Annotated in this window: 52 protein-coding genes (2 of these 52 cut by a window edge); 25 read left to right on the top strand and 27 right to left on the bottom strand. The window is 59.7% G+C overall.

Going from position 1 to position 56,922, the window contains the following annotated elements; genetic code table 11:
• The 4 genes in view from creD to rloA2 are tightly spaced (at most 51 nt apart) and all read right to left on the bottom strand, a layout consistent with a single transcriptional unit that may run on beyond the window.
• Positions 1–411, bottom strand: partial view of a cell envelope integrity protein CreD gene (gene creD / locus GIV35_RS02085; RefSeq protein ID WP_236264073.1) — the 5' portion only. The gene continues 939 nt to the left of window position 1, outside the view; only the first 411 of its 1,350 coding nucleotides appear in the window; it begins with the start codon at positions 409–411; the stop codon falls past the left edge of the window.
• 51 nt (positions 412–462) lie between these two features.
• A complete protein-coding gene (creC, locus tag GIV35_RS02080) occupies positions 463–1,902 on the bottom strand; it encodes a two-component system sensor histidine kinase CreC (RefSeq protein ID WP_236264074.1) in 1,440 nt (479 codons plus the stop codon).
• Positions 1,902–2,570 (bottom strand): two-component system response regulator CreB, encoded by a 669-nt coding sequence (gene creB / locus GIV35_RS02075; RefSeq protein WP_105228779.1) that lies wholly within the window; start codon positions 2,568–2,570, stop codon positions 1,902–1,904. The genes creC and creB overlap by 1 nt, the downstream gene beginning before the upstream one ends.
• A gap of 8 nt (positions 2,571–2,578) precedes the next feature.
• Positions 2,579–3,079, bottom strand: a complete 501-nt coding sequence (rloA2, locus tag GIV35_RS02070) for a retropepsin-like aspartic peptidase RloA2 (protein ID WP_014720226.1) — start codon at positions 3,077–3,079, stop codon at positions 2,579–2,581.
• Positions 3,080–3,250: 171 nt separating this feature from the next.
• On the opposite strand from rloA2, the gene GIV35_RS02065 reads away from it, so the two are divergent.
• A complete protein-coding gene (locus GIV35_RS02065) occupies positions 3,251–4,135 on the top strand; it encodes an acyltransferase (RefSeq protein ID WP_236264075.1) in 885 nt (294 codons plus the stop codon).
• Here GIV35_RS02065 and GIV35_RS02060 read toward each other — a convergent pair.
• Positions 4,132–4,704, bottom strand: coding sequence for a DUF2780 domain-containing protein (locus GIV35_RS02060; RefSeq protein ID WP_105228781.1), 573 nt, complete (start codon positions 4,702–4,704; stop codon positions 4,132–4,134). The two genes, GIV35_RS02065 and GIV35_RS02060, sit on opposite strands and share 4 nt — an antisense overlap.
• Before the next feature lie 136 nt (positions 4,705–4,840).
• Between GIV35_RS02060 and GIV35_RS02055 the strand changes: the two genes are divergently transcribed.
• The 7 genes from GIV35_RS02055 (at position 4,841) to GIV35_RS02025 (ending at position 11,449) form a co-directional block, all read left to right on the top strand.
• The gene (locus tag GIV35_RS02055; RefSeq protein WP_034128870.1) at positions 4,841–5,299 is read left to right on the top strand and encodes an anti-sigma factor domain-containing protein; all 459 of its coding nucleotides are present in this window, start codon (positions 4,841–4,843) and stop codon (positions 5,297–5,299) included.
• Between the two features lie 333 nt (positions 5,300–5,632).
• The gene (locus GIV35_RS02050; RefSeq protein ID WP_034128871.1) at positions 5,633–5,995 is read left to right on the top strand and encodes a hypothetical protein; all 363 of its coding nucleotides are present in this window, start codon (positions 5,633–5,635) and stop codon (positions 5,993–5,995) included.
• A gap of 229 nt (positions 5,996–6,224) precedes the next feature.
• Positions 6,225–6,704: a hypothetical protein gene (locus tag GIV35_RS02045; protein ID WP_236264076.1), complete on the top strand. Its 480-nt coding sequence runs from the start codon at positions 6,225–6,227 to the stop codon at positions 6,702–6,704.
• 163 nt (positions 6,705–6,867) lie between these two features.
• Positions 6,868–7,578, top strand: a complete 711-nt coding sequence (locus GIV35_RS02040; protein WP_198714419.1) for an ABC transporter ATP-binding protein — start codon at positions 6,868–6,870, stop codon at positions 7,576–7,578.
• Positions 7,578–8,777 carry an ABC transporter permease gene (locus GIV35_RS02035; RefSeq protein ID WP_054920766.1) on the top strand — a complete coding sequence of 400 codons (1,200 nt, stop codon included), beginning with the start codon at positions 7,578–7,580 and terminating at the stop codon, positions 8,775–8,777. The genes GIV35_RS02040 and GIV35_RS02035 overlap by 1 nt, the downstream gene beginning before the upstream one ends.
• A gap of 7 nt (positions 8,778–8,784) precedes the next feature.
• The gene (locus GIV35_RS02030) at positions 8,785–10,191 is read left to right on the top strand and encodes a TolC family protein (RefSeq protein WP_236264077.1); all 1,407 of its coding nucleotides are present in this window, start codon (positions 8,785–8,787) and stop codon (positions 10,189–10,191) included.
• A 73-nt stretch (positions 10,192–10,264) separates the two neighbouring features.
• A complete protein-coding gene (locus GIV35_RS02025; RefSeq protein WP_374956773.1) occupies positions 10,265–11,449 on the top strand; it encodes an efflux RND transporter periplasmic adaptor subunit in 1,185 nt (394 codons plus the stop codon).
• 58 nt (positions 11,450–11,507) lie between these two features.
• On the opposite strand, the gene fdhA is transcribed toward GIV35_RS02025, so the two are convergent.
• From fdhA to GIV35_RS01985, 8 genes are all read right to left on the bottom strand, one after another.
• Entirely contained in the window at positions 11,508–12,707 is a 1,200-nt protein-coding gene (gene fdhA / locus GIV35_RS02020; RefSeq protein ID WP_014720230.1) for a formaldehyde dehydrogenase, glutathione-independent, read from the bottom strand.
• A 181-nt stretch (positions 12,708–12,888) separates the two neighbouring features.
• Positions 12,889–13,746 carry a formyltetrahydrofolate deformylase gene (purU, locus tag GIV35_RS02015; protein WP_005792124.1) on the bottom strand — a complete coding sequence of 286 codons (858 nt, stop codon included), beginning with the start codon at positions 13,744–13,746 and terminating at the stop codon, positions 12,889–12,891.
• Between the two features lie 10 nt (positions 13,747–13,756).
• The gene (locus GIV35_RS02010; protein WP_003194852.1) at positions 13,757–14,389 is read right to left on the bottom strand and encodes a sarcosine oxidase subunit gamma; all 633 of its coding nucleotides are present in this window, start codon (positions 14,387–14,389) and stop codon (positions 13,757–13,759) included.
• Positions 14,390–14,512: 123 nt separating this feature from the next.
• A complete protein-coding gene (locus GIV35_RS02005) occupies positions 14,513–17,530 on the bottom strand; it encodes a sarcosine oxidase subunit alpha (protein ID WP_105228785.1) in 3,018 nt (1,005 codons plus the stop codon).
• Complete coding sequence (locus GIV35_RS02000; RefSeq protein WP_003194855.1) at positions 17,527–17,829, bottom strand: sarcosine oxidase subunit delta; 303 nt, start codon at positions 17,827–17,829, stop codon at positions 17,527–17,529. The genes GIV35_RS02005 and GIV35_RS02000 overlap by 4 nt, the downstream gene beginning before the upstream one ends.
• Before the next feature lie 15 nt (positions 17,830–17,844).
• Entirely contained in the window at positions 17,845–19,095 is a 1,251-nt protein-coding gene (locus GIV35_RS01995) for a sarcosine oxidase subunit beta (RefSeq protein ID WP_003176546.1), read from the bottom strand.
• Positions 19,096–19,117: 22 nt separating this feature from the next.
• A complete protein-coding gene (glyA, locus tag GIV35_RS01990) occupies positions 19,118–20,371 on the bottom strand; it encodes a serine hydroxymethyltransferase (RefSeq protein ID WP_003194857.1) in 1,254 nt (417 codons plus the stop codon).
• A 153-nt stretch (positions 20,372–20,524) separates the two neighbouring features.
• A complete protein-coding gene (locus tag GIV35_RS01985) occupies positions 20,525–21,253 on the bottom strand; it encodes a TraX family protein (protein WP_200647903.1) in 729 nt (242 codons plus the stop codon).
• 90 nt (positions 21,254–21,343) lie between these two features.
• Between GIV35_RS01985 and GIV35_RS01980 the strand changes: the two genes are divergently transcribed.
• Positions 21,344–22,384 carry a threonine aldolase family protein gene (locus GIV35_RS01980; RefSeq protein ID WP_003194862.1) on the top strand — a complete coding sequence of 347 codons (1,041 nt, stop codon included), beginning with the start codon at positions 21,344–21,346 and terminating at the stop codon, positions 22,382–22,384.
• A gap of 193 nt (positions 22,385–22,577) precedes the next feature.
• Positions 22,578–22,778 carry a hypothetical protein gene (locus GIV35_RS01975; protein ID WP_034129068.1) on the top strand — a complete coding sequence of 67 codons (201 nt, stop codon included), beginning with the start codon at positions 22,578–22,580 and terminating at the stop codon, positions 22,776–22,778.
• A 73-nt stretch (positions 22,779–22,851) separates the two neighbouring features.
• On the opposite strand, the gene GIV35_RS01970 is transcribed toward GIV35_RS01975, so the two are convergent.
• Entirely contained in the window at positions 22,852–24,669 is a 1,818-nt protein-coding gene (locus tag GIV35_RS01970; protein WP_105228788.1) for a flavin monoamine oxidase family protein, read from the bottom strand.
• Between the two features lie 277 nt (positions 24,670–24,946).
• On the opposite strand from GIV35_RS01970, the gene GIV35_RS01965 reads away from it, so the two are divergent.
• Positions 24,947–26,389, top strand: coding sequence for a purine-cytosine permease family protein (locus GIV35_RS01965; protein ID WP_105228789.1), 1,443 nt, complete (start codon positions 24,947–24,949; stop codon positions 26,387–26,389).
• Positions 26,386–27,201, top strand: coding sequence for a nitrilase-related carbon-nitrogen hydrolase (locus GIV35_RS01960; RefSeq protein ID WP_105228790.1), 816 nt, complete (start codon positions 26,386–26,388; stop codon positions 27,199–27,201). Before GIV35_RS01965 ends, GIV35_RS01960 begins: the two co-directional genes overlap by 4 nt.
• 3 nt (positions 27,202–27,204) lie before the next feature.
• Here GIV35_RS01960 and gbcB read toward each other — a convergent pair whose 3' ends face one another.
• Positions 27,205–28,305, bottom strand: coding sequence for a glycine-betaine demethylase subunit GbcB (gene gbcB / locus GIV35_RS01955; RefSeq protein ID WP_014720237.1), 1,101 nt, complete (start codon positions 28,303–28,305; stop codon positions 27,205–27,207).
• Between the two features lie 282 nt (positions 28,306–28,587).
• Here gbcB and gbcA point away from each other — a divergent pair, with 282 nt between their 5' ends.
• Positions 28,588–29,883, top strand: a complete 1,296-nt coding sequence (gene gbcA / locus GIV35_RS01950) for a glycine-betaine demethylase subunit GbcA (RefSeq protein WP_032894948.1) — start codon at positions 28,588–28,590, stop codon at positions 29,881–29,883.
• Positions 29,884–30,731: 848 nt separating this feature from the next.
• Here gbcA and etfB read toward each other — a convergent pair.
• From etfB to GIV35_RS01920, 6 genes are all read right to left on the bottom strand, one after another.
• Positions 30,732–31,508 (bottom strand): electron transfer flavoprotein subunit beta, encoded by a 777-nt coding sequence (gene etfB, locus GIV35_RS01945; protein WP_371920435.1) that lies wholly within the window; start codon positions 31,506–31,508, stop codon positions 30,732–30,734.
• A 4-nt stretch (positions 31,509–31,512) separates the two neighbouring features.
• Positions 31,513–32,733 (bottom strand): electron transfer flavoprotein subunit alpha, encoded by a 1,221-nt coding sequence (etfA, locus tag GIV35_RS01940; protein ID WP_105228791.1) that lies wholly within the window; start codon positions 32,731–32,733, stop codon positions 31,513–31,515.
• On the bottom strand, positions 32,733–34,676 hold the full coding sequence (gene dgcB, locus GIV35_RS01935) for a dimethylglycine demethylation protein DgcB (protein WP_198714425.1): 1,944 nt from the start codon (positions 34,674–34,676) through the stop codon (positions 32,733–32,735). Before dgcB ends, etfA begins: the two co-directional genes overlap by 1 nt.
• A gap of 174 nt (positions 34,677–34,850) precedes the next feature.
• Positions 34,851–36,911: a dimethylglycine demethylation protein DgcA gene (gene dgcA, locus GIV35_RS01930; RefSeq protein ID WP_014720244.1), complete on the bottom strand. Its 2,061-nt coding sequence runs from the start codon at positions 36,909–36,911 to the stop codon at positions 34,851–34,853.
• Between the two features lie 15 nt (positions 36,912–36,926).
• Entirely contained in the window at positions 36,927–37,457 is a 531-nt protein-coding gene (locus tag GIV35_RS01925; RefSeq protein WP_008033249.1) for a DUF5943 domain-containing protein, read from the bottom strand.
• 78 nt (positions 37,458–37,535) lie between these two features.
• The gene (locus GIV35_RS01920; protein ID WP_032879065.1) at positions 37,536–38,513 is read right to left on the bottom strand and encodes a dipeptidase; all 978 of its coding nucleotides are present in this window, start codon (positions 38,511–38,513) and stop codon (positions 37,536–37,538) included.
• A gap of 218 nt (positions 38,514–38,731) precedes the next feature.
• Between GIV35_RS01920 and GIV35_RS01915 the strand changes: the two genes are divergently transcribed.
• The 3 genes from GIV35_RS01915 (at position 38,732) to GIV35_RS01905 (ending at position 40,262) form a co-directional block, all read left to right on the top strand.
• Positions 38,732–39,136 (top strand): lysozyme inhibitor LprI family protein, encoded by a 405-nt coding sequence (locus tag GIV35_RS01915; RefSeq protein WP_236264078.1) that lies wholly within the window; start codon positions 38,732–38,734, stop codon positions 39,134–39,136.
• 71 nt (positions 39,137–39,207) lie between these two features.
• Positions 39,208–39,849 (top strand): hypothetical protein, encoded by a 642-nt coding sequence (locus GIV35_RS01910; RefSeq protein WP_236264079.1) that lies wholly within the window; start codon positions 39,208–39,210, stop codon positions 39,847–39,849.
• Positions 39,846–40,262 carry a DUF3010 family protein gene (locus GIV35_RS01905; RefSeq protein WP_096143761.1) on the top strand — a complete coding sequence of 139 codons (417 nt, stop codon included), beginning with the start codon at positions 39,846–39,848 and terminating at the stop codon, positions 40,260–40,262. Before GIV35_RS01910 ends, GIV35_RS01905 begins: the two co-directional genes overlap by 4 nt.
• Before the next feature lie 7 nt (positions 40,263–40,269).
• On the opposite strand, the gene GIV35_RS01900 is transcribed toward GIV35_RS01905, so the two are convergent.
• The 3 genes from GIV35_RS01900 to GIV35_RS01890 all read right to left on the bottom strand — a co-directional run bounded on the left by GIV35_RS01900 (position 40,270) and on the right by GIV35_RS01890 (position 43,084).
• A complete protein-coding gene (locus GIV35_RS01900; protein WP_034128884.1) occupies positions 40,270–40,698 on the bottom strand; it encodes a hypothetical protein in 429 nt (142 codons plus the stop codon).
• Between the two features lie 188 nt (positions 40,699–40,886).
• Entirely contained in the window at positions 40,887–42,071 is a 1,185-nt protein-coding gene (locus tag GIV35_RS01895) for an ATP-binding protein (protein ID WP_236264081.1), read from the bottom strand.
• 68 nt (positions 42,072–42,139) lie between these two features.
• Positions 42,140–43,084: a GlxA family transcriptional regulator gene (locus GIV35_RS01890; RefSeq protein ID WP_236264082.1), complete on the bottom strand. Its 945-nt coding sequence runs from the start codon at positions 43,082–43,084 to the stop codon at positions 42,140–42,142.
• Positions 43,085–43,278: 194 nt separating this feature from the next.
• Here GIV35_RS01890 and GIV35_RS01885 point away from each other — a divergent pair, with 194 nt between their 5' ends.
• The 5 genes from GIV35_RS01885 to GIV35_RS01865 all read left to right on the top strand — a co-directional run bounded on the left by GIV35_RS01885 (position 43,279) and on the right by GIV35_RS01865 (position 47,388).
• Complete coding sequence (locus GIV35_RS01885) at positions 43,279–44,223, top strand: choline ABC transporter substrate-binding protein (RefSeq protein ID WP_105228796.1); 945 nt, start codon at positions 43,279–43,281, stop codon at positions 44,221–44,223.
• Between the two features lie 86 nt (positions 44,224–44,309).
• Positions 44,310–45,197 (top strand): 3-keto-5-aminohexanoate cleavage protein, encoded by an 888-nt coding sequence (locus GIV35_RS01880; RefSeq protein ID WP_034128888.1) that lies wholly within the window; start codon positions 44,310–44,312, stop codon positions 45,195–45,197.
• A 142-nt stretch (positions 45,198–45,339) separates the two neighbouring features.
• Positions 45,340–46,305 (top strand): L-carnitine dehydrogenase, encoded by a 966-nt coding sequence (locus tag GIV35_RS01875; RefSeq protein ID WP_089041455.1) that lies wholly within the window; start codon positions 45,340–45,342, stop codon positions 46,303–46,305.
• Positions 46,306–46,406: 101 nt separating this feature from the next.
• Complete coding sequence (locus GIV35_RS01870) at positions 46,407–46,901, top strand: thioesterase family protein (RefSeq protein ID WP_105228799.1); 495 nt, start codon at positions 46,407–46,409, stop codon at positions 46,899–46,901.
• A gap of 223 nt (positions 46,902–47,124) precedes the next feature.
• The gene (locus tag GIV35_RS01865; RefSeq protein WP_200647909.1) at positions 47,125–47,388 is read left to right on the top strand and encodes a hypothetical protein; all 264 of its coding nucleotides are present in this window, start codon (positions 47,125–47,127) and stop codon (positions 47,386–47,388) included.
• 70 nt (positions 47,389–47,458) lie between these two features.
• Here the strand turns inward: GIV35_RS01865 and GIV35_RS01860 are convergent, their stop codons facing one another.
• Together GIV35_RS01860 and GIV35_RS01855 are read right to left on the bottom strand one after the other, a co-directional pair.
• Positions 47,459–48,562 (bottom strand): GlxA family transcriptional regulator, encoded by a 1,104-nt coding sequence (locus GIV35_RS01860; protein ID WP_034128892.1) that lies wholly within the window; start codon positions 48,560–48,562, stop codon positions 47,459–47,461.
• A 494-nt stretch (positions 48,563–49,056) separates the two neighbouring features.
• Positions 49,057–50,433, bottom strand: coding sequence for an L-serine ammonia-lyase (locus GIV35_RS01855; RefSeq protein ID WP_105228801.1), 1,377 nt, complete (start codon positions 50,431–50,433; stop codon positions 49,057–49,059).
• A 416-nt stretch (positions 50,434–50,849) separates the two neighbouring features.
• Here GIV35_RS01855 and GIV35_RS01850 point away from each other — a divergent pair, with 416 nt between their 5' ends.
• The 3 genes from GIV35_RS01850 (at position 50,850) to choV (ending at position 53,887) form a co-directional block, all read left to right on the top strand.
• Positions 50,850–51,797 (top strand): choline ABC transporter substrate-binding protein, encoded by a 948-nt coding sequence (locus GIV35_RS01850; RefSeq protein WP_105228802.1) that lies wholly within the window; start codon positions 50,850–50,852, stop codon positions 51,795–51,797.
• A gap of 69 nt (positions 51,798–51,866) precedes the next feature.
• Positions 51,867–52,712, top strand: coding sequence for a choline ABC transporter permease subunit (gene choW / locus GIV35_RS01845; protein ID WP_003194913.1), 846 nt, complete (start codon positions 51,867–51,869; stop codon positions 52,710–52,712).
• A complete protein-coding gene (gene choV / locus GIV35_RS01840) occupies positions 52,709–53,887 on the top strand; it encodes a choline ABC transporter ATP-binding protein (protein WP_054922367.1) in 1,179 nt (392 codons plus the stop codon). Before choW ends, choV begins: the two co-directional genes overlap by 4 nt.
• A 168-nt stretch (positions 53,888–54,055) precedes the next feature.
• Here choV and GIV35_RS01835 read toward each other — a convergent pair whose 3' ends face one another.
• On the bottom strand, positions 54,056–55,990 hold the full coding sequence (locus GIV35_RS01835) for a BCCT family transporter (RefSeq protein WP_229999343.1): 1,935 nt from the start codon (positions 55,988–55,990) through the stop codon (positions 54,056–54,058).
• A 389-nt stretch (positions 55,991–56,379) separates the two neighbouring features.
• On the opposite strand from GIV35_RS01835, the gene betI reads away from it, so the two are divergent.
• A protein-coding gene (betI, locus tag GIV35_RS01830; RefSeq protein WP_105228803.1) for a transcriptional regulator BetI crosses the window boundary here: on the top strand, positions 56,380–56,922 show its 5' portion. The gene runs 51 nt beyond the window's last position; 543 of the gene's 594 nt are visible here — the first part of the coding sequence; the start codon lies at positions 56,380–56,382; its stop codon lies off the right edge, out of view.

Below are 56,922 nucleotides of genomic sequence, written 5' to 3'. Positions count from 1 at the left end.
GGTGATCCCCAACTGCGCAGGCAAGTCGAAACGCCCGCTGATACGGTTGTCGGCGTGGAACAACCGCGCCTGATAGATGCCCCGTGAGCGCAGTTCGGTTTGCACCTTGCCGTCGAGCTCAAACCGGTCCGGCAGGAAATACAGACGGCCGCGTTCTTCACGGGTTTCTTCGTAGCGCTTGTTGAGCTTTTCATTGAGCTTCCACTCGCGCACGGTCTTGCGAAACGGCACCACCATTACCGGCCCGGTGAGGCGCTGGGCAAAGCTTGAGCTGCGGGCAATGTCCATCAGTACGCCGTCGCGCAGTTGCTGACGGTCGCTGATGATGCCGTTGATCATCAACAATGGAATCAGCAACAGCAGGATCAGCAGCGCAATCGCGCCCAATTTGAAAAGCAGGTTGCGGTTCATGGGTCTCTCCCTGTTTTGATGGGGAGAGTCTGCCCAGTCGGTATGGGAGATTTATGTGGGCAATGTGGAGACTGTGTGGAGATGCAGCACCGCTTGCACGCCGCCCGGTACGTTGCCGATCTGCAACGAGCCGCCGTGCAGCTTCATCACCTCCTCGACAAAGTTGAGCCCCAGGCCCGTACTTTTGCGCCCGCTGGCCGGGCGCGGCAGCGAGTAGAAGCGCTCGCTCAGGCGCGGCAAGGCGTAATCGGGAATCGCCTCCGCCTGGTTGAACAGGCTGACCTGCACCTCGTTATGCCGCACCTGCGCGCTGAACCTCAGCGTGCCGCCGGGTGGGGTGAAATCCAGAGCATTGTCGAGCAGGTTACCCAGGGCCTGGCGTAGCAGGAAGGGTTCGCCAAACACCCGCACATCGGCGGCGATGGCCTGCTCGACGTGCAAGCCGGCACCTTCGGTCCGTGCACATTGAGCCTTGAGCACATCCTCAACCAGGGCGGCCAAAGGAATGCTCGACTGCTCTTCCAGACCCTGGCGCTGCTCCACCTGGGCCAGGTTCAACAGGCGTTCGATCAACTGTTGCAGGCGCGCGCTTTCGCTGTCGATATTGCCGACAAACCGCTGCTGCTGCTCACGGCTCATGTCTCCCTGCAACAGCTCCGCCGCACCGCGAATCGCCGCCAGCGGGCTCTTCAATTCATGGGTCAATGTATGCACGTAGCGCTCTACGTAAGCCTTGCCTTCCAGCTGCGTGCGCATGTGTTCCACGGCGGTGGATAACTGCTTGAGCTCACCGCCGCGATAATGCGGCAACTCGGCGCGGCGGCCCTCGCTCACGGCTTCGGCATAGGCGGTAAGGCGTCTGAGAGCCGCCGTCAGCCACCACGACAATAGCGCGCCCAGCAGCAGCCCCAGGGTGACCAGCCCGGCGCCGTACCACAGCAGGCGCCGCTCGGTACGATCCACGTAGGGTTGCAACGAGCTGTTGGGCTTGGCCACGGTGACCACGCCGATGATCTGCCCGTTGTCGCGAATCGGCGCCCCCACGTGCATCACCGATGAGGCGGGGTCGTCTGCATCGCTGCGGGTGGAGCGCGCACCGTATTCGCCACGCAGGGTCAGGTACACGTCGTTCCATTTCGAATAGTCCTGGCCCACCGCTTCACCGCTGGAATCGAGCAATACCCTGCCTGTAGCGTCGGTCACGTAGATGCGATGGTTGACCTGGTTTTTCGGCAGCCCCCAGATCACCGCACCCGGCTGACGGTTGCCATAGGCCTTGAGCAGCTTTGGCCAATGGCTCTGGCCGAGGGTGCCGTTTTTAACGTCTGCACGCAGGATTTCAGCCAGCAGGTTGGCGGTGTCCACCAATGTTTCTTCGGTGGACTGGCGCACGCCGGGGCGGATTTCCTTCATCACGGTGTTGAGCACGAAGTAGCCGGTCAGGCCGATAAACAGCGCATACACCAGGAAAATCCGCAGTCCAAGGCGCATCAGCTATGGCTCGGGCTGTAGCTATAACCGAGGCCACGATGGGTCTGGATCGGCTCGGCATCCGCCGCCACACTCCTGAGCTTGCTGCGCACACTCTTGATATGGCTGTCGATATTGCGCTCGTAACCGGCATCAACGGGTACGCCCACCGCGTCCAGCAGTTGCTCGCGGCTGAACACGCGCTCGGGTTGATCCAGCAGACTTTGCAGCAGGCGGAACTCATGCCGCGTGAGGCTCAAGGGTTGGCCGCGATAGAGAATCTGCATGCGTTCCAGATCCACTTGGAACAGGGTTGGTGCCACAGCCGGGCCGACCCGCTTCAGAATCGCCCTGACCCTCGCCGCCACTTCCCGCGGGCTGAAAGGCTTGACCACATAATCGTCGGCACCGATCTCCAGCCCCACCACCCGGTCGATCTCCGCATCCCGTGCGCTGAGGAACATCACCGGCACTTCACTGAAGCGGCGCAATTGCTTGCAGGTTTCAAAGCCGGTGATGTCCGGCAGGCCGATGTCGAGAATGATCAGGTCGGCCGGGGTCTGGCGCTGATGCTCCAGCGCCGCCTGGCCGAGCGTCAGCCAAGTGGTGGTGAAGCCCTCGCCTTGCAGGGCAAAGATCAGCGTGTCGGCTATTGCCGCTTCGTCTTCGACAATCAGGATGTGCGGCATGGGTTCAATCAGCAGTCCGGTTTGTCGGCAGTGTAGCGACGTGCCGGGTTTACCGCAGCGCCAAATTCACGCAGGGCCTTGGCGCCGATCAGCAGCGGGTAGTTGAAGCTGCTGCGGTCGGTGAGGTTGACCTCGACGGTGCGCTTGACGTCGCCCAGGCACATCTCCAGATCGATCACCGGGCGCTTGGCCACACTGGCTTCGTCCTTGTCATCATCTTCGTCGGCGCGGCTCTTGATCTTGCTGATGCGCGACACCTTGTGCTCATAGACCTTGTTACCCGCGTCTTCACCGCCGAGGCGGAAGCGCACCCAGTCATCGCCGTCGCGCTGAAAGGTTTCGATGTCGCGCGCCGACAGCGAGGCGGTCAGCGCGCCGGTGTCCATCTTGGCCTTGAACGTCTGGCCGATCTCCGGCAACTGGATGTATTCGTAGCGACCGTAGAGGGTCGGTTCGGCGGCCATGACAGGCACAGCAACCAGGGCGAACGCGGCAAGGAGCAATTTCACGGCAGGATTTCCTCGAAAGAAGTGGGCGGAGTCTAGACCGCAAACACAGCACTTAGTTGGATGACCGAGCATATCGCGCACAGTGTGAAACATTCGTCGGGCAATTTGCGATTTGGCCTCTAGACTCACCTTGCTTATCATGGCCCGCCCACAGAATTCCAAGAGTTGCTTATGCGCCGCCTGCTCACCGGCTGTCTGGTTACACTGCTGCTGTTAGTCAACACGCTGATCCTGATCGGCCCCTTGATGGTCTTCGCCCTGCTCAAGCTGGTGGCGCCAGGGCGCTCGCGTGACTATGCCTCATGGGCGGTGATGTGGATCGCCGAAACCTGGGCCGAGATCGACAAGCTGATCTTCGCCGCGTGCATTCCCACTCAATGGGATATTCGCGGTGGCGAAGACCTGCGCGGCGATACCTCTTACCTGGTGATCAGCAACCACCAATCCTGGGTCGATATTCCCGCGCTGATCCAGGCATTGAACCGGCGCACGCCGTTCTTCAAGTTCTTCCTGAAAAAAGAACTGATCTGGGTGCCCTTCCTCGGCCTGGCCTGGTGGGCGCTGGATTACCCCTTCATGAAACGCTACACCAAGGCGTTCCTGGCCAAGCACCCGGAGCTGGCGGGGCAGGATTTGAAGATCACCAAAGAGGCCTGCGAGCTGTTCAAGCGCCAGCCGGTCACGGTGGTCAATTACCTGGAGGGCACGCGGTTCAACGAGGCCAAGCGCAAGCAGCAGGCTTCACCGTTTACCCGATTGCTCAAGCCCAAGGCGGGCGGCGTGGCATTTGTGCTGGCGGCGATGAGCGAACAACTGGACGCGATCCTCGACGTGACCGTGGTGTATCCGCAGCAAAAGATTCCGGGGTTCTGGGACTTGATCAGCGGCGCAGTGCCGAAGGTGATCGTGGATATCCGTACCCGCGAACTGGACCCGGCGTTGTGGCAAGGGGATTACGAGAACGATCCGGCGTTTCGCCAGACCCTCCAGAACTGGGTCAACCAGCTCTGGATGGAAAAGGATGCGCGCATCGAACAACTGCGCCAAGAACCTTAGCTGCCGGTACCCCAGGCCTGAGCCAATTTGCCCAGCACGGAACTGCTGGCGCCCTCGCCGCCCAGGTATTTCAGGATCACCGGGGCAAACTGGCCGACCATGCCGCTGTCCATGCCCAATGCGCTGAAGGCGGTGTTCAAGTCATTGGTGCTTTTCACGTTGCCCAACAGGCCGTCCAGGCCGCTGGTCTTGCTGCCACCGGTTTGGCCGAGCATCCCGCTCAGGGCACCGAGGCTGCCCAATGCGTTATTACCTGACAACTTGTCGAGGCCCGGCACACTGTTACTCAACTGCGAGAAGTCATTGCCGCTGAGTTTGTTCTTGGCCAGGCCCAGCATGGCGCCCGTGCCGCCCACTGCTTGCTCGGGGGTGATGTTCAGTTGCGAGGTCAGGGCCGTCAACAAGTCAGCCGTCTCTGACGTAGGCGCGGCGGCAGCAGCCTTGTTGTTGCCACCCTGCATGCCGGAAATGGCATTGGCTGCATCGCCAAGGCTGAAACCTGCGGCGAACACCGGGCCGGCGGCCACGGTCAACAGGCAGGACAGGGCAAAACCGCGTGAAATCTTCATCGAAACAACCTCTGGGTATAGGGGTAAACGCAGGCGTTGGACTGGGTATCCCGTCGGTTGTTCCGGAGCCCCTGAGGAACCCATCGGGGATAAGCGGGTCCATGAACTGACTACAAAATTTGTCGAGAAGAGACTTATGACTGCGATCCAACCCCCAGTGATTGAGCACAAGCCTGCGTTCTGGAGCCGCCCTCGCCTGTTCATCGGCGCCTGCGTGGTGGTGGTTGCCGGTATCGGCGGCGCGCTCTACACCCAGGACAGCGTCAAATCCGCGGCGACATTGGTGACCACGACCCAGCAGCCAGCCGCACAAATCATGGCCCACAAGGATTACCTGGAAGTGCAGCCGATTGCCTCCACGGCGCCAGCACCGGACCAAAGCCTTGAACTCTGGGCGATTCCCAAAGACGGCACACCGGTGTCCCTTGGCCTGCTGCCGGAGGATGGCAAAGGCATCATCGGCCTGAATCCGCGCCAGCAGGAAAGCATCAGCAAGCCAGTAGAGTTGATGGTGAGTTCGGAAACCAAGGGTGGCTCGGTGAGCAAGCAACCGACAGGGCCGACGGTCTACCAGGGTGCCCTGGCCACTCGCTAATCACCGGCTGACATTCGATTCAAAGGTGGGAGTAGGCTTGCCCTGATGCCGACCCATCAAGCGAACGCAATGTTCAAAGCAACAAAGATCAAATGTGGGAGCTGGCCTGCAAAAGCGATAGTGCAGTAACAGATGCCGTGACTGACACATCGCCTTCGCGGGCGAGCCTGCTCCCAGAGATGGTCTCATTTGCAGACTCACCGGCCGACCCGTTGCATGTCCCGTAACCTGCTGTAGCAGCTTCCAAGGAACCTAACCCGTGTAACGCCCCACCCAGATCGGCCTCCCAACGCAGAGCAGGGAGGACTACCTCGTGGACAAGGAGTTATAACGATGATCGGATGGGTACCTAATCTCTTTTCCCTAGTCACCGCCTACAACCTGCCAGCCCGCAACGCGGCCGTCGACACGGGCCAATGCCCTGCCGTCAGCGACATCCATTCAAAACCCTACACAGACCCCGACCTGCCGCCGCCCTATGGCGAGGGCTATCAGTATTCAGCCCAAACCCAAGGCAAAACATGGACGGGGCAAACCGCCGGGACCAACGATGATTTTCTGGACCCGGAATACGCACTGCAGGCAGAAGCCATCAACGTGCGCGACGGTAAGGTGCACTGTGATTACGGTGGAAAACGTTTGATAAAAAACGGTGAGGTGGCCGATCCCTATTTGCGGTTGACGGCGCTTAAGTGATGCAAAGGGCGACTCGAAGGTCGCCCTTTGTTTGCTTGCGCATCAACTGGCAGTTTCCAAAGAACCTGTAGAAGCGGGTTTGCTGGAAATAGCAAACCTCAGACAAGTCCTACTTAACTAACAATAGAAAACTATCAGACTGCAGCCAACCCGTTCTAAAAACAACCAAGCCACGGGCCAGGCCCCTCACGAAGTGCCGAAAACAGCAATGAATTTTTCGGAGAACGACATGTTTAAACCCTTCTTAAAACCCGGATTACTTGCAATTGCGCTGTTCGGACTTCCGGTCGTTGCAAGTGCGAGCGGGTTAGCGAGCGCTATCGGCACCATCATTGTTCCGATTGGAAATTCTTTCTCAAATCAAGCTGTCACCGAATCAGCATTTTCTCATTCATGCAGCACCGGGAAGTTTGTCGGCTACGTTCAAGGCGTTATTGCCGGTAGCGGAAGTACCATACATTACGTGCGCGTAGACAGGTACCGAATTGTGAAAACCGACGGGCACACCGACAGAAGCAAAGCCAATGTCAATATCAAGACCGTCAGCCGAAATGGAACCCGCGTGACAAAGTCAGCAGATGCCATGAAGCAGGATAGGCAATGGCATGATTTGAAAATGGCCAACTATAACTTCGGTTTGCGAAGTGCGGAAATTGAGATGATATTTGATAAGTCCGGGTCCGACCCTAGATGCTTTATCTCGATCTAAGCCGCTGATTGTTCGCCGCTGGTGCTCTTGCATTTACAAAAGCACCGGCGTCAGGCACCTAGCCAAATGAAAAGACAACTCGCACACGGTTTTTTGTTTGCATGCGAACAGTCAAATACCTTGTCGCCATCCCGCCTCCTTTATCGAACATCCTGAACTTCAAATGCTCGTGATCCCTGCCCCCCCGCTCGCCCTCTCGCTGCAGGGCGTGTGCAAGCATTATCAACTTACCAAACAGCCCATCTCAATTCTTGAGAACATAAACTTGCAGATAAACGCAGGTGACCACTGTGCCGTGCTTGGCACTTCGGGCTCAGGTAAGAGCACATTACTTAACATACTCGGCCTCTTGGACCGGGCTGATGAAGGGCGGTATGAGTTTTACGGACACGACACATCCAAGGCGACACCGGATCAACTGGCCGTGTTACGCAACCGACACCTAGGCTTCATCTACCAGAACTTCAACCTGATGCCACGCCTCAGCGCACTGGACAACGTCGCCTTGCCTCTCTCCTACCGTGGCCTTGGCCGGCGAGTAGCCCTGCAGCGTGCCATGCACAGACTCGACCAGGTCGGCCTCAGCCACCGGGCACATCACCTCCCCGCCGATCTGTCTGGCGGCCAACGACAGCGAGTCGCAATTGCGCGAGCTCTCGTGGGGGAGCCTTCCCTGATTCTCGCGGACGAGCCCACTGGCAATCTGGACAGCCGCACGGCAAACGACATTCTGGAATTGTTGCTGGCAATCAATCGTGAGCACCGCGTCACGCTGATTGTCGTCACCCATGATTTAGACATCGCCGCGCGCCTGGACAGACAAATTTTCGTTCAGGACCGCACCCTGCGTGAGCACGAACCGTGTCAGAACTGATGAGCGGCGGGAGCCAAACTTTTCGCGACCTGATACATGACGTCAGAACAAACCTGCGGACCTTGGGCAAACGCGCAGTGCTCACCCTTCTCGGCGTCGTCATGGGGAGCTGCTCGGTGGTCGCCCTCATCAATATCGGTCACAACGCCGCCGAAGAAGCCGCTGCAATCTTCCAGGGAATGGGTGTCGATACACTAGTTGCACAGGTTTCAAATGCCGCAGATACGAGGCAAACCTCGCCGCTGCCCGCAGGCATTACTCAACTGCGCAATAAAGTCCCTGATTTAGTGAACATTGCACCCGTTGCCCTGATGGGCAACTCAGTGACGTTCAAGGGGCGCGACATTTCTATCCAACTGATCGGCTCAACGCCCCCACTGAAACAGGCGTTGGGCTTGGAAGTGCATGAAGGGCGTTTTCTGAGCGAATTCGATGACCAAGCCACTCATGCAGTGATAGGCCGCCAGCTCGCCGATGAACTCTCCAGCGCTGGCACGCCGGTGCGCATAGGCGACACACTACGAGTGCAACATGCACTGTTCCAAGTCATAGGCGTTCTGCATCCACGGTTTGCGTCGGCGATTGCTCCGTTCGACCCCAACACCTCCATGTTTATTCCACTGCAAGGTGTCAGCCGACTACAAGCTTGGGCGCCAGTCACCCACGTTTTCGCACGTGCTCCGGGCGCGCGTCCTATTGGTAGCGTGGCGTCCGACTTCAAACACGGATTAAGACAGCTATTTCCAGGCCAGGACATCGACGTTCTGGTCCCCCAGCAGATCATCGACGGCCTGTCCCAACAGAATCGAACCTTCACCTATCTGCTAGCCGCCCTCGCTGGCATTTCGCTTATCACCAGTGGTGTCGGGGTGATGAACGTCATGCTGATGAGCATCGCGCAACGGCGTCGAGAAATCGGTTTGCGCATGGCCATGGGCGCTCGTCCCCGCGATATCCGCAACCTGTTCATGATCGAAGCACTGACCTTGACCACCTTGGGAGCACTTACCGGAGCCATCCTGGGCGTCGGCTTGGCCCTCATTTATGCCCGTGTATCGGGATGGAGCTTCGCGCTGTCGCCAATGTCGGTGCCGTTGGGCATTGGCAGCGCGATAGTAGTCGGTATGTTTTTTGGGCTTTACCCCGCCCTTTCCGCCTCGCGGCTACAACCTGTGGAAGCGCTGCGTGAAGACGAGTAGATACCTGGTGCTGACCGCAGCGTTTTTCTTGTGTGTCCAGAATGCCAAAGCCTCCTCGCTGTTAAGCGAGCAGACTATCGGCATGAGTCTGGCGGATGCCCTTTACCTTGGCCTGCGCAACAACCGTGAAATACGCAGCGCTTACTTGCAAAGGGAGGGCCAAAAATTCGACCTGCGCGTGGCTGAGGACGCGTTCAAGCCAAAACTCTTGCTCAAGAGTGAATACACAAACATCAGAAGCAGCGAAGACCAAGCTCGTCAACTCGCACTTACCCCCACGGCTACGTTGCTCGGACGGTACGGCACGCGCTTGAACGTGGGATGGACCCAGCAGCTCAACCATTCCGAGCAGGTGGGCCACCTGCGCAGCGACGGGATAAACCTGGAAATAATCCAACCGTTATTGCGCGGATCCGGCCCGGATGTCACCACCGCCCCCCTGCGGCTCGCAAGACTGTCAGAGCAAGCCAACCGCCTGAACCTCAAGGCGAATATTTCTCAAACGGTCTCCACCATCATCACAACCTATCGGGAGCTGATCAGGGCTCAGGAGCAACTGGGCATCGTCCAGGCGTCGCTTCAAAGGGCGCGGGCCTTGTTGACGGTAAACAAAGCACTGATCAACGCCGGGCGCATGGCTCAATTTGAAATCGTGCAGACCGAAGCTGACATCGCCGTCCAGGAACTGAGTGTCGAAGAAGCGCAAAACCAGCTGGATATTCAACGCCTCGCCCTGCTGCGCCTGCTGGCACTGGATTTGTCCACGAACATTCAGGCCACCGAGGCCTTACAGGCAACTCCACTGGAGGTCGATCTGCCACAAGCCATACACCTGGCGCAAGCTCAGCAACCTCAGTACCTCTCCACATTGCTCAATGGCCAGCAGGCCGCGTTGGACATGATCCTCGCCAAGGATGCCGCTCGCTGGGACCTCTCTCTGGTGGCGGGTGCCAGTCAGGTGCGTGAGCACCCAGGCACCGGCTCTGCTCGGCGCTGGGAAAGCTATACCGGCCTTCAGTTGGAAATCCCCATTGGCGACATCAGCACCCGCCAAGCGCAGACACGTGCGCGTATCAATGTAGAACAACAGCAGTTGCTAATCGCCGACGCCCGTCAAGAATTGGAACGCAACGTCAGCAACGTAGTGCGCGAACTTGGCACCCGCTGGCGTCAATATGAAATCGCCCTGCGTGCCAACGAACTGTCAACGCGCAAGCTGGACATCGAGCGCGAAAAACTCAGCGTCGGGCGCTCCAGCAATTTTCAAATCATCAGTTTCGAAAACGATCTGCGCGATGCGGAAAATGCACGTATCAACGCACTCATCGCTTATCTGAACGCCCAGACGCAATTGGACGAAACCCTCGGCATGACTTTGGAAAAATGGGAGATTGCACTTGAAGGCCCACACTGAAAAGGCCTGTCACTCGCACTATTGGCGCATAGGTTCGATGATGCTGATAGCGTTGATTGGCGCTGCATTGATCGTGAAAAAAGTTGCGATTGCGCCGCCCCCCGCACCGCAATGGGTGAGCGTGCAAACCAAGCCAATGACGCTACATATCGGCCTGGTCGGAAAATTCGAGCCTATCCAAACCATCGTGCTCAACGCACCATTCGAAGGCGTTATCCAGTCCCTCGAAGCCGAACAGGGCCAGTGGGTACAGAAAGGCCAAGCGCTTCTGAGCATGGACCCTACGCTGATCGAGCTGCAGTTACGCGAAGCCCTGTCCGGGCAACTCAAAGCCCAACGAACCGTGCACGAGTTGAACAATTGGGAAAACGGCACTCAAGTCACACGAGCGCGTCGTGCGTTACGCACCGCCGACATCTCACTGAGCAACCTGGAAGGCAGGCTACGAGAAAACCGCCATCTGTTCGAACGCGGCATTATTGCGCGCAACGAACTTGACGAACTGGAGCAGCAAACGAAGTTGCAACGACTTGAACGCAGCAGCGCTCAAAACGAGCTGAACGCGTTATTAGACGAAGGGAAAGGCCAGGCTCGGCAGATTGCCGAAATGGAGCTGACCAATGCCACGGTGAGGTACGAACAGCTGCAACAGTTGATTGCCAAACAAGTCGTGGTAGCACCGTTCACCGGCGTTATTGTTCCTGTAAATGCCGCACAAGGGGCCGGAGTAACGCCTCTCGTACAGACCGGCTCAAGGGTCAGTCAGAATCAGGCTCTGCTGGGTTTGGCCAATACCGAAACACTGAAGATCGTCACTACGGCATCCGAGCTGGATATCAACCAGCTGCAACCGGGACAGCGCGTTGAAATCCTGGGTGATGGATTTCTCGGCGAGCCGCTGCTTGGCCATGTGCAAGCGGTCGGCAACCTGGCCTTGCCCAGCGATGACCCCGGCGACAGTGCACTGTTTCCCGTCACACTGAGCGTGGCGGCATTGACGCCTGGACAGGCCAAGCGTATCCGTCCCGGTATGAGCGCACGCCTGAACATCACGACCTACCACAATGAACAGGCCATCATCGTGGCGCCCGAAGCGATAAGCCAGGAAGGCAGTGAAATGGTCGTGATTTACCGTAAAGGCGAGGGCCAGCCGATTGAACGCCGGATCGTAGAGGTGGGCCATGCCAACGCCGAGGGCGTAGAAGTTTTTGGTCTTGCACCCGGACAGGTGAGCCTTGGCAGTCCATCGCGAGAATGATGCGCGTCTTTGTTAAACAAAGGGCGACCCGCGGGTCGCCCTTTTGTTTGCTTTGCCTTTACGCCGCACTGAACAACTTATGCGGGTCAATCACAAACTTCTTCGGCACACCCGCATCGAACTCGCCATAGCCACGTGGCGCATCATCCAGGCTGATCACCTGCACACCGACGATCTCAGCGATGTTGATACGGTCCCACATGATCGCCTGCATCAGTTGGCGGTTGTACTTCATCACTGGCGTCTGCCCGGTGTGGAAGCTGTGGGATTTGGCCCAGCCCAGACCAAAACGAATGCTCAGGCTGCCCATTTTCGCGGCGGCATCGACAGCACCTGGATCTTCGGTCACATACAGGCCTGGGATACCGATCTTGCCTGCCACACGTACCACGCCCATCAGCGAGTTGAGCACGGTGGCCGGGGCTTCGGCCTTGACGCCGTCGTGGCCGTGGCCGCGTGCTTCGAAGCCCACGCAGTCAACGGCGCAGTCCACTTCGGGCTCGCCCAATAGCGCGGCGATCTGTTCGTGCAGCGGGGTGTCGGTGGACAGGTCGACCACTTCAAAACCCTGGGCCTTGGCGTGGGCCAGACGGATCGAGTTGACGTCGCCGATGATCACCACCGCTGCACCCAGCAAGCGAGCGGAGGCGGCAGCCGCCAGACCCACCGGGCCGGCACCGGCGATGTAGACAGTGCTGCCTGGGCCGACGCCGGCAGTAACAGCGCCGTGGTAGCCAGTGGGCAGGATGTCGGAAAGGCAGGTCAGGTCACGGATCTTCTCCATGGCCTTGTCACGGTCCGGCAGTTTCAGCAGGTTGAAGTCGGCATACGGCACCAGCACGTACTCGGCCTGGCCCCCGGTCCAGTCGCCCATGTCCACGTAGCCGTAGGCGCCGCCGGCACGGGCCGGGTTGACGGTCAGGCATACGCCGGTGTGTTGCTCTTTGCACGAGCGGCAGCGGCCACAGGCGACGTTGAAGGGCACGGACACCAGGTCGCCGATTTTCAGGTTCTCGACGTCGCTGCCCTTCTCGATCACTTCACCGGTGATTTCATGCCCCAGCACCAGGCCGGTCTGGGCCGTGGTACGGCCGCGCACCATGTGTTGGTCGGAGCCGCAGATGTTGGTGGAGACCACGCGCAGGATGACGCCGTGCTCAATCTTCCTGCCACGGGGGTCCTGCATTTTGGGATAGTCGATTTTCTGTACTTCGACCTTGCCGTTGCCGAGATACACGACACCACGATTACCAGACATGCTTTCACCTCGCTGTTGTTTTTATGGAACTGCGTTGCCCTTGGGGCAGCGCGTTAAGTGCTCGGGTACAGATGCTGTTTCTTGTGTTGCTTGTAAGGGCCTCATCGCAGGCAAGCCAGCTCCCACAGTGGATCGGGTTCACACATCCAGGAATGGGAGCTGGCTTGCCTGCGATAGTGATCTAAAGAACGACGGTGCGATTGGCGTTCAAGAACACCCGCCGCTCGATGTGATACCCCACGGCCCGCGCCAATGTGAGCCCTTCGATATCCCGCCCCTTGGCAATCAAATCCTCGGGATAGTGGCTGTGATCCACCACCTCCACGCCCTGGGCGATGATCGGCCCTTCATCCAGATCGTTGTTGATGTAATGCGCCGTGGCGCCCACCAGTTTCACGCCCTTGTTGTACGCCTGGTGATACGGCTTGGCGCCTTTAAACCCCGGCAGCAACGAGTGATGAATATTGATGGCCTTGCCATCGAGCTTGCGGCACAGCTCCGGTGACAGCACTTGCATGTAGCGCGCAAGGATCACCAATTCGGCGCCGGTGTCTTCCACCACTTGCCACACCTGGCGCTCCTGGGACGGTTTGTCGTTGGGGTCGAGCGGGAAATGGTAGTAGGGAATCTGGTGCCAGTCGGCCAAGGGTTTCAGATCGGGATGGTTGGACACCACCGCGACTACATCCATCGACAACTGGCCGATGCGCTGGCGATACAGCAGGTCGTTGAGGCAGTGATCGGCCTTGGAGACCATGATCACCACTTTGGGCCGGTAGTTCGGCGCCGTCAGTTCGAAGATCATGCCAAAGGCTTCACCACGGGTGGCCAAGCCATCGCGGAACGCCTGCTCGTCAAAGCCGTCAGGCTGACGGAACTCAACACGAATGAAAAACCGTCCCGAGAGGCGGTCATCAAACGAATGGTGCTCGGTGACGTAGCAGCCTTGCTCAAACAGGTAGCGGGTGACCGCGTCCACCGTGCCGAGCACGCTGGGGCAGTCGGCGGTCAAAATCCATGTATCGGGTGCGCGGCTCATGGGCGATTCCTCAGGCTTGAACGCTCAAACCGAATTCGGCCGAGGCATCCTGCAACCACAACCACCAGTAATCCGAGAAGCTGCGACGGATCAGCAGTTCCCAGGTGTCTTCAGCCGTATGACGGATCACCAGTTGCGACTTGGCGAACACCGTACCCACGGCTTTGCCGACCGGAAAGTTGTTGGGGTGTACGTCGTAGCTGGTGGACTTCATCAGCACATCGCGCACATTCGGGCCGCTCAGTTCAAGAATCTGCTGGCCGCCGCTGACGTTGACGATCTGGATATGCAAGTCGCCCAAGGCGGCGCGCAGGTTTTGCTCGGCGGCAAACTCTTCACCGCTCGGCACGATCAACAGCCACTCATCCGGGCCGAGCCACTGAAGGCTGGTTTCACCTTTGAAGACCACACTCAGCGGGCCGGGCAGTTCGATACCGACGGCCTTGTGTACGCCGGCGGCGAAGGCGGCGTCGTGGCCATCGCCACGGATAGTGAGGTGGCCGAGGAGTTTCTTTTCACGTACGGTCACGCCGGCATTCTTGCGGCCCTTGCCGACCAGGCTGGCAAGGTCGGCATGGTGCAGCGACGACTCGGCCTTGGCGCCGGTGGTGGGGCGTTGTTGGTAAACATTGGCTGCTGTCATAGAGCACCTGTCTGAATTCTGTGGTGACGGTTCTGGCCTCATCGTGGGCAAGCCCGGTTCCCATAGGGGAATGCATTCCACGTGTGGGAGCTGGCTTGCCTGCGATGCAGGCGCCTCGGTCTATCAGATGTTCTGCCGATCACCTTTGGGGTCAAAGAACACCGAAGACACAATCTCGGCCTCGATCACGCTGCCATCCGCTTGCGGCGAGAACACCCGCTGACCGATGCGCTTCAAGCCGCCCTTCACCACACCCATGGCAAACGAATAGCCCAGGGAGTTATGCGCATAACTTGAGGTAACGTGACCCACCATCTTCATAGGAATCGTCTGCTTCGGATCGAACACCAACTGCGCGCCTTCCGGCAACCACACGTTCGGGTCGATCGGCTTGAGCCCCACCAACTGCTTGCGCTCTTCACGCACGCAGTCTTCACGGTTCATCCCGCGCCAGCCGATCCACGAGAACGGCTTGGTACGGCCAACGCACCAGCCCATGTTCAGGTCGTCCGGGGTCATCGAGCCGTCGGTGTCTTGCCCGACGATGATGAAGCCCTTCTCGGCCCGCAGTACGTGCATGGTCTCGGTGCCGTACGGGGTCAGGTTGTACTTTTTGCCGGCCTCGACGATCTTTTCCAGCACGCCCATGGCGTAGTCGGCCTGCACGTTGACTTCGTACGACAGCTCACCGGTAAACGAGATACGGAACACCCGCGCCGGCACGCCGCCCACCAGGCCTTCCTTCCAGGTCATGAACGGGAAACCGTCCTTGTCCAGGTCGATGTCGGTGACTTCACTGAGCAGCTTCCGGCTGTTGGGGCCCGACAGGGTCATGGTTGCCCAATGGTCGGTGACCGAGGTGAAGTACACCTTGAGGTCCGGCCATTCGGTCTGCTGGTAGATTTCCAGCCATTGCAGCACGCGGGCGGCGCCGCCGGTGGTGGTGGTCATCAGGAAGTGGTTGTCGGCCAGACAGGCCGTCACGCCGTCGTCGAAGACCATGCCATCTTCCTTGCACATCAGGCCGTAGCGCGCCTTGCCCACGTCGAGCTTGGTCCAGGCGTTGGTGTAGATGCGGTTGAGGAACTCGCGGGCATCCGGGCCCTGAATGTCGATCTTGCCGAGGGTGGACGCGTCCAGCAGGCCGACGCTGTCACGCACGGCCAGGCATTCGCGCTTCACTGCGGCGTGCAGGTCTTCACCGTTACGCGGGAAATACCACGGGCGTTTCCACTGGCCGACGTCTTCAAACTCGGCGCCGTTCTTCACGTGCCAGGCCTGCAGCGCGGTGTAGCGTACCGGCTCGAAGATATGCCCACAGTGACGGCCCGCTACGGCGCCGAACGTCACCGGCGTGTAGTTGGGACGGAACATGGTGGTGCCCATCTGCGGGATGGTCACGTTCAACGAACGGGCGGCGATGGCCAGGCCGTTGACGTTACCCAGCTTGCCCTGGTCAGTGCCGAAGCCCAGCGCGGTGTAGCGTTTGACGTGCTCCACCGACTCGAAACCTTCGCGGGTGGCCAGTTCGATGGCGGCGGCGGTCACGTCGTTTTGCAGGTCGACAAACTGCTTTGGCGCCCGTGCGGTAGCTTTTTCGTGGGGCACCTGGAACAGCGCCAGGGTGGGTTCTTCAAGACGGCTCAAGGCTTTTGGCAGCGTGCCTTCAACCGGGGCAAAACCGGCTTCGCTGGCCGCACGCACGCCGCCTTCAAAGCCATCAGCGAGGGAATCGCCAAGGCCGTAGACACCGTTGATACCGCCAACGCACACGCGTTTTTGCGGTGCTTCACCGGGTACAAACCCGAGAATATCTTCACGCCAGGTCGGCTTGCCGCCCAGGTGCGAAGCTAGGTGCACCACCGGGCTGTAACCGCCGGAGCTGGCGACCAGGTCGCAGTCCAGCCATTCGCCGGGGCTGGTCACTTTATGCGCCTTGACGTCGATGGCAGCCACGCGGGCGCCGGTTACGTGCTTACTGCCACGGGCCTCGATCACGGCGCTGCCGGTGAGGATGCGAATACCTTTGGCGCGAGCTTCTTCAACCAGAGCCCCGCGTGGGTTGTGGCGCGCATCGGCCACCGCAACAACGGTGAGGCCCGCATCGAACCAATCCAGCGCAACGCGGTAGGCATGATCGTTGTTGGTCGACAGCAGCAGCTTTTTACCCGGTGCCACGCCGTAGCGACGCACGTAGGTAGACACCGCACCCGCGAGCATATTGCCCGGCACATCGTTGTTCCCATACACCAGCGGACGCTCGCACGCACCGGTGGCCAACACCACACGCTTGGCACGTACGCGGTGGATACGCTGGCGCACCACGCCGATCGGCGCACGGTCACCCAGGTGGTCGGTCAAACGTTCGTGAATGGTGAGGAAGTTATGGTCGTGGTAGCCGTTGACGGTGGCGCGGGGCAGCAGCACCACGTCTGGCAGGGCTTTCAATTCGGCAATGACGCTGGCAACCCATTCAGTGGCCGGCTTGCCATCGAGGCTTTCACGGGAATCGAGCAGCGAACCACCAAATTCTTCCTGCTCGTCGGCGATGATCACCCGAGCACCGCTGCGCGCAGCGGCCAATGCTGCGGCGAGACCAGCGGGGCCCGCGCCCACGACCAGCACGTCGCAATGACGGTTGAAGTTGTCGTAGGTGTCCGGGTCGTTCTCGGTGGGCGAACGGCCAAGGCCCGCCGCCTTGCGGATGTACTTCTCGTAGGTCATCCAGAACGATTGCGGGTACATGAAGGTTTTGTAGTAGAAACCCGGCGGCATCAGCTTGCCGCCGACCTTGCCGAGAATCCCCATCATGTCGTTGTTCACGCTCGGCCAGCCGTTGGTGCTGGTAGCAACCAAGCCTTGGTACAGCGCCTGTTGGGTGGCGCGCACGTTGGGGATCTGCGTGGCTTCGGTGGCGCCGATCTGCAGCACCGCGTTCGGCTCTTCGGCGCCCGCGGCAAAGATGCCCCGAGGGCGCGAGTACTTGAAGCTGCGACCAATGATGTCGACGCCGTTGGCCAGCAGGGCTGCGGCCAGGGTGTCGCCTTCAAAGCCTTTGTAGCTCTGACCGTTGAACGTAAACGTCAGGACCTTATTACGGTCGATGCGGCCACCGTTGGACAGGCGATTGATCTGGCTCATACCTTCTCTCCAGAGGCCTTGGCGGTGAACTGAGGCTTCTCACCGATCTTGTAGGTTTCAAGAATTTCGTAGGTCACAGTGTCGCGGGTGGCGTTGAAATACTGACGGCAACCGGCGGCGTGGATCCACAGTTCGTGGTGCAGGCCGCGCGGGTTATCGCGAAAGAACATGTAGTCGCCCCACTGCTCGTCGGTGCAGGCATTCGGGTCCAGCGGGCGCGGGATGTGCGCTTGGCCGGACGCGTGGAATTCCTCTTCGGAGCGCAGTTCGCCACAGTGAGGACAGAAGATATGCAACATAGGGAATTTCTCCTGTTAGTGGGCGACGGCCGCAGCGCCGTGTTCGTCGATCAGCGCACCGTTGTGGAAACGGTCGATGGAAAAAGGTGCGGCCAGCGGGTGCATTTCACCCTTGGCCAGGCTGGCGGCAAATACGTTGCCTGAGCCTGGGGTGGCCTTGAAGCCGCCCGTACCCCAACCGCAGTTGAAGAACATGTTCGGTACCGGGGTCTTAGAGATGATCGGGCAGGCATCCGGCGTGGTGTCGACGATGCCGCCCCACTGGCGGTTCATGCGCACCCGCGACAGCACCGGGAACATCTCGACGATAGCCTGGATGGTGTGCTCGATCACCGGGTACGAACCGCGCTGGCCGTAACCGTTGTAGCCGTCGATACCGGCGCCGATCACCAGGTCGCCCTTGTCGGATTGGCTGATGTAACCGTGCACGGCGTTGGACATGATCACGCTGTCGATAATCGGCTTGATCGGCTCCGACACCAGGGCTTGCAGCGGGTGGGATTCGATCGGCAGGCGGAAGCCCGCCAGCGAAGCCATGTGCCCGGAGTTACCGGCAGTCACCACACCGACGCGCTTGGCGCCGATAAAGCCCTTGTTGGTTTCCACACCGATGCATACGCCGTTTTCCTTGCGGAACCCGATCACTTCGGTCTGCTGGATCAGGTCCACGCCCAAGGCATCGGCAGCACGGGCAAAGCCCCAGGCCACGGCATCGTGACGGGCTACGCCGCCGCGGCGTTGCACGGTGGCGCCGAGCACGGGGTAACGGGTGTTCTTGGAGCAATCCAGATACGGGATTTCGTCGGCCACTTGCTGGGCATTCAGCAGCTCGCCGTCCACGCCGTTTAGGCGGTTGGCGCTCACTCGGCGCTCGGAATCACGGATGTCCTGCAGGGTGTGGCACAGGTTGTACACGCCACGCTGGGAGAACATCACGTTGTAGTTCAGGTCCTGGGACAAACCTTCCCAGAGTTTCATGGCGTGTTCGTACAGGTGCGCCGACTCGTCCCACAGGTAGTTGGAACGCACGATGGTGGTGTTGCGCGCGGTGTTACCGCCGCCCAGCCAGCCTTTCTCGACCACCGCCACGTTGGTGATGCCGTGTTCCTTGGCCAGGTAGTAGGCGGTCGCCAGACCATGCCCGCCGCCGCCGACGATGACCACGTCGTAGACCTTTTTAGGGGTCGGCGTGCGCCACATCTTCTGCCAGTTTTCGTGATGGCTGAGGGAGTGCTTGAAGAGGCCGAAGCCTGAGTAGCGTTGCATAGTCATTACTCCAAAACCGCGCTCAGCGATAAACCGGGAAATCAGCGCACAGGGCAGACACGTGCTTGGCCACGTTGGCCTCGACGTCGGCGTCGCCGAGGTTGTCGAGGATGTCGCAGATCCAGCCGGCCAGCTCGACGCACTGCGGCACTTTGAAGCCACGGGTGGTCACCGCCGGGGTACCGATGCGCAGGCCCGAGGTCACGAACGGCGACTGCGGGTCATTCGGCACCGCGTTCTTGTTGACGGTGATGTGGGCGCGACCGAGGGCGGCGTCCGCCTCTTTGCCGGTGAGGCCCTGGCGGATCAGGCTGACCAGGAACAGGTGGTTGTCGGTGCCGCCGGAGACCACATCGTAGCCACGCTTGATGAACACTTCGGCCATGGCCTGGGCGTTATCGATCACTTGTTGCTGGTAAGCCTTGAAGCCAGGCTCCAGCGCTTCCTTGAAACACACGGCCTTGCCGGCGATCACGTGCATCAGTGGGCCGCCCTGGGCGCCGGGAAATACCGCAGCGTTGAGTTTCTTTTCGATTTCTTCGTTGGCCTTGGCCAGGATCAAACCGCCCCGTGGACCGCGCAGGGTCTTGTGGGTGGTGGTGGTGACCACGTCGGCGTAAGGCAGCGGGTTCGGGTACAGGCCGGCGGCAACCAGGCCGGCGACGTGGGCCATGTCGACGAACAGCAGCGCGCCTACCTTGTCGGCGATCTGACGAAAGCGTGGAAAATCCAGAGTCTTGGAGTAGGCCGAGAAACCTGCCACCACCATCTTCGGCTTGTGCTCGACTGCCAGGCGCTCGACTTCGTCGTAGTCGATCAGGCCGGTGTCGGTGTTGATGCCGTACTGCACCGCGTTATACAGCTTGCCCGAGGACGACACTTTGGCGCCGTGGGTCAGGTGACCGCCGTGGGCCAGGCTCATGCCCAGAATGGTGTCGCCGGCATTGATCAGCGCCAGGTACACGGCGCTGTTGGCGGAGGAACCGGAGTGCGGTTGCACGTTGGCGTAATCGGCACCGAACAGCTGCTTGGCGCGCTCGATGGCCAGGGCTTCGACCTTGTCCACATGCTCGCAGCCGCCGTAGTAGCGCTTACCCGGGTAGCCTTCGGCGTATTTGTTGGTAAGGCCACTGCCTTGAGCTTCCATTACGCGCTTGCTGGTGTAGTTCTCCGACGCGATCAGCTCGATATGATCTTCCTGGCGCTGCTCCTCGGCATTCATCGCCGCCAGCAGTGCGTCGTCATATCCCTGGATCTGGTCTTGTTTGCTGAACATCGCGTCTCTCCCAGCCTTTCGTATTGTTGAGGCCCTCGCAGGGCCCTTTGATGCGATGGTAGGGCTGGCGCGTGCGGGCCAAATGCCTGCGCACGCCACGCAAAGGTGCGTTTACGACATGGACTGAAGAATGTGCAAAAGCTTGTGTGGGAGCTAGGCAATGAGCTTGCGAACGAGTAGCAACAGAAGAAAATGCATGGGATACAGGGCATAGGCCCAGCGGCGCATGGCGGGGGGTTTGGCGTTTTTGCCATGTCGCAATAAGACCAATCCTGCCAGCGGCGCAATCAGACATGCAGCCAAACCCAACAGCGCCACAAGCGTGCCGCTATTGAGCAGAATCTGCCACTGATTGGCGGCGACGCAGACTAAACCCGGCAGCACGCTGAAATACCAGGGCCGGCGAAACACCAGCAATAACGCCAGTGGCAGCAATACACCAAAGAAACCGAACATCAACTGGTGTGAAAACACGGCCGCCATTGTGACGGCGATCAGCGCCAATCCTCGATCAACCAACGCCTTTTGCTGCCAACCTCGGGCAACCAGCATGCCCAGCGCCAGGGTCGGCAACACGTTCAAGGTATCGGCATCTTCGATGAACATCCGATAAGGCACTTCGCTGATCACGCTGAACAGCAGCAACCAACCCAGGTAGCGCCAATGGCCCGTCACTGGGGCGTAACGGACACGGTGCAAATTGGCCGCAATCGCCAGGCAAAACCATGGAAACGCCAGGCGCCCCGGCACATATAGCCCATCCAGGCTCAGCCCCACATAGCGCAAATGATCGAGCACCATACTCAACAGCGCCAGCCACTTGAGCAGATCCAAAGCGCCATCTCGGACAGGTCCGACAGGCAAGGTTTCAGTACCGTGCATAATTCCCCAACGACTTTGCATTTACAGTGCGTGCGTGCCCCCGGCAATCTTGGGTAAAGTGCGCACCAACATCGACCACAGGAACGGGCCATGACCGACAAGAGCCAACAATTTGCCAGCGACAACTATTCCGGCATCTGCCCGGAAGCCTGGGCCGCCATGGAACAAGCCAACCAGGGCCATCAACGTGCCTACGGCGATGATGAATGGACCCACCGCGCCGCCGACGGTTTCCGCAATCTGTTCGAGACCGACTGCGAGGTGTTCTTCGCCTTCAACGGTACAGCTGCCAACTCCCTGGCGCTGTCCTCGTTGTGCCAGAGCTACCATAGCGTGATTTGCTCGGAAACTGCCCACGTCGAGACCGACGAATGCGGCGCGCCGGAGTTTTTCTCCAACGGCTCCAAATTGTTGGTTGCCCGCACCGAAAACGGCAAGCTGACCCCGGAGTCGATCCGTGAGATCGCCCTCAAGCGCCAGGACATTCACTACCCCAAACCCCGCGTAGTCACCCTGACCCAAGCCACCGAAGTCGGCAGCGTGTACACCCCGGAAGAAATCCGCGCCATCAGCGCCACCTGCAAGGAACTGGGCCTGAACCTGCACATGGACGGCGCACGCTTCGCCAATGCCTGTGCATTCCTGGGTTGCTCACCGGCCGACCTGACCTGGAAAGCCGGCGTCGACGTGCTGTGCTTTGGCGGCACCAAAAACGGCATGGCGGTAGGTGAAGCCATCCTGTTCTTCAATCACAAACTGGCTGAAGACTTCGACTATCGCTGCAAACAGGCCGGTCAGTTGGCGTCGAAAATGCGCTTTCTTTCTGCGCCATGGGTGGGCCTGCTGGAAAATGACGCCTGGCTCAAGCATGCACGCCACGCCAACCATTGCGCGCAATTGCTAAGCAGCTTGGTGGCGGATATTCCCGGCGTGGAATTGATGTTCCCGGTACAGGCCAACGGCGTGTTCCTGCAACTCTCCGAGCCCGCGATTGCAGCGCTGACTGCCAAGGGCTGGCGTTTCTACACCTTCATCGGCAAAGGCGGTGCGCGCTTCATGTGTGCGTGGGATACCGAGGAAGAGCGTGTAAGGGAATTGGCTGCCGATATTCGGGAAGTGATGAACGCTTAACGTACGAATTCGGCCAGTTGGTACTGGCCGATTGCCGAGACTGTTTTTTGATATTTCTGAGGGCCACGCAGCTCGTTTTCATTGTCTAGCCTCTCGTTACCCGCAAGGAAAACGCAGCGGTAACTGCCACCTTTCGGGTTTCACCGCCAGCCGAATAATCGGCAGCAAAGGCACATCAATGGAGAGCTTTATCATGGAATATCAAAGCAATGGCAACACACTGCAAAGCGGCGGCAGCACTAGCACCACGGTCATTGACTGGGATGAGTTCAGGAAACACGCCAAGGTCGGGGACACCATTCAGGAGTCATCAAGGACGCTGACCATCTACGACAAAGCCTACGAATTGACAAACTCAGGCCAGCACTTCGTTGTCCATATCTATGCCCAATAACTGTTAACACCGCAGGCCGCGCCGCAGCCTCATGACCTGCGGCGCGGTCCGAAAAAGCTGGGTTACCTGTTACCTACAAAGCCTTCGGCTGGAGCTCCATCCATTCATCAATGGGGCCACTGTTACCGTCAAAGGTGCCGCCATCAAATATCACCGCCAGCTTATTAACTGCATTCAAGGCAGTGGTCACTGCGCCTTCCGCCCAGCCGCCAGTAAAGGACACATCGTCCCCCGCCAGAATGAACCCATCGGGTGTTTTAGCAGACACACCGTTCATGAACTGCGAAAACAATAGGCGCTGGTATTCGTACTGCCCAGGCAAGTTCATCTTGAAAGCTCCGAGAAAAAACGGCTGTTCTTCCCAGTTGATTTCGACAAAGGGATCGGTCATGCCGAACTCCGCCGCAAGGTCCAACTGATGGTGGGCATACACCGAGTCCAACAAGGTCGAACATAGCGCAACATGGGAAGGCAAAGGCGCAGCCCGATCCCCCAGAAACTTGAGGCTGTCGTCGTTCCAGGTATAAGACAAAAACATTCCGCTGCCCTTGTAGGCGCCTTGACTCGCAGCGTAATCCAACAGATAAGTGCCACGGGTAATCCGGTCCGATAAGGTCACACTCATCTTGTATTGATAGTCCACCCCGACATCAGTCCAGAAAGGCCGCTTAGTCCGGGCAAAAATCTTGGCCGACTGCATGTAATGGGTGTACATCACCGCCTCCCATTCTTTGACAGACAGCAGGCTATTCATGGCGTTGAAATGATCGTCGCCGCTCATATAGCGAAACTTGTCCAGAATCCGCTTGTGGGGCGTGTAGATCACGGCAGGAAAGGTGTATTGGTATTCGCTCCCCTGGTTATGATCAAAGATGTACACGTCGAATTCGCCGTCTTGCCGTCTTATGATCTGCCGCACTTCCTGCCCGAAAACCTGGGGAATGACTTGAGCGCTCAAGCTTTCGACGGTCGTACCCGAAGGCCAGTGGGCCACGCTGTCGCCCATCGCATCCGGGCTACGCGCCCATAGCCGACGAGGCAGTTCAGTGGAGCCGTCATACATCAACTTATGGTTGGTATCCAGGCCGGTGTACAGCACCCGTAACACCTCTAGAAAGCAGTTTGGATAGTCGGTATTCCACCCTCCTGTACCAAAACCGATCTGGCCAAACAAATCAATGTCCTCACGACTCCAACCGGCCTGCTCCACCATGGCGGCAAAAAAGCTGAGATTGTCCCAACCTGCATCCAGTATCGCATTCCACAACGTCTTGATCTTCGCCTGGTCAAGGCTGCCCTCGGACATTGCAGCTTCCATCTCAGTGAAATGGATCGGGGCCTGCTCCAGAAAAACCTCAAACAACTTACGCTCGATTTCCAGATATTCATCGGGCAAATTCTTGCCTTCGTAATAGACCTGTTTTTGTTGATAGTCGACTACCGTACTGGGGGTTGCAGCCGAGCCAGGGTTGGGAAAGTCCGCCGAGTTGGCGGTCATGCCGACCTTGTCGAAATAGTGCATCAGCGCCTTGCCGGAAACGGGGAAACGCATGGCCCCCATTTCACAGATGACACTGTTGGCCGGGTCTTGTGGGTCGCCCACCACCTGGGAATAGAGTCGCCCACCCATGCGATGACTGGCCTCCACGACCACGGGATGCAAACCCATGCGCAGGGCTTCATAAGCCGCGACAAGGCCGGCGACGCCAGCCCCCACGATCAATACCTTACTGCCGTGGGCACTGCTGGAAACCTGCGCCAGTGCCGTCCCGTTGCTGGCCGCCTGGTTGAGGAAACGGGCGTAGTGAAAAGGGAAATCGGGGATAAGCGCGGTGACATCATTGCTCAGTAAGCGCGCAGCGCTTTTGGTACGGGAAGGTATAGCAGACATGTCGAGCATCCTTGGCTGAAAAAAGGACGTCCACCTACTGCTCTATTACGAAGGGCGACAACGACGCGTTCGACCATCAGCGTAGAAGATTGTAGGAATTGGCTCTATACCACTTGGAAATAACAAAGCCTATTGTCAGTCAAACCTCACCTCCGCAAGGTTTTGCACAGTCAGTTCAGAGATTCCTGAAGTGATTATTTGCAATTACAGATTCAATCGTACGTTTGCTTGTAAGACTCTTCAGCGATCACTCAATAATAAACAGACCGTGAAGCCTATGAACTTGCCCTGCGACCAAGCGGCAGCTCCCCGTCCCGCGCTGAAAATAGAAACCCGTTCCATCGACTATGTGCCGCGCAACGAACGCCACGGCAAGGTCTGGCATCAGGCGCCGTTCTGGTTCACCGGCAACTTCGTACTCACCACCATGGTTACCGGTTTTACCGGCGCCGCATTGGGGCTGAGCCTGGTATACGCAGTCCTGGCGATTGTTATCGGCGTATGCCTTGGCACGTTCGCCATGGCCTTCCACGCCAACCAGGGACCGCGCATGGGCTTGCCACAGATGATCCAGTCGCGGGCGCAATTCGGCCTGCGCGGAGCCATCGTCCCCTTTATCGCGGTGGTCTTCGTGTACATCGGTTTTAACGTGTTCAACGTGATTCTGGCGACCGACGCCATCAATACCGTGCTGCCCGGCAACCGGGCACCGTGGTATGCCTTGATGATTATCCTGGCAGTGGTGATCGCGGTGATCGGCCATGACCTGTTGCACACCGTGCAACGCTGGCTGACCTACCTGATGATCAGCGTGTTCGCGGTCCTCACGGTCGCTGCCGTAATGACCCTGCAGGCCGACACGGCGGTGGCCGACGCACATTTTTCCTGGTCGGCCTTCCTGATCCAGCTTTCGGCCGCTGCCGGTTACCAGATCAGCTACGCCGTCTACGTTTCGGACTACTCGCGCTACCTGCCCCATAACACGCCGTCACGCAGTGTCATTGCCTGGACCTACCTGGGCGCTGCCGGCTCGGCGCTGTGGCTGATGTCGCTGGGCGCCTTTCTCGCCTCTGCACTGCCCTCGCCGGATGCCATCAGTAGCGTGCAGGCGGTGGGCAACCAACTGCTTCCGGGGTTTGGCACCTTTACCGTGTTGATCGCAGTCCCCGCGCTGGTGGGTATCATGGCGGTCAACTGCTATGGCGCGATGCTCACCGGGATCAGTGCCATTGACGGCTTTGTGCCGATCAAACCACGGATCAAGAGCCGAATCGTCGGGATAAGCCTGGTGGCCGCAGTCATTTTTGTGATCGCCTTGAGCATCCCCGAAAGTTACCTGAGCAGCTTCAACACCTTCGTCCTCTTGATGCTGTATTTCCTTGTGCCCTGGACGGCAGTGAACCTGGCGGATTTCTACGCGGTACGAAAAGGGCGCTACGCAATCAGCGACATTTTCAACCCGGCCGGAATCTATGGTCGCTGGTCGAGCGCAGGGCTCATTGCATATTTCCTCGGCCTGGCGGCGATGGTTCCGTTCATGTCGCTGGGTTTCTATCAGGGGCCGATCAGCGTGATACTGGGCGGCGCCGATATTGCGTTCATCGTCGGCCTGGCGATTGCGGCGGGGGTGTACTGCACAATGAGTCGCCACCTCGACCACGCCACCGAAGCGCGCGCCGTACAAGCCAGTGAACGAGCGTTGGAAGAGGCCTTGCCATGACACCGCTACGCGTCGTTTGTCATCAATTGGCGCCGCGTATCGGCGATACCCGCTATAACAGGGCGCTGACCGAGCACGCGATTCGCGCCGCAGCCGACCGAGACGCCCAGGTAATCGTGCTGCCGGAACTGGTCCAGAGCGGCTATACGTTCACGGACCGGGAGGAAGCCCACAGCGTCTCCGAGACTCTCGACGGCCCGACCTTGGCCCTGTGGAAAAACCTGGGACGTGAGCTGGGGATCATTATCGTCGCAGGCTTCTGCGAGCGTCTGAGCGCGGGCCGGGTTGCCAACAGTGCCGCACTGATCGAGCCTTCGGGGCGGATGACGGTGTATCGCAAGGCCCACCTGTGGGACCGCGAAAAATTGATATTCACCCCCGGTGAGGCGCCACCTCCAGTGGTCGACACTACCGTCGGGCGCATCGGCGTGATGGTCTGCTACGACCTGGAGTTGCCCGAGTGGGTTCGCCTGGCAGCGCTGGCGCAGGCCGACCTGCTCTGCGCGCCGGTGAACTGGCCCGACGGCCCGCGTCCCGTAGGTGAGCGGCCGGCAGAGATCGTACGAGTCCAGGCGAACGCCGCAGTCAACCGCATGTTCATCGCTGCGTGCGACCGCTATGGCGAAGAACGTGGCGTCAATTGGGTAGGCGGTTCAGTCATCGTCGATGCCGATGGCTACCCGCTGGCCGGAGCAGCCTATCACCCGCAGGAACAGCAGTTAGTCGCTGACCTGCCAGTGGCCCAGGCCAGGCACAAGTCTATCAGCGACTACAATCACGTTCACCAGGACCGCCGACCGGGCTTGTACTAACCCTCAGAACTCAATCCGCACATCACCCTTCGGCACACTGCAGCACGACAGGATATAGCCTTCGGCTTCGTCCTCTTCGGTAATCCCGCCGTTGTGCTCCATCTCTACTTCGCCGCCCAGCTTCATAACCTTGCACGTACCGCAGATGCCCATGCCGCAGGCCTTGGGGATCAGCAGGCCGAGCTTGGCCGCCGCAGCATGCACCGTTTCCCCCGGCGCCACGCGGATGCTCTTGCCGGACGCGATAAATTCCACTTGATGCAGGTCTGCCAGGTCGATCTCCGGCGCATCCGCCGCTTGCTCGGCCTGCTCCACCGCATCGGCACGGGCTTCGGGCGGTGTCGCGCCAAAGGATTCTTCGTGATAACGCGTCATGTCGAAACCGGCAACTTCCAGCAAACGCTTAACCGCGTTCATGTACGGCGTAGGGCCGCAGCAGAACACTTCGCGCTCCAGGAAGTCCGGCACCATCAGTTCCAGCATCTTGTGGTTCAGATAGCCGCGATACCCTGCCCAAGGCTCGCCCAGGCCGTGTTTTTCGCAAATCAGGTGCAGGCTGAAGTTGTCGATCCGCGACGCCATGTGCTCCAGCTCGCGGTGATAGATGATGTCCTTGGGCGAGCGGGCGCTGTGGATAAAGGTCATGTCGACGTTCGCGTTGGTGTCGTAGAACCAGCGCGCCATGGACATCACCGGCGTGATCCCAACGCCGCCGCTGAGGTAAAGCACTTTCGGGCTCGGGAAGTCGATGGCATTGAACAGCCCGACCGGCCCGTGCACCGCCAACTCCTGGCCTTCGTGCAAAGTGTCGTGCAGCCAATTGGAAACCCGGCCGCCCGGCACACGCTTGATGGTCACCGAAAAGCTGTAAGGCACCGACGGTGAGCTGGAAATCGTGTACGAGCGCATGATCGGCTGGCCTTCGATTTCCAGCTCTAAGGTGACGAATTGCCCCGGCTTGAAAAAGAACAGGATCGGCTGATCGGCCATGAAGCAGAAGGTGCGCACATCCCAGGTTTCCTGGATGACTTTGACGCAGCGGACGATGTGCCGACCATTGGCCCAGGTCTGGGTGGTTACCGGATTCAGGAAATTATTGGACATGTTGTTCTCCACCGCCGACGTCGGCCTTATGGTGGCGATTCTGCGTAACGCGAGAACCACCCATTTACCTATCTGCGACATTCACATACTTACGGCGACCAGCCCCCAAAGACAGGGGCTTGCGCGTCGGGATCAGATTGGGCCATGTCGCCCATGGATAAGGTTCGACGTTACGCCGGGCCCACACTCGCTCCCAACAAAGACGCGTTCTTTACGCCTTGCACAGCACCAACCGTAGCCACTATTCGCCGGCCACACAGAATGGCCATGAGGACACACACGATGGACGTCACCGCAACCTTAAGCTTGGGCGATCCGCTGGAACCCGCACGCAAGGCCACCGCGCAAATGCTGCAAGAGCGCGAGCGCACTTTTTCGCTGCCGCAGCCGTTCTACTCTGATGAGCGGTTGTTTGATATCGACATGCAGGAGATCTTCCAGAAAGAGTGGTTGATCGCCGGCATGACCTGCGAAATCCCCACCAAGGGCAACTACCTGACCCTGCAAGTGGGCAAGAACCCAATCATCGTGATCCGGGGTGCCGACGGCGTGGTGCATGCGTTCCACAACGTCTGCCGCCACCGTGGCTCGCGCTTGTGCACCAGCGACAAGGGCAAGGTCGCCAAATTGGTGTGCCACTACCACCAGTGGACCTACGAGCTGGACGGCCGCCTGCTGTTCGCCGGCACCGAGATGGGCGCCGATTTCGACATGAAGCAGTACGGCCTGAAGCCGGTGAACGTGAAGACTGCTGGCGGCTACATTTTTATCAGCCTGGCCGAAAACCCACCGGCCATTGATGACTTCCTGTCGACGCTCAGCCATTACATGGAGCCCTACGACATGGAGAACACCAAGGTGGCGATCCAGACCACCTTGTTCGAAAAAGCCAACTGGAAGCTGGTGCTGGAAAACAACCGCGAGTGCTACCACTGCAACGCCTCGCACCCGGAACTGCTGAAAACCCTGCTGGAATGGGACGACGTTACCGACCCGCGCGCCGACCAGGCGTTCAAGGATCACGTGGCTGCTTCTGCTGCCGCCTGGGACGCCGAGAAGATCCCTTACGCCCACGCCAGCTTCGGCCTGCGTAACCGCATCGTGCGCATGCCACTGCTCAAGGGCACTGTGTCGATGACCCTGGACGGCAAGCAGGGCTGCGCCAAACTGATGGGCCGCATCAAGAACCCGGACCTGGGCTCGATGCGCATCCTGCACCTGCCGCACTCCTGGAACCACTGCATGGGCGACCACATCATTGTGTTCACCGTGTGGCCCATCAGCGCCCAGGAAACCATGGTTACCACCAAGTGGATCGTGCACAAAGACGCCGTGGAAGGCGTGGACTACGACGTGGAACGCATGCGCCAGGTGTGGGATGCCACCAACGACCAGGACCGCCGCCTGGCCGAAGAGAACCAGCGCGGCATCAACTCCACCGCTTACCAGCCAGGCCCTTACTCCAAAACCTATGAGTTTGGCGTGGTGAATTTTGTGGATTGGTACAGCGAGCGGATGTTGAGCAACCTGGGCGCGGCGCCAGCGCCTTATCTCAAAGGCGTAGCTGCTCACGAATAACGCTTGTGTAGGAACGGGCTTGCCCGCGATGGCATGGTGTCTGTCAAAGTCTGTATGGGCTGATAGACCGCTATCGCAGGCAAGCCAGCTCCCACATTTGGACAGATTAACTGTTCAAAATTCGATCAACTCCGATACAGCCCTTTACCACCCTGCCCTCCAGCCTTTCCCCAACAACTTATCCACAGAGCCACCCACAGCAATTGTGGGCAAGTGCGCCGCGCTCGCAAATTAAATCAAGAAAATCCGTGACTTATTCAAACTTGCGGGTTTTATCTTGAGCTGCTCATTTATTGATCAAGCCTCCAAGAGCCTTGATTAGCGTGGCTTGCAGCGGTAAGCGAACACCTTATCCACAGATGCACCAACAGACTTTGGGGGCAACTTTTTCCGGGTTGTGGAAAAGCCCTTTAAACCCTCATGAATCGGGGATATCCAGCCGTTTAAACGGCGAATAAGTGAGATCTGATCGATTATTGACCAATCCCTCGAAGACCACGCTTTACAAGGCCTGTAGCGGATAGCGAACATCTTATCCACAAAAGCGCCAACAGACTTTGGGGGCAAGTCGAGGCCTCAAGCCGGTGAAAACCCGAGCAAAAACCGCAAGTTAGGTTGGTTGTTTTTCGTACAGAGGGCTGCAGAGCTTGATATGCCGGGCTTGTGGACACCCGCGAACAGGTTATCCACAGGCGGATCAACAGGCATTGTGGGTAAGCCCAACATAAAGCAGGGAAATGTGGGAGCGGGCTTGCCCGCGATTGCAATACGTCAACGGCTGCATGGGTTGCTGACCCACCGCTATCGCAGGCAAGCCAGCTCCCAAAAGGTTTGGTGGCGGTCAGGGTTCAGCGTACGACGCCCTCTTCTACCAGAAGCTTGAGAATCGCTTGCGCGCCCTCTTCAGCGCTCACGCCCTTGAGCACCTGCCCACCGCCGCCACTGGCCTTGGCCGTTGCGGCTTTCATACGGTCAGCTCCACTCTTGGCCTTGATCACCTTGAGGCGCTTTGGCCGTGGCTTGGCCGGCTGCAGCAGTGCGCCTGTGAATAACTCGTCGTGTTCAATCTCGACGTCATGGGCTGCCAGCTCACCCCGTTGCGCCGGGCCGTACGCGCTTTGCCGAGGCTTGGGCGCGGCGTTATCCACAGTGGCGAGAAACGGCAGGCGCACCTTCAAGCGCCGTCGCTGGCCGCGAGGCAGCGCCTGCAGCACCAGGGCTACGCCGGCGTCGATGGACTCCACCTGGGCCAGCCCCACAATCAGCGGCCAGCCCAGTTGCTCGGCCAAGAGGAACGGCAGCATTCCCGAACCTTCGCCGGTTTCTGCCTGGCTCCCGGTCAGTACCACTTGAGCACCGGCGTCGCGCAGATACTCACAGAGCACCGGCAAGGCATCCGAGCCGGCCGGCTGCTCCAATACCTGCAGTTGCGGCAGGCCCATGCCCAGGTAGCTGCGCAGGGTCGGCTCGCTGACATCACCAGCGTGCAGCACCTGCAACTTATCCCCAGCCAGTTGCAGCCCCAGCTCAACCGCGCGCGCGTCCTGCTCGGCGCGGCGGGGTCGTCCGGAAGTGGGGTGAGCGCCGATGGACACCAGGCTGAATACAGTGTTCGTCATGGTCATATCCTCAGGCTGCATCGCGCTTGGCGCCGTTGCGGTAGGTTTCGACCGCCGCGATCAAGGCGTGCAGTATCGCGGCGCTTTCGCCGATCACCGACAGGTCGGCACGCTTGATCATGTCGCACCCTGGGTCGAGGTTGATCGCCACCACCTTGTCGCAGGCACCGATGCCTTGCAGGTGCTGGATCGCCCCGGAAATGCCCACTGCCACGTACACCCGCGCAGTCACCCAGGTGCCGCTGGCGCCGACCTGGCGATCACGCGCCATGAAGCCATCGTCCACTGCCACCCGCGAGGCGCCTTCGGTAGCGCCCAGGGCCGCGGCGGTCTGGTGGAACAGCGCCCAATCCTTCACGCCGTTGCCACCGGAGAAAATGAACTCTGCCTCGGCCATCGGAATCGCTGCCGGGTCGACCGCCACCGCGCCGAGGTCTTCGATACGCGGCAGACTACGCGCCAGGCTTGTGGATAACTCCACGGGCAAGACTTCGTGGCGGGTCTCGCTGACCGGATCGGCACATTCGGCGGCAGCGAGGATCAGACGGGGCAACGGCCGCGCCAGGTCTTCCTGGCCGGCACCGGCACGGCCGATGCATTCCTCGCCCTTGATCTGCCACACCCGCGTCGCCGGGCGTTCCTTGAGGCTGGCGGCAAAGCGTCGCCCCAGCTCACCACCACCGCTGCGGCTGTCTGGCAGCAACCAGTGGCGCGGGCTGAATTGGTTATCCACAGCGCGCAGGCCCTGCACGCGTTGCTCCGGTGCATAACCCTCGAACTCATGCCCCTCCAGCACCAGCAGACGGTCGACGCCCGCCGTGGCAAACGCGCTTTCCTTGTGTTCACCGAATACCACCGCCAACACCGCGCCCTCACTGCCGGCCAGTTGACGCGCCAGACCAAGCAGGTCGCGGTCGTGGCTGCTCAGGCGGCCGCCGACCATGTCCGGCACCACGTTGATGTAGAACGCCGGAGCCGGCACCTGATGCAGCGGCAATTGCACTTCCACTGCCGCGGTACGCTTGGCCGCGCCGCCCTGCTGGGCACCGCTGCGGTCGATGCGCTTGATGCCGTTGGGCCCGATAAAACCGACACCATGCACGTTTTTGCGAATGATGCCGTTGGGCCCCATCCAGCTGTGTTGCACCGGCTGCATCGCCGCGTGCAACGGGTGCAGGCGGTTACGGGCGATCCATTCGGCCCGGGGGTCGCGGCGGATAATATCGCTCATTAGTGCACCTCCGCAGGTTCACGCTTGACGGGGGCTTTGGCCGGCGCGGCGTCTTCAAGCAACGCGTCGGCTACCAGTTCGGCGATGTCCTTGATCAACGGGCGCGGTTCGACCACGCCTTCAAGCATCGCCGTGCATTGCGGGCAACCCACGGCCACCAGTTCGGCGCCGGTCTCGCGGATGTCGTCCATGCGCATATCGGGGATACGTTGCTTGCCGGGGATGTCGGTGATCGGCGCACCGCCACCGCCACCGCAGCAGCGTGAACGGAAGCCCGAGCGTTGCATTTCCTTGACCTCGATACCCAACGCCTTTAGCACTTGGCGCGGCGCCTCGTATTCACCGTTGTAGCGGCCCAGGTAGCAAGGGTCATGGTAGGTCACGCTGTTGCCTTTGTGCTGGCCCAGATTCAGCGCGCCCTCGCCGATCAGCTCGGCCATGAAGGTGCTGTGGTGCTGCACGCGGTAGTTGCCGTTGAAGGCGCCGTATTCGTTTTTCAGCACATGGAAGCTGTGCGGATCGCAGGTGACTATGCGCTTGAAGCTGTACTTGGCCAGGGTCTGGATATTGCGCGTGGCCAGCAACTGGAATGTCGCTTCGTCACCGAGGCGCCGCGCCACGTCACCGCTGTCGCGTTCTTCCAGGCCGAGCACGGCGAAATCGACCTTGGCGGCCTTGAGCACTTTGACGAAAGCGCGCAGGGTACGCTGGTTACGCATGTCGAAGGCGCCATCGCCGACCCAGAACAGCACATCGCAACTGCCTTTGTCGCTGAGCAACGGCAGGTTCAGGTCTGCCGCCCAGTTCAGACGACCACCAGGGGCAAACCCGCCGGGGTTGTCGGTAGCGATCAGGTTTTCTAGGACTTCAGCGCCCTTGTTCGGCGTGGCGCCTTTCTCCAGGGTGAGGTGGCGACGCATGTCGACAATGGCGTCCACGTGCTCGATCATCATCGGGCACTCTTCCACGCAGGCGCGGCAGGTGGTGCACGACCACAGGGTCTCGGCGTCCACCAGGCCGTTGACGATCGGCTGGTGCGGGTTGCCGCCGTGTTCGCCCACCGGTTTGCCGGGGTACGGGCTGCCGGCAAACTTGGCATCGGTGCCACCGGCCAAACCGACCACCATGTCCTGAATGAGTTTTTTCGGGTTCAGTGGCTGGCCGGCAGCAAACGCCGGGCACGCCGCTTCGCACTTGCCGCACTGCACGCAGGCGTCGAAGCCGAGCAGTTGGTTCCAGGTGAAGTCCTTGGGTTTTTCCACGCCCAGCGGCGCGGTTTTATCGCTCAGGTCCAAGGGTTTCAAACCGGTGGAGCGGCCGCCGCCAAAGCGTTCGGCGCGACGGTGCCAGGCCAGGTGCAGGGCTCCGGCAAACGCGTGTTTCATCGGCCCGCCCCAAGTCATGCCGAAGAACATCTCGGACACGCCCCACAACACGCCCACGCTCAGCAATGCCGCAAGCAGCCAGCCGCCGAAATCGGCGGGCAGAATCCCGGCCACCGGCAAGGTCACCAGGAAGAAGCTCACCGAGAAGGCCATCAGGCTTTTCGGCAGGCGCATCCACGGGCCTTTGGACAGGCGGGCAGGCGGATTGCGGCGGCGCAGGTACATGAAGATCGCGCCGACAAACATCAATGTCGACGCCAGCAGCAGGGCATAACCAAGAATGCGGCTCTGCAGGCCGAAACCGTGCACCACAATCGCCAGCAGCGCCGACAGCACAAAGCCCAGCGCCGTCGCTACGTGGGTATTGGCGATGTATTTGTCACGGGCGACCACGTGGTGCAGGTCGACCATGTAACGCTTGGGCATGGCCAAGAGGCCACCCAGCAGGTCGACTTTGGATGAGCGGCCACGACGCCACATGTTCACCCGGCGCAAGGCGCCGAGGACGGCGAGGCCCAGGGCGGCAAACAAGAGAATAGGCAGCAAGGTATTCAACATGGTGAAGCTCCCACAGACCACACAGGTCTTGCATGGGGGCCGGATCAATGTGGGAGCTGGCTTGCCTGCGATGGCATCGACTCGGTCTCACTCAAGACCGAGTCGCCTGCATCGCGGGCAAGCCCGGCTCCCACACTGGTCAGCTCCCACATTCAGACCGGGTCCACTTTCGGCTTAGAAATCCTTGCACAAGCGCAGGGCGTCATAGATGGCGGCGTGGGTATTGCGCTGGGCCACACAATCACCAATGCGGAACAGCAAGTACCCCTCGCCCGCCTCGCTCAGGCATGGCTGCGGCTTGATCGCAAACAGCGCTTCAACGTCGATCTGGCCCTTGTTGCGCGAACCTTCCTTGAGCCCGTAGTAAATGGCCTCGTCCGGACGCACGCCGTTCTCCACCACGACCTGGTCGACCACCCGCTCCTCTTTGGCACCGGTGTATTCGTTCTCCAGCACGGCCACCAGCTTGTCGCCCTCGCGGTAGACCTTTTCCAGCATCATGTCGCCGGTCATGATCACTTCCTTGGGGTACATGCTGCGGTAGTACGTGGGGAACGACGTACCGCCGATTGCCACGCCCGGCTTGATGTCGTCGGTGACGATCTCCACCTGGCTGCCTTTGTCGGCCAGGAAGTCGGCCACCGACATGCCGGTGAATTCACAGATGGTGTCGTACACCAGCACGTTCTTGCCCGGCGCAACCTTGCCGTCGAGCACGTCCCAACTGCTCACCACCAAGCCTTCGGCGGCGCCCCAGTGTTCGTTCTGCTCGATGAACGGATGCCCGCCCACCGCCAGCACCACCACGTCCGGACGCACGTCCAGGATGGTCTCGGCATCGGCTGCAACACCCAGGCGCAGGTCGACTTTCAAACGCGCCAGTTCCAGTTGATACCAACGGGTGATACCGGCGATCTGGTCACGCTGCGGCGCTTTCGATGCCGTGGTGATTTGCCCGCCGATAAACTCTTTTTTCTCGAACAGCGTCACGTCGTGGCCACGTTCAGCCGCCACGCGCGCGGCTTCCATCCCGGCCGGGCCGGCCCCCACTACAACCACCTTGCGCTTGGGCCCGGTGGACTTCTCGATGATGTGCGGCACGCCCATGTATTCACGGGAGGTCGCGGCGTTCTGGATGCACAGCACATCCAGGCCTTGGTACTGGCGGTCGATGCAGTAGTTGGCGCCCACGCACTGCTTGATCTGGTCGATCTGGCCCATCTTGATCTTGGCGATCAGGTGCGGGTCGGCGATGTGCGCACGGGTCATGCCGACCATGTCCACATAGCCGCCTTCCAGAATGCGCGTGGCCTGGTTCGGGTCCTTGATGTTCTGCGCGTGCAGCACCGGAACCTTGACCACTTCCTTGATGCCGGCCGCCAGGTGCAGGAACGGCTCCGGCGGGTAGCTCATGTTCGGGATGACGTTGGCCAGGGTGTTGTGGGTGTCGCAACCCGAGCCCACCACGCCGATGAAATCGAGCATGCCGGTGTCATCGTAGTACTTGGCGATTTGCTTCATGTCCTCGTGGGACAAGCCGTCCGGGTGGAACTCGTCACCGCACAGGCGCATGCCCACACAGAAGTCATCCCCCACTTCGGCACGCACGGCCTTCAACACTTCCAGGCCGAACTTCATGCGGCCCTCGAAGCTGCCGCCCCACTCGTCGGTACGCTTGTTGACCCGCGGGCTCCAGAACTGGTCGATCATGTGCTGGTGCACGGCCGACAATTCCACCCCGTCCAGGCCACCGGCCTTGGCCCGACGCGCAGCCTGGGCGTAGTTGCCGATCACGCGCCAGATTTCTTCTGGCTCGATGGTCTTGCAGGTGGCACGGTGCACCGGCTCACGCACGCCGGACGGCGACATCAGGGTCGGCCAGTTAAAGCCGTCCCAACGCGAGCGCCGGCCCATGTGGGTAATCTGGATCATGATCTTGGCGCCATGCTTGTGCATGGCATCGGCCAGATTCTGGAAGTGCGGGATGATGCGGTCGGTGGACAAGTTCACCGACGCCCACCATTCCTGCGGGCTGTCGATGGCCACCACGGAGGAGCCACCGCAGATCGCCAGGCCAATACCGCCCTTGGCTTTCTCTTCGTAGTACTTCACATAGCGGTCGGTGGTCATGCCGCCGTCGGTGGCATATACCTCGGCATGCGCAGTGCTGAGCACCCGGTTGCGGATGGTCAGTTTGCCGATCTGGATCGGCTGGAACATTGCTTCGAAAGCCATGGCACGGTCCTCGGCTTACAACGGTTTGACGGTGAACAAACCATCATCGTGGCCCTCTTCGGAGCCTCCGTAGACTTGTTCGGCGACAGTGCGGATCTTGCTGCCACGCGCTTGAAGGATCTGGTCCATGGCGCCGGCAAACCAACCAGTGAACATGTAGTCCACCTTGCGGCCGACCTTGCCGTACACGTAGACGAACGCCGAGTGTTCCAGCTTGACGCTGGCGGTGCCTTTGTCCAGGTCGATATCCTGGATCTTGAACAGGCCCCAGCCGCGTTGCGACAGGCGCTTCATGTAGTGCTCGAACACCGCGACGCCTTCCAGGCCGTGGCATTCAGCTTCTTTTTCACACCAGTGCCAGGCGGACTTGTAGCCAGCCTTGTAGAGGATCTCGGCGTAGGCGTCGGCCCCCAGCACTTCTTCGATACCCATGTGGTTGTTGACGAAGAAATGACGCGGCACGTACAGCATCGGCAGGGCGTCGGAGGTCCAGACACCGGTTTCGCTGTCGACTTCAATTGGCAATTGCGGGGCGATCTTGGCCATGGAAACTCAACTCCAGAAAATTCGTTTTGATGCCCGCCACGCGGATGGCGGCGGGTGAAGGATTAAGCGAGCAGTGGCTTATTCGCCCCAGACGTCCTTGAGCACGTTGACCCAGTTCTCGCCCATGATCTTGCGCACCACGCGCTCGCTGTGGCCGCGCTTGAGCAGGGTCTCGGTGAGGTTGGGGAACTCACCCACGGTGCGGATGCCCAGCGGGTTGATGATCTTGCCGAAGCTGGTCAGGCGGCGGGCGTAGCCCTTGTCATGGGTGAGCATTTCGAAGAAATCCTGACCATGGCCCTGGGTGAAGTCGGTGCCGATGCCGATGGCGTCTTCGCCGACGATGTTCATGGTGTATTCGATGGCTTCGGCGTAGTCGTCGATAGTCGAGTCGATGCCCTTGGCCAGGAACGGCGCGAACATGGTCACGCCGACAAAACCGCCATGGTCGGCGATGAACTTCAGCTCTTCATCGGACTTGTTGCGCGGGTGCTCTTTAAGCCCGGACGGTAGGCAGTGGGAGTAGCACACCGGCTTTTTCGATTCGAGGATGACCTCTTCGCTGGTCTTGGAGCCCACGTGGGACAGGTCGCACATGATGCCGACGCGGTTCATCTCGGCGACGATCTCGCGACCGAAACCCGACAGGCCGCCATCACGCTCGTAGCAACCGGTGCCCACCAGGTTCTGGGTGTTGTAGCACATCTGCACCACCCCCACGCCGAGCTGCTTGAAGATCTCGACATAGCCGAGCTGGTCCTCAAAGGCATGGGCATTCTGGAAGCCGAAGATAATGCCGGTCTTGCCCTGCTCCTTGGCGCGGCGGATGTCGGCGGTGGTTTTCACCGGGATCACCAGGTCGCTGTTCTCACGGATCAGGGTCTGGCTGGCGACAATGTTATTGATCGTGGCCTGGAAGCCTTCCCACACCGACACCGTGCAGTTGGCGGCGGTGAGGCCACCTTTGCGCATGTCTTCGAACAGGTCGCGGTTCCACTTGGCAATAATCAGACCGTCGATAACGATGCTGTCGGCGTGCAACTCGGCTGGGCTCATCAGGCGTCCCCTTATTGGCGATTCATGCGCCGAATCGTCTGCCGGCGCTTTGGGGCCAGCATATGCCCAGGGACCGACGGAGCCGGGTGCAAAAACGACAGGGGAATTGCCGAAAGCGTCAATCCGCGACAAAGCCTGTGAAGACAGGCCCCACGGTCGGCTGTTCTTTGTCTTACGCTTGAGCCAGAATTGCGCATCACGTGATATGAGACGGCGCAATGAAATCGATTTTCCTGGCTTTGGCACTCATCGCAACCACCGCCCACGCGGCCGAAGACACCGACAGCACGCCGTGCGACGGTATCGAGAACGACCAGCAAACCTTGGAATGCGCCACCTACAACAAGACCACCGCCGAGCAATTGCTCAAAGATAATTATCAGGGGTTGCTGGAGCGCATGGGTTCGACCTACGGCAGCGACAAGACCAAACTGGCGGACATTACCGCCCGTCTGAAGGACGCACAGCAGAAGTGGGAAAAACTGCGCGACGCCGATTGTGCAGTGGACACCTTCCCGGCAGTGACCGGCACCAAGGCCTATGCGATTGCGCACAACGACTGCCTGGCGCGCATGAGTGATGAGCGGTCGGAGTTTTTGGAGTCGATTGCCCAAGAACAGTAACTATATTCCTACAATAGAAGCGTCCCACTGTCGCTTTTCGCTACCTGACGCTGATTTAAGGAATTTTCGGCATGCAATGGCTTCCATCTCCACCCACCGACAATATTTATAAGTTGCTTGCTGTATTTGGTTTATGGCTAATTGCAGGTGCGCTGACACTGGTGTCTATTTTTTCTTATCTGGACTACAGACTCCAAAAAGAAACACGCGAGGAAAGCCACCATTCGCAAACGGAGCAAATGGTAAACGACTTCACTAAACGCATTGAAGCACTTGAGAAAGGCACACCGGAGCTGCATAAAATCGCAGATCTGCCGGATTCATTCAACAACGACGTCACCTTCCTGAAGAACAGCCTCGTTATACAAGAAAGAAAACTTTCTACATACAAAGAACGAGAGAAAGATAACCTCGACACGTTCATGGACTATCTGCTCGCCCACGAAAAAGAGTTCTATATTTTCATAGGTCTGTACGCGACGCTCACGTCACTGTGCACGGTGATAGGTTTTAGCCGCTGGTTTCAGAAAATACAAAAGCCCGGCGAAGTACTGAATGAGCTAGATATTAAAATCAAAGAAGCAAGCTTATTGAAACTTAAGATAGAAATTTCCCAACTTCAACCAATGAGCAAGACAATAGAGCAGCTCTTTGAGTTGCATTTCAATAAGCCCTTTCCTGAAGCCTCTCCCTCGCAAAGGACCCGCTCATGACCATCTGCGGCATCGAAATCAAAGGCAGCGAAGCCATCATCGCCGTCGCCTCCCTGGACAACCAGGCGCTGACCCACGTCGCCCTGGCCACCAAGAAAATCGCCCTTGAAGACGACGATGATGCAGCCAACGTCAAAGCCTTCGCCGCCCAGGTGAAGGCGTTCGTTCAAGCCAACGGCATCACGCGCATTGCCATCAAGAAACGCAGTAAAAAAGGCGAGTTCGCCGGTGGCCCGACGACGTTCAAGATCGAAGGGGTGTTTCAGTTGCTGGATGGGGTGGAGGTGACGCTGCTGTCGCCGCAGACCATCAATGCGCAAAACAAGAAGCACAGCTTTGATCTGCCGACGACGTTGAACAAGTATCAGCATGAAGCTTATAAAACAGCCTGTTCAACCCTGATGAAAAAGTAATTACCCATCAGCTTTTGACGCAGTGTTCCAAGCCGTGACCACCGCCTTCGTATTCAGGCGTGTAGTAGTACTTAACGAAAGACACTTTGCCCTCCGGGGTTGACGTCATTTGTGCGACCCCCACACCGAAGTCTTTCAAGACAGGGTCGGTGTGAGCAAAATAAACGCCCAGCGCATCCGAAGTCCCGGCGGCCATTCCGTCATAACGGGACTTGTCTTCCAAGGTCAAGGTGAAGGTGTAGGCGGCGTACTTGCCAGTGCTTTGCTTGGCGTCGAGCGCCATATCAACAACACCCTTATAGCTGCCTATATGTTTATCCTGGCCGGTACATTCATAGCGCCCGCTGTAGTCGGCTCCGGTGAAAGGTGCAGACGCCTGGACTGCCCACACCGGGGTGGTCGCGAACGCGATGACAGTAACTAGTTTTCTAAGCATGCCAACCTCTTCTGGTTAAGTAGTGACTTCCTGGCCTGCGTGCTTCATTTCAAAAGCATTTGGTCAAGAGCCACTTCTAAGACCCATAGGACGTTAGCAGTCCTTGGCTATAAGTCTCCGTTAGCGATGAAAAAAAGAAACTTCCTACACCTTCCATGATTCCCTTATAAACTGCGCTACATCGGGTTTCACTCGTTAGTCGGTATGCGGGTTTTGTGCAGCAGCCAATCCCCGAACGACTTGTCTTCCAGGGCATACCCTCCCCGGCTCGACTTCCATACCAATTCCTTGTCGCGCAGGGCATCGATACAGGCCTGAATGGTCTGGGTCCCGGGCACCACATCGCTGCGCATAACCTCCAATGCCTTGCTGACTGCGGTAATCGTGCTGTCGGTAAACGGCGCAAATGGCTCATTGCTTTGCGAACGCACAACCATCACCTGCAACACCGCACGCTGCGGGATGGTCAGGGCGTTCCAGGCGCTTTCGAACTCGGTCCATACACCCGCGCGCAGCAGTTCTGCGCGACTGTGCAGCAGTTGGCCAAGATTGCTCGCCTCGCCCAGCTCCAATGCGACTTCACCGATGATCGTGCGCAACATCTCGGGACGCCGACCTACCAGCTCAAACGCCTCATCAATGTCAGCCGCGTTGAATTGGTTGTTCTTGGCCAGGTGCGCGTTGAGGTGCACGGTGTAGGCCTGGGTGAACGCTTTGCCCAGCAGCGGAAACGGCGTGATGCTGGAACCGAAGAATGGCTGGCTTTTACCCAATACCAAATGGGCGAGTTTGTCGCGATTGGAGCCGGTAAACACCAGGCGCAAACCGCTGCCCTCCTCGTCACGGCCTTGGTTGAGCTGATCCCGGGCAGCCTTCAACGCGAACATCGCATTGATACCTGACTCGGTGGTTAATGCGTGCTGTGCTTCGTCAATCACCAGTACAACGGGTTTTTCTGCAGCCCTATGGAGCAATTCCAACGCTTGGGTCAGCGTCGCACCGACAGGCAATTGTGGCTTGGTAAAGTCCCAGGAAAGCGTACGCAGAAAGCTTAGTTTCTCGATGCCAATGTTCTTTGCCAGTTTGCGAATGCCCTTTTCAAACGGCACCAACGCCCCCGCAATGGCACCTGCGATCAGCTCGGCGGGGTCTTTTTCCTTGTCGGCCCACAGGTCGACATACACCGCCAGCCAGCCCCGCATCTGACATTCCGGAATCAGGTCTTCGCGCAGAAAAGTGCTTTTGCCCGTGCGTCGGGGCGCCGCGAGAAACAGGCCGGAGGTGAAATCCTGAATACCGGCCCCCACCAGGCCATCGGTAATACTGCTTGCCAGGGTGGGGCGGCGAAACACAAAGCCGCTGTGCTTGGACATGGTTTTATACTCAATTATGGAAAGCACTATAAATTATAGTGAAGAGTATAATTGACTATAATTGTCCGTCAAACCACCTCCCGTCGCCGATCCTCCCGCGGGCATTTGGCAAACCTTGCGCGATAGCTCCTGGTGAAATACGACGGAGACTCAAACCCGCACGCAATACTCACTTCCAGTACGCTCATGTCGCTCTGGCGCAGCAGTTTGCGGGCTTTTTCCAGGCGCAGGCCCAGGTAGAAATTGCTCGGCGTATCGTTCAGGTGCAGGCGAAACAGCCGCTCCAGTTGGCGTCGGGTGACCTTGATCGTTTCGGCCAGGGCCAAGGTGCTCAGGGGCGGTTCGGTGTGCTGTTCCATTTCGCCGATCACGTGCACCAGTTTCTTGTTATTGATGCCGTAGCGCGTGGCGATCTGCATGCGCTGGTGGTCCTTGCGGGGGCGGATGCGGCCAAGTACGAATTGCTCGGAAACCTGGATCGCCAGCTTCGGGCCGTGGGCCTGAGCGATGAGATCAAGCATCAAGTCGATGGACGCGGTGCCGCCGGCACAGGTGATGCGGCGCCGGTCGATTTCGAACAGTTCCTGGGTCACGCTCAGGTGCGGATAGGCCTCCTTGAAGGCGTCGATGGCTTCCCAGTGCAAGGTCAGGCGGTGGCCGTCAAGCAGGCCCGCCTCGGCCAGCACGCAGGCGCCGGTGTCGATGGCACCGAGGGTCACACCCTCATGGTCGAGGCGGCGCAGCCAATGCTCCAGGGCGGGCGTGGCGAACTGCAGGGGTTCGAAGCCGGCCACCACCAGTAAGGTCGCGCCTTTTTTCAACGGTTCCAGCGCGGCATCGGCGTTGACCGACATGCCGTTGCTCGCCAGTACCGCGCCGCCATCGGCACTCAAGATGTGCCAGCGGTACAGCTCGCCGCGAAAGCGATTGGCCACGCGTAACGGTTCCAGCGCGGAGATAAAACCGAGGGCCGAGAAACCCGGCATCAGCAAGAAATAGACATCCTGGGACATGGTGGCGCTCTCGTCGGACGGGCAGCGTGGTCACTGTGATACGCCAGTTCAACCGGCCATTCAAGAGCCCAGGTCGCTGCAGTGCAAAAGCGGGTCGCCGCCGTGCGCTTTGCGGGGCGCCAAGCTGCGTAACGTGACCCCACGGCGCACAAAGACGCCGGCACCCACAATAACGACTGCCGAGGGCTCCACCCATGAACCGACTGATCAGCCGCTGCGTACTTGCACTCAGCGCCAGCGCCATTTTGAGCACTAACGCCCTGGCAGCGGATGCCGCTTCATGCCAGAACGTACGCATGGGCGTGGTCAACTGGACCGACGTCATCGCCACCAGCGCCATGGCCCAGGTGCTGCTCGATGGCCTCGGCTACAAGACCAAACAAACCAGCGCCTCGCAGCAAATCATCTTTGCCGGCATCCGCGACCAGCGCCTGGACCTGTTTCTGGGTTACTGGAACCCGCTGATGACCCAGACCATCACGCCGTTCGTCGACGCCAAGCAAGTCAAGGTCCTCGAAAAACCCAGCCTGGAAGACGCCCGCGCCACCCTGGCGGTGCCGACTTATCTGGCCGACAAGGGCCTGAAAACCTTTGCTGACATCGCCAGGTTCGAAAAAGACCTGGGCGGCAAGATTTATGGCATCGAGCCGGGCTCGGGCGCCAATACGCAGATCAAGGCGATGATCGCCAAAAACCAGTTCGGCCTGGGCAAGTTCCAGTTGGTGGAGTCCAGCGAAGCCGGCATGTTGGCGGCCGTAGACCGTGCCGTGCGCCGCAAGGAAGCCGTGGTGTTCTTTGGTTGGGCACCGCACCCGATGAACGTCAATGTGGCGATGACTTACCTCACCGGCAGCGAAGACGCCCTGGGCCCGAACGAAGGCATGGCCACCGTGTGGACCGTGACCGCGCCGGCCTACGCCGAGCAGTGCCCCAACGTGCATAAGCTGCTGACCAACCTGACGTTCACCGCCGCCGACGAGAGCCGCATGATGCAACCGCTGCTGGACCACAAGGATGCCATCGAATCCGCCAAGCAGTGGCTCAAGGATCACCCGCAAGACCAGGCGCGCTGGCTGGAGGGTGTGACCACCTTCGACGGCAAACCGGCTGCCGCCAACCTGCAATTGACCACGAAATAACCCATCCAGATCACCGCTTCGCAACCCCTGAAGGTTGCGAACGGCGCCCTGCGCCTTGAAATCACCCGCCTGTAAGGAACCGCCCCATGAACCACGACGTCATCATCACCTGCGCACTCACCGGTGCTGGCGACACGACCGCCAGAAGCCCCCACGTGCCGGTCACTCCCAAGCAAATCGCCGCCGCTGCCGTGGAGGCCGCCAAGGCCGGCGCCACGGTCGTGCATTGCCACGTACGCGACCCCGAGACCGGCAAGTTCAGTCGCGACGTCGCGCTGTACCGCGAAGTGATGGAGCGCATCCGCGAGGCCGACATCGACATCATCGTCAACCTCACCGCCGGCATGGGTGGCGACCTGGAGATCGGTGGCGGCGAGAATCCCATGGAGTTCGGGCCCAATACCGACCTCGTGGGCCCGCTGACCCGCCTGGCCCACGTTGAAGAACTGCTGCCGGAAATCTGCACCCTGGACTGCGGCACGCTGAACTTCGGCGATGGCGACACCATTTACGTGTCCACCCCGGCGCAACTGCGTGCCGGCGCCAAACGTATCCAGGAATTGGGCGTAAAGGCCGAGCTGGAAATTTTCGACACCGGCCACCTGTGGTTCGCCAAGCAGATGATCAAGGAAGGGCTGCTGGATAACCCGCTGTTCCAACTGTGCCTGGGCATTCCCTGGGGCGCACCGGCCGACACCACCACCATGAAAGCCATGGTCGATAACCTGCCCGCCGACGCGGTGTGGGCCGGCTTCGGCATTGGCCGCATGCAAATGCCAATGGCCGCGCAGGCGGTGCTGCTGGGCGGCAACGTACGGGTGGGCCTGGAAGACAACCTGTGGCTGGACAAAGGCGTGCTCGCCACCAATGGGCAGTTGGTAGAACGCGCCAGTGAAATTCTCAGCCGGTTAGGCGCGAGGGTCCTGACCCCAGCCGAAGGCCGCATCAAGATGGGCCTGACCCAACGCGGCTAACACAGACACCACCACTCCTGTGGGAGCCGGGCTTGCCCGCGATGAGGCCAGTAAATCTGCCACATCTTTGTAGCCTGCAATGCCGCCATCGCGGGCAAGCCCGGCTCCCACAAAGGATCATCGAACACTTTAGGAATATGCCATGCGCTTTATCACCGAAATCAAAACCTTTGCTGCGTTGGGCAGCGGTGTCATCGGCAGCGGCTGGGTGTCCCGTGCCCTTGCCCATGGTCTGGATGTGGTGGCCTGGGACCCCGCGCCCGGTGCCGAGGCGGCCTTGCGCAAACGCGTCGCCAACGCCTGGCCCGCCCTTGAACAACAGGGCCTGGCGGCAGGTGCCTCCCAGGACCGCCTGCGCTTTGTCACTACCATCGAAGACTGCGTAAAAGACGCCGACTTCATCCAGGAAAGCGCCCCGGAACGCCTGGAGCTGAAGCTGCAATTGCACCGCCAGATCAGCGCCGCGGCCAAGCCGAACGCATTGATCGGCTCCAGCACCTCAGGGCTATTGCCCAGCGAATTCTATGAAAGCTCTACCCACCCGGAACGCTGCGTGGTCGGCCACCCCTTCAACCCGGTCTACCTGTTGCCACTGGTAGAAGTGGTGGGCGGCAAAAACACCGCGCCAGAGGCAATCCAGGCGGCGATCTCGGTGTATGAATCCCTCGGCATGCGCCCGTTGCATGTGCGCAAGGAAGTGCCGGGTTTTATTGCCGATCGCCTACTGGAAGCGCTGTGGCGTGAGGCGCTGCACCTGGTCAATGACGGGGTGGCGACCACCGGCGAAATCGACGACGCCATTCGTTTTGGTGCCGGGTTGCGCTGGTCGTTCATGGGCACTTTCCTCACTTACACACTGGCGGGCGGCGACGCCGGCATGCGCCACTTCATGGCACAGTTCGGCCCGGCGTTGCAGCTGCCGTGGACTTATCTACCGGCGCCTGAATTGACTGAAAAATTGATTGATGATGTGGTCGATGGCACCGCGGAGCAGTTAGGTAACCACAGCATCTCGGCGCTGGAGCGCTATCGTGATGACTGCCTGCTGGCGGTACTGGAAGCCGTAAAAACAACCAAGGCCAAGCACGGCATGAACTTCGCCGAATAACCCTGTGGGAGCTGGCTTGCCTGCGATGGCGGTGTTGGCCTCGCCATTGCTATCGCAGGCCGGCCAGCACATTTGACCGCACACTGAATTGGATTCATGCCATGCCCGCACTGACCACCTACACCACGAAAATCCTGCCCGACTGGGTCGACTACAACGGCCATCTGCGTGACGCGTTCTATCTGCTGATCTTCAGCTACGCCACCGATGCGCTGATGGACGCGCTGGGGCTGGACAGCGAAAACCGCGAAGCCAGTGGCCACTCGCTGTTCACCCTGGAGCTGCACCTGAACTACCTGCATGAGGTGAAGCTCGGGGCCGAGGTTGAGGTGCATACCCAACTGATCGCCCATGACGCCAAGCGCCTGCACCTTTATCACAGCCTGCACCTTGTGGGCGAAGCACGCGAGTTGGCGGGTAACGAACAGATGCTGCTGCATGTCGACCTGGCCGGTCCGCAGTCGGCGCCGTTTACCGACGCGACCCTGGAAAAACTCATCGCCCTCAGCCAGGCACACGCCGATCTACCCCGGCCAGCCCTGCTCGGCAGGGTGATCGGGCTGCCCGCGCAAAAAAAAGCCCCGATCCAGCCGTGACGGGATCGGGGCAGAGTGCTTTGTGTGAGCGGTGCATTTCGAGGGTGACCAAACCTTCAAGCTGCGTGCCTGGGTTCAGTGTGCCCGTTACGGGTCAGGTCAAGTACCCCGAAAACGACCTGTTCATAGCCATGCGAGCCATCGCTGGATTCTGCCCTTGCCGCCAGTCCTGTGGCCTACCAGAATCCAAGTCATTCCCGCTCCCTACACCAGGATGACCGTCATGATGCACGCGGATTTGATTGACCAGGATGACCTGCTGAGCCAACTACGCTCGCTGGGTTTTGAAGTGTCCAGCGGCGCTACCGCCGAGCAGGCCTGCGAATGTGCGGTGCGCGGGTTGAGCCAAGCGCGGGCCAAGGCGCTCAAGGGCATGGTGGAACAGATGTACAGCGGCAGCGCGACGATTTTGCCAACGGTGAGGCAGGCGATCGACAAGCAGTTGCTGCCGGCGCTGGTGCAGTTCAAACAGAACTCTGGCGCCTGAAACTCCGCCATCGCAGGCAAGCCAGCTCCCACAGGAGAACGCATTCCAAGGTGGGAGCTGGCGACTCGATCTAGAGCCTTACACTGGCAAAGGTCGACTCATTGCGCGCCTGGCTCAACGCCGACATCGGCCCCGACAACGGTGACAACACCAACGCCTGCGGAATCGGCATCATCGCCACTTGCTGGGTGGTGTTGGAGCCGACACGCTCATCCCGTGGCGGAATGCCGAAATATTCGCGGTAGCACTTGGAAAAGTGCGGCGTAGACACAAACCCGCACACCGAGGCGACCTCGATGATCGACATCGGCGTCTGCTTGAGCAGTTGCCGTGCGCGGATCAGGCGCAGCTTGAGGTAGTAGCGCGACGGCGAGCAGTGCAGGTATTTCTGGAACAGCCGCTCCAACTGCCGGCGCGACACGGCGACATACACTGCCAGTTCGTCCAGGTCGATCGGCTCTTCGAGGTTGGCTTCCATCAGCGCAACGATTTCCTGCAGCTTCGGCTGGTTGGTGCCAAGCATGTGCTTGAGCGGCACACGCTGGTGATCCTGTTCGTTGCGGATGCGTTCGTACACGAACATCTCGGAGATGGCGGCCGACAATTCACGGCCGTGGTCGCGGCTGATCAGGTGCAACATCATGTCCAGGGGCGCGGTACCACCGGAGCTGGTGAAGCGGTTGCGGTCGAGGGTGAACAGGCGCGTGCTCATGGCCACCCGCGGGAAGGCTTCCTGCATCGACGCCAGGCATTCCCAGTGCACGCTGCAATCAAAGCCGTCGAGCAAGCCGGCGCAGGCCAGGGCCCAGCTGCCGGTGCACACTGCGCCAAGGCGACGAGACTGGCGTGCCTGGCTTTGCAGCCACGACACATGTTCACGGGTGACGGTGCGCTGGATACCCACGCCACCGCACACGATGACCGTGTCCAGCACGGGTGCTTTGTGCATGGAGGCATCGGGTGTGATTTGCAGGCCATCGCTGGCCCACACCTGGTTGCCGTCGACACTCAGGGTTGTCCAGCGATACAGCTCGCGGCCGGACAGCTGGTTGGCCATGCGCAGTGGCTCCACGGCAGACGCCAGGGAAATCAGCGTGAAATTGTCCAGCAGCAAAAAGCCGATGGATTGAGGCGCACGGTTCTGGGGTTGGGCCCCGGAGTTGGTCGACGTCATCGCGGTATCTCCTCACATCACACAAAGCGGGTGGCGGCCTCAGGCGAGGCTCTTGTTATTGCGCTCGTCCTGGAAAGGAGAGGCTTTGTAATTGATAGAGCAAATGCCATGCCTAAAATTGAATGGCCATTCAAGAACTCCTGAAAACGACCTGTTTATGTGTCTATATGAGCCCACGCGCGAAGTGCGGGATATGACGCATAACGGGCGGAGTTCAAGGGGGGTGAGCAGATCGGTAGCACTTGTGGGAAGGCGCTTTGCGGGCGTAGGAGGAGTCTGTCACCCAAAGCACATCAGGCGTGTGATCGTGTAGGAATTCGTTCGGAAGCTACTTATCTATTTGCGACGCGCTAAAAGGTGGCGATTTTGGCTTAGGGTGTTCACTTTGTGAGCAATTGCGTCAGCACTATAGCCATCGCGGGCAAGCCCGGCTCCCACCTTTGGAATGCGTTTCCTGTGGGAGCTGGCTTGCCTGCGATAGCGATATCATTGACTCAACATTCAACCGCACTCACCGCCAGCCCACCGCGTGATGTCTCTTTGTACTTGTCATGCATATCGGCCCCGGTATCACGCATGGTGCGGATCACCCGGTCCAACGAGATGAAGTGCTGACCATCGCCACGCAACGCCATTTGCGCCGCGTTGATCGCCTTCACCGCCGCAATTGCATTGCGCTCGATACACGGCACTTGCACCAGGCCGCCCACCGGGTCGCAGGTCAGGCCGAGGTTGTGTTCCAAGCCGATTTCGGCAGCGTTGCACAGTTGCTCCGGCGTGGCGCCGAGGATCTCCGCCAGCCCGGCTGCGGCCATCGCACACGCGGAACCGACCTCGCCCTGGCAACCGACTTCGGCACCGGAGATCGAGGCGTTCTTTTTACACAGGATGCCCACCGCCGCCGCGCCCAACAGGTAGTCAACCACGTTGGCTTCGGTGACTTCTTCACTGAACTTCATGAAGTAGTGCAACACCGCCGGGATGATTCCCGCCGCGCCGTTGGTGGGCGCCGTGACCATGCGCCCACCTGCGGCGTTTTCTTCGTTGACCGCCAGGGCGAACAGGTTGACCCATTCCATGGCGCTCAAGGTCGAGCCGATCACATTGGGCTTGTTCAGCTCCTGCAAGCTGCGGTGCAACTTGGCGGCGCGACGGCGTACGTTCAAGCCGCCGGGCAAGATGCCTTCGTGCTTGAGGCCCTGCTCCACGCAATCTTGCATGGCGCGCCAGAGCTTCATCAGGCCGCTGCGGATTTCTTCTTCGCTGCGCCAGGTTTTTTCATTCGCCAGCATCAGTTCGGCAACGCGCAGGTTGTGGGTCTTGCACAACTGCAACAGCTCCACGGCACTGGAAAAGTCATAAGGCAGCTCGGTGCGGTCCATATCCGCCACACCGCTTTGGGCCTGGGCCTCATCCACCACAAAACCGCCGCCCACCGAGTAATAGGTGTCGCGGTGCAACTCGCCGTTTTCGCCAAACACCACCAGAGTCATGGCATTGGGATGGAACGGCAGGTTCTCATCGAGCAGGCGCATGTCCCGCGCCCACACAAAGGGCACCGGCAAACGCCCGTCCAGCAGCAGCGTGTCGGTTTCGCGCAGGGTGTGGATACGTGCACCGATTTGCGTGGGGTCGATTACGTCTGGCCACTCGCCCATCAGGCCCATGATGGTGGCGGTGTCGCTGCCGTGGCCGATGCCGGTGGCCGACAACGAGCCGTACAGTTGCACTTCGACACGCTGCACCTGTTCCAGCCACCCACGCTCACGCAACCCTTGAACGAACAACGCCGCGGCGCGCATGGGCCCCACGGTGTGGGAACTCGAAGGCCCGATGCCGATCTTGAACAGGTCGAAAACGCTGATAGCCATTAACGTGGAACTCCTCGATAAGCACGGGCCGGGCTTGAACGAGGTGCTACGCTCAGATCGCCCAGATGGCGGCATCATCAAGCTTTTATTCGTCATCACGGCGTCTCACACCGACGCACTCATGCTCACCAGCGGCGCTCGCGTGCGAACGCCAGTTTTGGCCGTTTTTTGCGGTGCAGAAGGGTAAAAACAGCAGTTTTACCTTCGGAAAAACCTGTAAGCGACGTCATCGGTACTGGATGCGACCCTCCCTGTACTGGATACGACGCCCCCTGTAGGCGTCAGATTTTCACTGGTACATGATCAGTCTCGACTCGTTTGCAAGGCACCGCGCCAGAGCTGTTGTCGCACGCTCCGACCGCAACACTTATAAAGCGCGGCGAATGCCGCCAGAAAAGACACAGGAGTCTACCCACATGAAAGGTTCACCCTCGTTGTTGTTGGCCGCCATGCTGAGTCTGCCAGTCGTGGCACACGCCGCAGAACCGGAACAGTGCAAGACCGTCAACTTCTCCGATGTCGGCTGGACCGACATCACCGTCACCACCGCGACCACCAGCGAGATCCTCAAGGGCCTGGGCTACAAGCCGCGCACCACGATGATTTCGGTACCTGTGACTTACAAGTCCCTGGCCGACGGCAAGAACATGGACATTTTCCTCGGCAACTGGATGCCGACCATGGAAAACGACATCAAGCAGTACCGTGATGCCGGCACCGTGGAAACCGTACGCGCCAACCTGGAGAACGCCAAGTACACCCTGGCGGTCCCAGAGGCGCTGTATGAGAAGGGCCTGAAAGACTTCGCCGACATCGCCAAATTCAAGGATGAGCTGGGCGGCAAGATCTACGGCATCGAGCCGGGCAACGATGGCAACCGCACCATCCAGACGCTGATCGACAAAGATGCCTTCGGCCTGAAAACCGCCGGTTTCAAGGTGGTCGAATCCAGCGAAGCCGGCATGCTCTCCCAGGTCGAACGCGCCTCCAAGCGCAACCAGGCCATCGTGTTCCTCGGCTGGGAACCGCACCCGATGAACACTCGCTTCAAGATGAAGTACCTGACCGGTGGTGACGACTCGTTCGGCCCCAACTACGGCCAGGCCACCATCTACACCAACACCCGCAAAAGCTACACCCAGGAATGCAGCAACGTTGGTCAGTTGCTGAAAAACCTGGTGTTCACACTCGACATGGAAAGCACCCTGATGGGTAACGTCCTGGACGACAAGATGAAGGCCGATGCTGCCGCCAAGGCCTGGCTGCAGAAGAACCCGCAAGTGCTCGACACCTGGCTCGCCGGTGTCACCACCGTTGATGGCAAACCAGGGCTCGATGCCGTTAAAGCTTACCTCGCCAAATAGCACCCGCTGACCCCAGGCCGGTGCGCTGGCCTGGGATGTTTTCCCCTTCGCATGTGGACATTCACTACCATGCTGACTGAACAGAAAATCCCACTAGGCCAGTACATCGCTGCCTTCGTCGACTGGTTGACCCAACACGGTGCCAACTACTTCGACGCAATCGCTTCGACACTGGAAACGATGATCCACGGCGTGACGTTTGCGCTGACCTGGTTCAATCCACTGGCATTGATCGGTCTGATTGCGCTGCTGGCTCACTTTATTCAACGTAAATGGGGACTGACTGTTTTTGTCATCGCCTCCTTCCTGCTGATCCTCAACCTGGGGTACTGGCAGGAAACCATGGAAACCCTCGCGCAGGTGCTGTTCGCCACCCTGGTCTGCGTGGTCATCGGTGTGCCGCTGGGCATTGTTGCCGCGCATAAGCCGATGTTCTACACCATGATGCGGCCGGTACTCGATCTGATGCAGACCGTGCCGACCTTCGTCTACCTCATCCCTACCCTGACCCTCTTCGGGCTGGGTGTGGTGCCTGGGCTGATTTCCACGGTGGTGTTCGCGATTGCCGCGCCGATCCGCCTGACCTACCTGGGTATCCGCGATGTGCCGCAAGAGCTGATGGACGCCGGCAAGGCCTTTGGCTGCTCGCGCCGCCAGTTGCTCTCGCGCATTGAACTGCCCCACGCCATGCCGAGCATCGCCGCCGGCATTACCCAATGCATCATGCTGTCGTTGTCGATGGTGGTGATCGCCGCCCTGGTAGGCGCCGACGGCCTCGGCAAGCCGGTGGTCAACGCACTCAACACTGCCGATATTGCGCTGGGCTTTGAAGCGGGCCTGGCCATTGTGTTGCTCGCCATCATGCTCGACCGTATCTGCAAACAACCCGACGCTAAAGTAGGGGGTGATGCATGAGCATTATCCGATTCGACAAAGTCGACGTGATCTTTTCCAAAGACCCACGCGAAGCGCTCAAGCTGCTGGACCAGGGCATGAGCCGTAACGAAATCCTGAAGAAGACCGGGCAGATCGTCGGCGTCGAGAACGCCAGCCTGGATATCGAGAAAGGCGAGATCTGTGTGCTGATGGGCCTCTCGGGCTCAGGCAAATCCAGCTTGCTGCGCTGCATCAACGGCCTCAATACCGTCAGCCGTGGCCAGCTGTTTGTGGAGCATGAAGGGCGTCAGATCGACATCGCCTCCTGCACCCCCGCCGAGCTGAAAATGATGCGTACCAAACGCATCGCCATGGTGTTCCAGAAGTTTGCCCTGATGCCTTGGCTGACGGTGCGCGAGAACATCAGCTTCGGCCTGGAGATGCAGGGCCGCCCAGAGAAAGAACGGCGCACGCTGGTGGACGAGAAACTCGAACTGGTGGGCCTGAGCCAATGGCGCAACAAGAAGCCCGACGAGTTGTCCGGTGGCATGCAGCAGCGCGTCGGCCTGGCTCGCGCCCTGGCGATGGACGCCGATATCCTGCTGATGGACGAACCCTTCTCGGCCCTCGACCCGCTGATCCGCCAAGGCTTGCAAGATGAGCTACTGGAACTGCAACGCAAATTGAGCAAGACCATCGTGTTCGTCAGCCACGACCTGGATGAAGCACTCAAGCTCGGCAGCCGTATCGCGATCATGAAAGACGGCAAGATCATCCAGTACAGCGTGCCGGAAGAGATCGTGCTGAACCCGGCGGACGACTATGTGCGCACCTTCGTCGCCCATACCAACCCGTTGAACGTGCTGTGCGGGCGCAGCCTGATGCGCACCCTGGATAACTGCACGCGTGTGAATGGTTCGGTGTGCCTTGATCCGGGTGGCGACTCCTGGCTGGACCTGGCTGAAGGCAACACCATCCAGGGCGCACGCCAGAATGGCGTGACGATGAACCTGCAGAACTGGGCGCCAGGGCAAGCCGTGGAAGGCTTGGGCCGCGTACCGACGTTGGTGGACTCGAACATCGGCATGCGCGATGCACTGCAGATTCGCTACCAGACAGGCAACAAGCTGGTGCTGCACGACAACAACAAGGTGGTGGGGATACTGGGGGACAGTGAGCTCTACCATGCCCTGCTGGGCAAGAACCTGGGTTAAGGCAACCCTGCAAAACCTACTGAAAAAACTGGGTCAGTGTGGGAGCTGGCTTGCCTGCGATAGCTATGTTGGATTCACCCTTGCTATCGCAGGCAAGCCAGCTCCCACATTCGACCGCATTCAATGCTTGCAACAGCGGCGCCAGTGAAGGCGCCGCCAGCTCAACTATCAGCTATAGACCCGGCCAAGGAGCTGCCGATGGCTTTCAAACTGATCGAGCACATCCCGGGTAATCTGCTCCTGGGTGAAGCCCATCAGGTCATACTCCTGCGGCCCGTTGTGCAGGTACACCTCGGCACGATAGTAACGGGTGCGCTCTTCTTCAGGCAGGTCAGCCGGTGCCGCCGAGTAGCCATCCAGGCTCACTTCGTAGACAAACGGGTTGCCCTCGTCCATCTCGATCCGCACGCCGATGCAGCGCTTGGACTTGCCCAGCAAGGTCTGCACTTCCAGGCCCTGATCACGCAACGCACTCGCGGCTTCTTCCAACGCCGGCGTTACGTGCTTGTCCATAAAGCGCTGCACGGTGGCCTGGCTCGGTTGCAGGTCCAGCGCCGTCAAGCGCTCGCTGAAACCACGACGCCCGCGTTCGGCCAATTGCGCCTGCTCCTGTTCGGTGGCCACGTCCTGGCGCATGGCCTTGTGCAAACCGAACATAAAGAACACCAGCACCACCGAGAACGGCAGCCCCGCCAGCACCACCATGGTTTGCATGGCTTCGAAGTTGCCGGCAAACAGCAGGCCGATGGTCACCAGGGTGATCACCGCCGACCAGAAGATACGCAACCAGTGCGGCGCATCTTCATCCACATTGCCGCCTTTGCAGGAAAGGTTGGCCATCATCACCGCGCCGGAATCCGCAGGCGTCAGGAACAGCACGAAGCCCACGAAGATCGACACGCCGATCACCACTTTCGACGCCGGGTAATGCTCAAGCAGTTGGTAGATGGCCATGGACGGTTGCTCCAGCGCCGTCTTGCCCAACTCCACCGCCCCATGGTTCAACACCAGATCCAGGGCCGAGTTGCCGAAGATCGACAGCCACGCCAGGGTAAAGCCCAGCGGGATCAGCAATACGCCAGCCACCAGTTCGCGCACGGTACGACCACGGGAAATACGCGCGATGAACATGCCCACAAATGGCGCCCAGGAAATCCACCAGGCCCAGTAGAACAAGGTCCACAGGCCCATCCAGCGTTCGGTCTTGGCACCGTCGCCTTCGTACACATACAGGTCGAAGGTTTTCAGCACGATACCGTTGAGGTAATCACCGGTGTTCTGCACCAGGCCATTGAGCAGGTGCAAGGTAGGGCCGAACAACAGCACGAAGATCAGCAAACCGCTGAACAGCACGATGTTGAGGTTGGACAGACGACGAATACCGTTTTCCACACCCGACACGGCGGCAATGGTTGCCACGGTGCTCATCACAATGATCACGATCAGCAAATTGGTATTGCTGTGCTCCATGCCGAACAGGTTTTCCAGCCCCGACGACACTTGCATCGAGCCGATCCCCAGGTTGGTCACCAGGCCCAGCAGGGTCACGAACATGCCGAAACCGTCTACCGCGTGGCCAGCCGCGCCCTTCACCCAACGCTCGCCCACCAGCGGGTACAGCGCCGAACGCAGGGCCAGCGGTTGGTTGTGGCGGTACGCAAAGTACGCCACGGCCAGGCCGACCAGCGCATAGATCGCCCAGCCGTGCAGGCCCCAGTGCAGGAAGGTCAGTTGCAGCGCCTGGCGTGCCGCGCCATTGCTGGCGGCAGCGCCTTCGGGCGGGTTGAAGTAATGGTCCAACGGCTCGGACGCACCGAAATACAACAGCGAGATGCCGATACCCGACGAGAACAACATGCCGGCCCAGGCGCCGTAGCTGAAGTCTGGGGTATCGTCCTTCGCACCCAGCTTAAGTTTCCCATAGGACGAAAACGCCAGGCCGACCACAAACACCAGGTAGGCAGCGATGACCACCATGTAGTACCAGCCAAAGCTTTTCGACAGCCAGGCCTGTGCGACACCGAGCAGGCGCCCGGCCTCCTGCGGGGCGACGATCAGAATGGCGGTCAACAATAAAATCAGCGCGGTGGAGGTGTAGAACACCCAACCGTTGACCCGGACCTTTTCCGGTGGGGTCTTTATAAGAGAGGCAGAACTCATGGCGCAGATGCTCCAGGCAGTGCGAGAGAGAAACACAAGGCAACGGTTATCCCGGGACATCGATTTTTCGGCAGTCGACGGACGGGTGTTATAAAGACACCCCAAAATTCTTGAGCCCGCCGAAGCGGTGATCAGGCTCTGAAGTGGCCTGTTTCAAGGGTTTTTGCAGGTGTCGAAGGTTGCAGCTCGCAGGTAGGAAACATCTGTAGGCAGCGACCATTTGTCGCAGATCTTATTCTTTGTTGATTGAACGTTCAATCAAAACAAAATAGACTGGCCCTCAAGCCGACGGACGTGGATCGCCCATCGGCAGGCCTAAGGAGAGGTGCTACATGCCCAAGGTCGGTATGCAACCCATACGCCGCCAGCAGTTGATCGAAGCCACGTTGACGGCCATCGATCAGGTCGGGATGGGAGATGCCAGCATTGCGCTGATCGCCCGTCTGGCCGGCGTCTCGAACGGCATCATCAGCCACTACTTTCAGGACAAGAACGGCCTGATCGCAGCGACGATGCGCTACCTGATGAATGCGTTGATCGAGAACGTGCAAGAGCGCAGGCGTGCCTTGAAGGATGACAGCCCACGGGCGCACCTTCAGGTGATCATCGAAGGCAACTTCGACGCCAGCCAGGTCAACGGCCCGGCAATGAAAACCTGGCTGGCCTTCTGGGCCACCAGCATGCACCACCCGTCATTGCACAGGTTGCAGCGGATCAACGATCACCGTCTGTATTCCAACCTGTGTTGCCAGTTCCGCCGTGCGATGCCGTTACCCGAGGCACGCAGCGCAGCCCGCGGGCTGGCGGCTTTGATCGACGGTTTGTGGTTGCGCGGCGCCCTGTCGGGAGACGCTTTCGACACGGAGCAGGCGCAA

The sequence above is a fragment of the Pseudomonas sp. PA-1-6B genome, assembly GCF_021609545.1.
GTDB lineage: Bacteria > Pseudomonadota > Gammaproteobacteria > Pseudomonadales > Pseudomonadaceae > Aquipseudomonas > Aquipseudomonas fluorescens_BV.
Note: the sequence above shows the minus strand (reverse complement) of the source record. Positions and strands in the feature narration are given on the sequence as shown.

What these genes read in the sequence shown, in the direction of transcription:
- fdhA (WP_014720230.1), bottom strand. Translation starts at nt 12,707, where the DNA reads ATGTCTGGTAATCGTGGTGTCGTGTATCTCGGCAACGGCAAGGTCGAA.
- GIV35_RS01855 (WP_105228801.1), bottom strand. Translation starts at nt 50,433, where the DNA reads ATGGCTATCAGCGTTTTCGACCTGTTCAAGATCGGCATCGGGCCTTCG.
- GIV35_RS02045 (WP_236264076.1), top strand. Translation starts at nt 6,225, where the DNA reads ATGTTTAAACCCTTCTTAAAACCCGGATTACTTGCAATTGCGCTGTTC.
- GIV35_RS01920 (WP_032879065.1), bottom strand. Translation starts at nt 38,513, where the DNA reads ATGAGCCCAGCCGAGTTGCACGCCGACAGCATCGTTATCGACGGTCTG.
- GIV35_RS01995 (WP_003176546.1), bottom strand. Translation starts at nt 19,095, where the DNA reads ATGCAACGCTACTCAGGCTTCGGCCTCTTCAAGCACTCCCTCAGCCAT.
- GIV35_RS02040 (WP_198714419.1), top strand. Translation starts at nt 6,868, where the DNA reads ATGCTCGTGATCCCTGCCCCCCCGCTCGCCCTCTCGCTGCAGGGCGTG.
- GIV35_RS02065 (WP_236264075.1), top strand. Translation starts at nt 3,251, where the DNA reads ATGCGCCGCCTGCTCACCGGCTGTCTGGTTACACTGCTGCTGTTAGTC.
- GIV35_RS01965 (WP_105228789.1), top strand. Translation starts at nt 24,947, where the DNA reads ATGAACTTGCCCTGCGACCAAGCGGCAGCTCCCCGTCCCGCGCTGAAA.
- GIV35_RS01880 (WP_034128888.1), top strand. Translation starts at nt 44,310, where the DNA reads ATGAACCACGACGTCATCATCACCTGCGCACTCACCGGTGCTGGCGAC.
- gbcB (WP_014720237.1), bottom strand. Translation starts at nt 28,305, where the DNA reads ATGTCCAATAATTTCCTGAATCCGGTAACCACCCAGACCTGGGCCAAT.
- GIV35_RS01865 (WP_200647909.1), top strand. Translation starts at nt 47,125, where the DNA reads ATGATGCACGCGGATTTGATTGACCAGGATGACCTGCTGAGCCAACTA.
- etfA (WP_105228791.1), bottom strand. Translation starts at nt 32,733, where the DNA reads ATGAGCGATATTATCCGCCGCGACCCCCGGGCCGAATGGATCGCCCGT.
- GIV35_RS02060 (WP_105228781.1), bottom strand. Translation starts at nt 4,704, where the DNA reads ATGAAGATTTCACGCGGTTTTGCCCTGTCCTGCCTGTTGACCGTGGCC.
- purU (WP_005792124.1), bottom strand. Translation starts at nt 13,746, where the DNA reads ATGAGCCGCGCACCCGATACATGGATTTTGACCGCCGACTGCCCCAGC.
- GIV35_RS01985 (WP_200647903.1), bottom strand. Translation starts at nt 21,253, where the DNA reads ATGCACGGTACTGAAACCTTGCCTGTCGGACCTGTCCGAGATGGCGCT.
- GIV35_RS01885 (WP_105228796.1), top strand. Translation starts at nt 43,279, where the DNA reads ATGAACCGACTGATCAGCCGCTGCGTACTTGCACTCAGCGCCAGCGCC.
- GIV35_RS01975 (WP_034129068.1), top strand. Translation starts at nt 22,578, where the DNA reads ATGGAATATCAAAGCAATGGCAACACACTGCAAAGCGGCGGCAGCACT.
- GIV35_RS01875 (WP_089041455.1), top strand. Translation starts at nt 45,340, where the DNA reads ATGCGCTTTATCACCGAAATCAAAACCTTTGCTGCGTTGGGCAGCGGT.
- GIV35_RS02035 (WP_054920766.1), top strand. Translation starts at nt 7,578, where the DNA reads ATGAGCGGCGGGAGCCAAACTTTTCGCGACCTGATACATGACGTCAGA.
- GIV35_RS01970 (WP_105228788.1), bottom strand. Translation starts at nt 24,669, where the DNA reads ATGTCTGCTATACCTTCCCGTACCAAAAGCGCTGCGCGCTTACTGAGC.
- GIV35_RS01925 (WP_008033249.1), bottom strand. Translation starts at nt 37,457, where the DNA reads ATGGCCAAGATCGCCCCGCAATTGCCAATTGAAGTCGACAGCGAAACC.
- GIV35_RS01895 (WP_236264081.1), bottom strand. Translation starts at nt 42,071, where the DNA reads ATGTCCAAGCACAGCGGCTTTGTGTTTCGCCGCCCCACCCTGGCAAGC.
- creB (WP_105228779.1), bottom strand. Translation starts at nt 2,570, where the DNA reads ATGCCGCACATCCTGATTGTCGAAGACGAAGCGGCAATAGCCGACACG.
- dgcA (WP_014720244.1), bottom strand. Translation starts at nt 36,911, where the DNA reads ATGGCTTTCGAAGCAATGTTCCAGCCGATCCAGATCGGCAAACTGACC.
- GIV35_RS02000 (WP_003194855.1), bottom strand. Translation starts at nt 17,829, where the DNA reads ATGTTGCATATCTTCTGTCCTCACTGTGGCGAACTGCGCTCCGAAGAG.
- etfB (WP_371920435.1), bottom strand. Translation starts at nt 31,508, where the DNA reads ATGACCATGACGAACACTGTATTCAGCCTGGTGTCCATCGGCGCTCAC.
- glyA (WP_003194857.1), bottom strand. Translation starts at nt 20,371, where the DNA reads ATGTTCAGCAAACAAGACCAGATCCAGGGATATGACGACGCACTGCTG.
- choV (WP_054922367.1), top strand. Translation starts at nt 52,709, where the DNA reads ATGAGCATTATCCGATTCGACAAAGTCGACGTGATCTTTTCCAAAGAC.
- GIV35_RS01870 (WP_105228799.1), top strand. Translation starts at nt 46,407, where the DNA reads ATGCCCGCACTGACCACCTACACCACGAAAATCCTGCCCGACTGGGTC.
- GIV35_RS01850 (WP_105228802.1), top strand. Translation starts at nt 50,850, where the DNA reads ATGAAAGGTTCACCCTCGTTGTTGTTGGCCGCCATGCTGAGTCTGCCA.
- GIV35_RS01890 (WP_236264082.1), bottom strand. Translation starts at nt 43,084, where the DNA reads ATGTCCCAGGATGTCTATTTCTTGCTGATGCCGGGTTTCTCGGCCCTC.
- GIV35_RS01915 (WP_236264078.1), top strand. Translation starts at nt 38,732, where the DNA reads ATGAAATCGATTTTCCTGGCTTTGGCACTCATCGCAACCACCGCCCAC.
- GIV35_RS01905 (WP_096143761.1), top strand. Translation starts at nt 39,846, where the DNA reads ATGACCATCTGCGGCATCGAAATCAAAGGCAGCGAAGCCATCATCGCC.
- GIV35_RS02050 (WP_034128871.1), top strand. Translation starts at nt 5,633, where the DNA reads ATGATCGGATGGGTACCTAATCTCTTTTCCCTAGTCACCGCCTACAAC.
- GIV35_RS02055 (WP_034128870.1), top strand. Translation starts at nt 4,841, where the DNA reads ATGACTGCGATCCAACCCCCAGTGATTGAGCACAAGCCTGCGTTCTGG.
- creC (WP_236264074.1), bottom strand. Translation starts at nt 1,902, where the DNA reads ATGCGCCTTGGACTGCGGATTTTCCTGGTGTATGCGCTGTTTATCGGC.
- GIV35_RS02005 (WP_105228785.1), bottom strand. Translation starts at nt 17,530, where the DNA reads ATGAGCCAGATCAATCGCCTGTCCAACGGTGGCCGCATCGACCGTAAT.
- gbcA (WP_032894948.1), top strand. Translation starts at nt 28,588, where the DNA reads ATGGACGTCACCGCAACCTTAAGCTTGGGCGATCCGCTGGAACCCGCA.
- GIV35_RS02010 (WP_003194852.1), bottom strand. Translation starts at nt 14,389, where the DNA reads ATGACAGCAGCCAATGTTTACCAACAACGCCCCACCACCGGCGCCAAG.
- GIV35_RS01900 (WP_034128884.1), bottom strand. Translation starts at nt 40,698, where the DNA reads ATGCTTAGAAAACTAGTTACTGTCATCGCGTTCGCGACCACCCCGGTG.
- GIV35_RS01910 (WP_236264079.1), top strand. Translation starts at nt 39,208, where the DNA reads ATGCAATGGCTTCCATCTCCACCCACCGACAATATTTATAAGTTGCTT.
- choW (WP_003194913.1), top strand. Translation starts at nt 51,867, where the DNA reads ATGCTGACTGAACAGAAAATCCCACTAGGCCAGTACATCGCTGCCTTC.
- GIV35_RS01960 (WP_105228790.1), top strand. Translation starts at nt 26,386, where the DNA reads ATGACACCGCTACGCGTCGTTTGTCATCAATTGGCGCCGCGTATCGGC.
- dgcB (WP_198714425.1), bottom strand. Translation starts at nt 34,676, where the DNA reads ATGTTGAATACCTTGCTGCCTATTCTCTTGTTTGCCGCCCTGGGCCTC.
- GIV35_RS01980 (WP_003194862.1), top strand. Translation starts at nt 21,344, where the DNA reads ATGACCGACAAGAGCCAACAATTTGCCAGCGACAACTATTCCGGCATC.
- GIV35_RS01860 (WP_034128892.1), bottom strand. Translation starts at nt 48,562, where the DNA reads ATGACGTCGACCAACTCCGGGGCCCAACCCCAGAACCGTGCGCCTCAA.